This window comes from Psychroflexus salis, assembly GCF_014640175.1.
Lineage (GTDB): Bacteria > Bacteroidota > Bacteroidia > Flavobacteriales > Flavobacteriaceae > Psychroflexus > Psychroflexus salis.
On record NZ_BMGL01000013.1, the window covers coordinates 1 to 57671 of the forward strand.

Annotated in this window: 52 protein-coding genes and 1 tRNA gene (1 of these 53 running past the window's edge); 26 read left to right on the forward strand and 27 right to left on the reverse strand. The window is 32.7% G+C overall.

Annotated features, from left to right (window positions below):
* Both IEV63_RS10995 and IEV63_RS11000 read right to left on the reverse strand, forming a co-directional pair.
* On the reverse strand, window positions 1-2489 hold a 2489-nt coding region (locus tag IEV63_RS10995; protein WP_188406869.1), incomplete at its 3' end, for a PKD domain-containing protein.
* Between the two features lie 10 nt (window positions 2490-2499).
* Complete coding sequence (locus IEV63_RS11000) at window positions 2500-2919, reverse strand: hypothetical protein (protein ID WP_188406870.1); 420 nt, start codon at window positions 2917-2919, stop codon at window positions 2500-2502.
* Between the two features lie 138 nt (window positions 2920-3057).
* Here IEV63_RS11000 and folE point away from each other — a divergent pair, with 138 nt between their 5' ends.
* The 4 genes from folE to lgt are packed head-to-tail and all read left to right on the forward strand — an operon-like array spanning window position 3058 to window position 6368.
* Complete coding sequence (gene folE / locus IEV63_RS11005) at window positions 3058-3726, forward strand: GTP cyclohydrolase I FolE (RefSeq protein WP_188406871.1); 669 nt, start codon at window positions 3058-3060, stop codon at window positions 3724-3726.
* Between the two features lie 9 nt (window positions 3727-3735).
* Window positions 3736-5229: a cysteine--tRNA ligase gene (gene cysS / locus IEV63_RS11010; protein WP_188406872.1), complete on the forward strand. Its 1494-nt coding sequence runs from the start codon at window positions 3736-3738 to the stop codon at window positions 5227-5229.
* Window positions 5229-5489 (forward strand): membrane protein insertion efficiency factor YidD, encoded by a 261-nt coding sequence (gene yidD, locus IEV63_RS11015; RefSeq protein ID WP_188406873.1) that lies wholly within the window; start codon window positions 5229-5231, stop codon window positions 5487-5489. Before cysS ends, yidD begins: the two co-directional genes overlap by 1 nt.
* A 48-nt stretch (window positions 5490-5537) precedes the next feature.
* Window positions 5538-6368: a prolipoprotein diacylglyceryl transferase gene (gene lgt / locus IEV63_RS11020; RefSeq protein WP_188406874.1), complete on the forward strand. Its 831-nt coding sequence runs from the start codon at window positions 5538-5540 to the stop codon at window positions 6366-6368.
* A gap of 202 nt (window positions 6369-6570) precedes the next feature.
* On the opposite strand, the gene argS is transcribed toward lgt, so the two are convergent.
* Complete coding sequence (gene argS, locus IEV63_RS11025) at window positions 6571-8334, reverse strand: arginine--tRNA ligase (protein WP_188406875.1); 1764 nt, start codon at window positions 8332-8334, stop codon at window positions 6571-6573.
* 87 nt (window positions 8335-8421) lie between these two features.
* Here argS and IEV63_RS11030 point away from each other — a divergent pair, with 87 nt between their 5' ends.
* The gene (locus tag IEV63_RS11030) at window positions 8422-8850 is read left to right on the forward strand and encodes a hypothetical protein (RefSeq protein ID WP_188406876.1); all 429 of its coding nucleotides are present in this window, start codon (window positions 8422-8424) and stop codon (window positions 8848-8850) included.
* Between the two features lie 12 nt (window positions 8851-8862).
* The gene (locus IEV63_RS11035) at window positions 8863-10293 is read left to right on the forward strand and encodes an SDR family oxidoreductase (RefSeq protein ID WP_188406877.1); all 1431 of its coding nucleotides are present in this window, start codon (window positions 8863-8865) and stop codon (window positions 10291-10293) included.
* Window positions 10294-10444: 151 nt separating this feature from the next.
* Here IEV63_RS11035 and IEV63_RS11040 read toward each other — a convergent pair.
* Window positions 10445-10518 (reverse strand) — tRNA-Asp (locus IEV63_RS11040).
* Between the two features lie 266 nt (window positions 10519-10784).
* On the opposite strand from IEV63_RS11040, the gene IEV63_RS11045 reads away from it, so the two are divergent.
* Window positions 10785-11405: an IMPACT family protein gene (locus tag IEV63_RS11045; protein ID WP_188406878.1), complete on the forward strand. Its 621-nt coding sequence runs from the start codon at window positions 10785-10787 to the stop codon at window positions 11403-11405.
* A gap of 29 nt (window positions 11406-11434) precedes the next feature.
* On the opposite strand, the gene IEV63_RS11050 is transcribed toward IEV63_RS11045, so the two are convergent.
* The 3 genes from IEV63_RS11050 to IEV63_RS11060 are packed head-to-tail and all read right to left on the reverse strand — an operon-like array spanning window position 11435 to window position 14100.
* Window positions 11435-12154 carry a head GIN domain-containing protein gene (locus IEV63_RS11050; protein ID WP_188406879.1) on the reverse strand — a complete coding sequence of 240 codons (720 nt, stop codon included), beginning with the start codon at window positions 12152-12154 and terminating at the stop codon, window positions 11435-11437.
* Window positions 12147-13763 (reverse strand): PspC domain-containing protein, encoded by a 1617-nt coding sequence (locus tag IEV63_RS11055; protein ID WP_188406880.1) that lies wholly within the window; start codon window positions 13761-13763, stop codon window positions 12147-12149. Before IEV63_RS11055 ends, IEV63_RS11050 begins: the two co-directional genes overlap by 8 nt.
* A complete protein-coding gene (locus IEV63_RS11060; RefSeq protein ID WP_188406881.1) occupies window positions 13756-14100 on the reverse strand; it encodes a PadR family transcriptional regulator in 345 nt (114 codons plus the stop codon). Before IEV63_RS11060 ends, IEV63_RS11055 begins: the two co-directional genes overlap by 8 nt.
* A gap of 192 nt (window positions 14101-14292) precedes the next feature.
* Between IEV63_RS11060 and IEV63_RS11065 the strand changes: the two genes are divergently transcribed.
* Both IEV63_RS11065 and IEV63_RS11070 read left to right on the forward strand, forming a co-directional pair.
* A complete protein-coding gene (locus tag IEV63_RS11065) occupies window positions 14293-14748 on the forward strand; it encodes a DUF4442 domain-containing protein (protein ID WP_188406882.1) in 456 nt (151 codons plus the stop codon).
* Between the two features lie 115 nt (window positions 14749-14863).
* A complete protein-coding gene (locus IEV63_RS11070) occupies window positions 14864-15061 on the forward strand; it encodes a hypothetical protein (protein WP_188406883.1) in 198 nt (65 codons plus the stop codon).
* A 40-nt stretch (window positions 15062-15101) separates the two neighbouring features.
* Here the strand turns inward: IEV63_RS11070 and IEV63_RS11075 are convergent, their stop codons facing one another.
* Window positions 15102-15893, reverse strand: a complete 792-nt coding sequence (locus tag IEV63_RS11075) for a DUF2797 domain-containing protein (protein ID WP_188406884.1) — start codon at window positions 15891-15893, stop codon at window positions 15102-15104.
* A gap of 73 nt (window positions 15894-15966) precedes the next feature.
* Here IEV63_RS11075 and IEV63_RS11080 point away from each other — a divergent pair, with 73 nt between their 5' ends.
* Entirely contained in the window at window positions 15967-17484 is a 1518-nt protein-coding gene (locus tag IEV63_RS11080; protein WP_188406885.1) for a GH3 auxin-responsive promoter family protein, read from the forward strand.
* Window positions 17485-17582: 98 nt separating this feature from the next.
* Here IEV63_RS11080 and IEV63_RS11085 read toward each other — a convergent pair whose 3' ends face one another.
* The gene (locus IEV63_RS11085) at window positions 17583-18995 is read right to left on the reverse strand and encodes an MBL fold metallo-hydrolase (protein WP_188406886.1); all 1413 of its coding nucleotides are present in this window, start codon (window positions 18993-18995) and stop codon (window positions 17583-17585) included.
* Window positions 18996-19248: 253 nt separating this feature from the next.
* On the opposite strand from IEV63_RS11085, the gene IEV63_RS11090 reads away from it, so the two are divergent.
* From IEV63_RS11090 to IEV63_RS11115, 6 genes are all read left to right on the forward strand, one after another.
* Window positions 19249-20367 carry a TlpA disulfide reductase family protein gene (locus IEV63_RS11090; RefSeq protein WP_188406887.1) on the forward strand — a complete coding sequence of 373 codons (1119 nt, stop codon included), beginning with the start codon at window positions 19249-19251 and terminating at the stop codon, window positions 20365-20367.
* A gap of 114 nt (window positions 20368-20481) precedes the next feature.
* A complete protein-coding gene (locus IEV63_RS11095) occupies window positions 20482-21117 on the forward strand; it encodes a flavin reductase family protein (protein WP_188406888.1) in 636 nt (211 codons plus the stop codon).
* Window positions 21118-21255 carry a DUF2256 domain-containing protein gene (locus IEV63_RS11100; RefSeq protein ID WP_188406889.1) on the forward strand — a complete coding sequence of 46 codons (138 nt, stop codon included), beginning with the start codon at window positions 21118-21120 and terminating at the stop codon, window positions 21253-21255.
* Window positions 21256-21282: 27 nt separating this feature from the next.
* Entirely contained in the window at window positions 21283-22587 is a 1305-nt protein-coding gene (locus IEV63_RS11105) for a DASH family cryptochrome (protein ID WP_188406890.1), read from the forward strand.
* A 48-nt stretch (window positions 22588-22635) separates the two neighbouring features.
* A complete protein-coding gene (locus IEV63_RS11110; protein WP_188406891.1) occupies window positions 22636-24174 on the forward strand; it encodes a cryptochrome/photolyase family protein in 1539 nt (512 codons plus the stop codon).
* A gap of 45 nt (window positions 24175-24219) precedes the next feature.
* Window positions 24220-24729, forward strand: coding sequence for a hypothetical protein (locus tag IEV63_RS11115; protein ID WP_188406892.1), 510 nt, complete (start codon window positions 24220-24222; stop codon window positions 24727-24729).
* Between the two features lie 23 nt (window positions 24730-24752).
* Here IEV63_RS11115 and IEV63_RS11120 read toward each other — a convergent pair whose 3' ends face one another.
* From IEV63_RS11120 to IEV63_RS11130, 3 genes are read right to left on the reverse strand one after another with little or no spacing between them, the layout of a single operon-like run.
* On the reverse strand, window positions 24753-25262 hold the full coding sequence (locus tag IEV63_RS11120; RefSeq protein WP_188406893.1) for an Aq_1264-related membrane protein: 510 nt from the start codon (window positions 25260-25262) through the stop codon (window positions 24753-24755).
* Window positions 25255-25851 (reverse strand): FMN-binding protein, encoded by a 597-nt coding sequence (locus IEV63_RS11125; protein ID WP_188406894.1) that lies wholly within the window; start codon window positions 25849-25851, stop codon window positions 25255-25257. The genes IEV63_RS11120 and IEV63_RS11125 overlap by 8 nt, the downstream gene beginning before the upstream one ends.
* Before the next feature lie 3 nt (window positions 25852-25854).
* On the reverse strand, window positions 25855-26754 hold the full coding sequence (locus IEV63_RS11130; protein ID WP_229737235.1) for a DUF6607 family protein: 900 nt from the start codon (window positions 26752-26754) through the stop codon (window positions 25855-25857).
* A gap of 115 nt (window positions 26755-26869) precedes the next feature.
* On the opposite strand from IEV63_RS11130, the gene IEV63_RS11135 reads away from it, so the two are divergent.
* Window positions 26870-28993 carry a TonB-dependent receptor plug domain-containing protein gene (locus tag IEV63_RS11135; RefSeq protein ID WP_188406896.1) on the forward strand — a complete coding sequence of 708 codons (2124 nt, stop codon included), beginning with the start codon at window positions 26870-26872 and terminating at the stop codon, window positions 28991-28993.
* Between the two features lie 12 nt (window positions 28994-29005).
* A complete protein-coding gene (locus IEV63_RS11140) occupies window positions 29006-30424 on the forward strand; it encodes an HmuY family protein (protein ID WP_188406897.1) in 1419 nt (472 codons plus the stop codon).
* A 145-nt stretch (window positions 30425-30569) separates the two neighbouring features.
* On the opposite strand, the gene IEV63_RS11145 is transcribed toward IEV63_RS11140, so the two are convergent.
* The 6 genes from IEV63_RS11145 to IEV63_RS11170 form a co-directional block, all read right to left on the reverse strand.
* Window positions 30570-32609 carry a protein-disulfide reductase DsbD family protein gene (locus IEV63_RS11145; protein ID WP_188406898.1) on the reverse strand — a complete coding sequence of 680 codons (2040 nt, stop codon included), beginning with the start codon at window positions 32607-32609 and terminating at the stop codon, window positions 30570-30572.
* A complete protein-coding gene (gene tilS / locus IEV63_RS11150; protein ID WP_188406899.1) occupies window positions 32579-33895 on the reverse strand; it encodes a tRNA lysidine(34) synthetase TilS in 1317 nt (438 codons plus the stop codon). Before tilS ends, IEV63_RS11145 begins: the two co-directional genes overlap by 31 nt.
* A 1-nt stretch (window position 33896) precedes the next feature.
* The gene (locus IEV63_RS11155) at window positions 33897-35210 is read right to left on the reverse strand and encodes an anthranilate synthase component I family protein (protein ID WP_188406900.1); all 1314 of its coding nucleotides are present in this window, start codon (window positions 35208-35210) and stop codon (window positions 33897-33899) included.
* The gene (locus IEV63_RS11160; RefSeq protein ID WP_188406901.1) at window positions 35211-35756 is read right to left on the reverse strand and encodes an NADPH-dependent FMN reductase; all 546 of its coding nucleotides are present in this window, start codon (window positions 35754-35756) and stop codon (window positions 35211-35213) included.
* Between the two features lie 130 nt (window positions 35757-35886).
* A complete protein-coding gene (gene rpsU, locus IEV63_RS11165) occupies window positions 35887-36081 on the reverse strand; it encodes a 30S ribosomal protein S21 (protein WP_188406902.1) in 195 nt (64 codons plus the stop codon).
* A gap of 146 nt (window positions 36082-36227) precedes the next feature.
* Window positions 36228-38843, reverse strand: coding sequence for an AsmA family protein (locus IEV63_RS11170; protein ID WP_188406903.1), 2616 nt, complete (start codon window positions 38841-38843; stop codon window positions 36228-36230).
* A 151-nt stretch (window positions 38844-38994) separates the two neighbouring features.
* Between IEV63_RS11170 and IEV63_RS11175 the strand changes: the two genes are divergently transcribed.
* Window positions 38995-40266 carry an acetyl-CoA hydrolase/transferase family protein gene (locus IEV63_RS11175; protein WP_188406904.1) on the forward strand — a complete coding sequence of 424 codons (1272 nt, stop codon included), beginning with the start codon at window positions 38995-38997 and terminating at the stop codon, window positions 40264-40266.
* A 133-nt stretch (window positions 40267-40399) separates the two neighbouring features.
* On the opposite strand, the gene IEV63_RS11180 is transcribed toward IEV63_RS11175, so the two are convergent.
* From IEV63_RS11180 to IEV63_RS11190, 3 genes are all read right to left on the reverse strand, one after another.
* On the reverse strand, window positions 40400-41446 hold the full coding sequence (locus IEV63_RS11180; RefSeq protein ID WP_188406905.1) for an Omp28-related outer membrane protein: 1047 nt from the start codon (window positions 41444-41446) through the stop codon (window positions 40400-40402).
* A 158-nt stretch (window positions 41447-41604) separates the two neighbouring features.
* The gene (locus IEV63_RS11185) at window positions 41605-42144 is read right to left on the reverse strand and encodes a hypothetical protein (protein ID WP_188406906.1); all 540 of its coding nucleotides are present in this window, start codon (window positions 42142-42144) and stop codon (window positions 41605-41607) included.
* Window positions 42145-42150: 6 nt separating this feature from the next.
* Window positions 42151-43560: a T9SS type A sorting domain-containing protein gene (locus tag IEV63_RS11190; RefSeq protein WP_188406907.1), complete on the reverse strand. Its 1410-nt coding sequence runs from the start codon at window positions 43558-43560 to the stop codon at window positions 42151-42153.
* A gap of 172 nt (window positions 43561-43732) precedes the next feature.
* Here IEV63_RS11190 and IEV63_RS11195 point away from each other — a divergent pair, with 172 nt between their 5' ends.
* Window positions 43733-44152: a TlpA family protein disulfide reductase gene (locus IEV63_RS11195; protein WP_229737236.1), complete on the forward strand. Its 420-nt coding sequence runs from the start codon at window positions 43733-43735 to the stop codon at window positions 44150-44152.
* Window positions 44153-45901: a DUF6029 family protein gene (locus IEV63_RS11200; protein WP_188406909.1), complete on the forward strand. Its 1749-nt coding sequence runs from the start codon at window positions 44153-44155 to the stop codon at window positions 45899-45901.
* 86 nt (window positions 45902-45987) lie between these two features.
* Here the strand turns inward: IEV63_RS11200 and IEV63_RS11205 are convergent, their stop codons facing one another.
* The gene (locus IEV63_RS11205; protein WP_188406910.1) at window positions 45988-47640 is read right to left on the reverse strand and encodes a M1 family metallopeptidase; all 1653 of its coding nucleotides are present in this window, start codon (window positions 47638-47640) and stop codon (window positions 45988-45990) included.
* Between the two features lie 315 nt (window positions 47641-47955).
* Complete coding sequence (locus tag IEV63_RS11210) at window positions 47956-49020, reverse strand: Fic family protein (protein WP_188406911.1); 1065 nt, start codon at window positions 49018-49020, stop codon at window positions 47956-47958.
* Between the two features lie 157 nt (window positions 49021-49177).
* Here IEV63_RS11210 and ccoS point away from each other — a divergent pair, with 157 nt between their 5' ends.
* From ccoS to ccoG, 5 genes are all read left to right on the forward strand, one after another.
* The gene (gene ccoS / locus IEV63_RS11215; protein ID WP_188406912.1) at window positions 49178-49369 is read left to right on the forward strand and encodes a cbb3-type cytochrome oxidase assembly protein CcoS; all 192 of its coding nucleotides are present in this window, start codon (window positions 49178-49180) and stop codon (window positions 49367-49369) included.
* A gap of 2 nt (window positions 49370-49371) precedes the next feature.
* Window positions 49372-51573: a cytochrome-c oxidase, cbb3-type subunit I gene (gene ccoN / locus IEV63_RS11220; protein WP_188406913.1), complete on the forward strand. Its 2202-nt coding sequence runs from the start codon at window positions 49372-49374 to the stop codon at window positions 51571-51573.
* Between the two features lie 9 nt (window positions 51574-51582).
* Window positions 51583-51789: a CcoQ/FixQ family Cbb3-type cytochrome c oxidase assembly chaperone gene (locus tag IEV63_RS11225; RefSeq protein ID WP_188406971.1), complete on the forward strand. Its 207-nt coding sequence runs from the start codon at window positions 51583-51585 to the stop codon at window positions 51787-51789.
* Window positions 51786-52670, forward strand: a complete 885-nt coding sequence (locus IEV63_RS11230) for a cbb3-type cytochrome c oxidase N-terminal domain-containing protein (RefSeq protein WP_188406914.1) — start codon at window positions 51786-51788, stop codon at window positions 52668-52670. Before IEV63_RS11225 ends, IEV63_RS11230 begins: the two co-directional genes overlap by 4 nt.
* A gap of 86 nt (window positions 52671-52756) precedes the next feature.
* Window positions 52757-54169, forward strand: a complete 1413-nt coding sequence (ccoG, locus tag IEV63_RS11235) for a cytochrome c oxidase accessory protein CcoG (RefSeq protein WP_188406915.1) — start codon at window positions 52757-52759, stop codon at window positions 54167-54169.
* A gap of 91 nt (window positions 54170-54260) precedes the next feature.
* On the opposite strand, the gene IEV63_RS11240 is transcribed toward ccoG, so the two are convergent.
* The 4 genes from IEV63_RS11240 to guaA form a co-directional block, all read right to left on the reverse strand.
* The gene (locus IEV63_RS11240; RefSeq protein ID WP_188406916.1) at window positions 54261-54995 is read right to left on the reverse strand and encodes a T9SS type A sorting domain-containing protein; all 735 of its coding nucleotides are present in this window, start codon (window positions 54993-54995) and stop codon (window positions 54261-54263) included.
* Window positions 54996-55006: 11 nt separating this feature from the next.
* Complete coding sequence (locus IEV63_RS11245; RefSeq protein ID WP_188406917.1) at window positions 55007-55186, reverse strand: T9SS type A sorting domain-containing protein; 180 nt, start codon at window positions 55184-55186, stop codon at window positions 55007-55009.
* A gap of 445 nt (window positions 55187-55631) precedes the next feature.
* Entirely contained in the window at window positions 55632-57587 is a 1956-nt protein-coding gene (locus IEV63_RS11250; protein ID WP_188406918.1) for a LysM peptidoglycan-binding domain-containing protein, read from the reverse strand.
* Window positions 57578-57671 carry the final stretch of a glutamine-hydrolyzing GMP synthase gene (gene guaA / locus IEV63_RS11255; RefSeq protein WP_188406919.1) on the reverse strand. 1436 nt of this gene lie beyond the right edge of the window, so the window shows 94 of its 1530 coding nt (coding positions 1437-1530); its start codon lies off the right edge, out of view; its stop codon occupies window positions 57578-57580. Before guaA ends, IEV63_RS11250 begins: the two co-directional genes overlap by 10 nt.

Consider the following 57671-nt stretch of genomic DNA (forward strand, 5'->3'; position numbering starts at 1 on the left):
AAGTAACTAATGCTGTAATCTGAAGCTTCTTGGTTGGCACCCAATACCAAGCCGTTTTGCTGGGTTAAGTTAAATACGCCTTCGCCAGTGTCACCGATTTCACATTCTTCGATTAGGGGGAGTGGGCTGTTGCCGATTTGTACATTAAATAAATTAAGTTCAAAACTAAAAATACTTGAGCAACTACCTGCATCTAGTGTTCTGGTAATTTGCACAAAAATATCTTGTGAAACAATACCTTCAGGCAATTGATATGTTGTAGTGTTCGTAATTGCATTTTCTTCATTTTCAGCATCAGCTTCAGTCAAGAAATACTCTATAGTTTCAACATCATCAGGATCATTTACTCCCATAGATGTTAAATTATTCTCTGTAAGATCGAAGGTTTCAGTTCCAGAAAAATCACCACATTCATAAATATTAAAAATTTGCTCTATTTGTACTTCAACACAAGCAAATAATTCAAACGAACGCACCAAAACACAATCAAGATTTTCTAAACTTCGTATCCCAACAAAAGCAATAAGATTAGTACCTGCATTATAATTAGAAGTGTTATCAATTGGATTTTCGAAATTAAGTGCATCTTGTTCGGTTTCAAAATATGCAAATTCTACATCTAAAGTGCTTTGTCCATCGAGAACAATATTGTTGTTGATCGTTAAATCGAAAAACACAGGATTATTAGGATCTATAGGCTCTACTACTAAAGGTTCTCCAATGGTTAAAACTGTGGTATTAATTTCAAAACTGTTTATAGCAGAACAAGAAGATAGAGAATTATTCTCAGCTCTAACGTAAATGGTTTCAGATTCATTAGCAGGCTGGTAAGCTTCTGGATTCTGAATGGGGTTTGTATTATTCTCAGCATTTACAAATGTTGGATAAAAGGTAACATTCAATTCAGAATCTGTTATTCCTGTAATTCCTAAATCAACTTCGTTTAAATTCACTGCTGCATCATCAAAATCTTCTACACAAAGGTCTATATCTTCAATATCGGGCTGTATAGCAGGTTGTTCAAAAAAATTAATATCTACCGTTCCATCTACCGATGTTCCGCTAATTGGGTTTTCTGCTGTAAGTCTATAGGTTCCGCCTGGAGCAGTGACTGTTAAAGATGACTCGTTTTCATCTGGTATAACTTCGAACTCATCGGTTGTATTATTAAATAATTCCCAAGTGTATTCAACTTGATCGCCTACTAAATCAGCTGGCAATGAAGAAAATATGGTATATTCTTCACCCACACACAGATCAACATCATCTCCTAAAATAGGACAACCCGAAACTCCAGCACCTGGCTGACCGTCGTTAGTTTGTTGGAAACTAATAAAGCCAGGGCTTTGATTAAAATTAGTGATTAAAACAATGTAAAATTCGCCTTGTTGGGCATTAGGAATAGTCATAGTCTCTACAGGAGCGGCAGAAAAACTACAATCTACTTCGTTAGCTGAAATTAAGTCATCACAATTTCCATCTGGTGTATCAAATGGACCCCAGATAATAAAATCTACATCTAAGCTTGGATTGTTAAAATTCGGAGATGTATCCTGCTCCAAAAGAAACACAAAATCTCCAGACTCTTCCACTTCCATAAAAAACCAAGCTGGATAAGGCTGAGAGCCTAAACAACCATAATCTGGACCAGGCTCAGCAGATTGAGCACCACCTGGCGTTTGATTATTAATATTCGGGAAAAAATACAAATCTCCACCCGCACAAAAAGCTTGTGCTTCGGCGCAGGAGTCGCTTGTTCTTGAAATTACCTCTACACTAGCTAAATCTGTATTTAATGTTTCACACCCAAATTGATCGATTACCGTAACTTGAACGTTGTATACTAAAACCGCTTCAAAAGCATGTTGCACAAACGGCACATCGGTAGTTGTGGTTTCGCCGTCACCAAAATCCCATAGATAGGTATAACTTTCATTATCTAAACCTTCGTGATCAATTTCAAGTGTAACAGGAATAAAATCGCCCACTTCGTAATTACCACTTGTGTTATTAAAAGTTGATGGTTGTAAACCAACTAGTGTAGATGGAGTAGTTTCACAAGGAGCACGACAGCCAACATCAAAAGCAATTTCTGCAGAAATAAAATTTGGAACAAAACCTGAAGATATTGCAATGGTAATACAACCTGATGGGTTTTCATCAGCATCTGAAGCTGAAACTAAACCAAGAGAACCATCGTAAGGAATTTCATTACCTGTTGTATCGTTACCATCATAAATGGTAAAATCAACAATACTAGGAATATTGAATGCAGTAAAATCTAAGGTACTAATTTGTGTGTCATCATCAGGGCAAATGGTGAACACAATATCTAGAGTGCTCAAATTACCGTTTTCATTGTTTATGAAAAATGAATCTTCACAAGATGAAACATTTGCTAATCCATCATTATCTACAATATCGTTAATATTGGTCTGAGCATTAACTGCAAAGCTTATTAGGGAAATAAAAAGTAAAAAATATTTCATTGTATAAATATTATTTAGAAATGGGTAAAAGACCTATAATATAGCTAGTATTATCAGAATAATAATAAACAGTTTTTGTATTGTAGGTATTCAATTTGTACTTATAGGGATTAAATTCTTTATAATCTTCAGGAAGATTAAATTCTAAATTCGGATTGTAATGTTCAATCTTATATACTTTATCCATATTAATGGTTGGTAGGTTATCTGGAAAGGAAGTTGCTTCATAAAAAACAATTCTATCTAAAATCCCTTTGTAAAAATCAATTGATTTTTGATTATTTTTGATAGCATCTTCAGCAGCATCGGCATATACATCAGTAACAAATTTTTCAAAATTTTCAACATTCGCTTCACCAATTTTTTGTTGAGCAAACAAACCTGTAAATCCTATGAAAAGTAAGATTATTGTGTATTTAAAAGTGGCCATATATTTAATTTTAGAGTGGCGAAAATTAATGAAAATATAACAAAAATTAGCCTAATAGAAGAATTATTATAACTCTAACATTCACTAAAACCTATAAAAGCGTAAAAAACATATATTTGCAATTACATTTAATGAACTATGAAATTAGACGAAAAAATCACTGAAATAGGTGATAATCACGTAGGAACATCAACCGAAACTCCTTTAAGAGAAGATGCATTTCATCAATCTGAAGAAGAAAAAAGGAATAAAATTAAACATCACGTTGGCGAAATTATGCATACCCTTGGTTTGGATATGACCGACGATAGCTTGCGCGGTACACCAAATCGTGTGGCTAAAATGTTTGTAAATGAAATTTTTTCTGGTTTAAACCCACAACATAAACCCAAAGCTTCCACATTTGAGAACAAATACAAATACGGCGAAATGTTGGTAGAAAAAAATATTACGGTATATTCAACTTGTGAGCATCATTTGCTTCCTATAGTTGGAAAAGCGCATATTGCCTACATTTCTAGTGGTAGAGTTGTAGGTTTATCTAAAATGAATAGAATTGTAGATTATTTTGCAAAAAGACCACAAGTTCAAGAACGCTTAACCATGCAAATTGTAAAAGAATTACAAATTGCATTAGCTACCGATGATGTTGCTTGCGTGATTGATGCCAAACATTTATGTGTTAATTCTCGAGGCATTCGCGACATAGAAAGCTCAACCGTAACTAGCGAATTTGGTGGAAAATTTAAAGAAATCAATACGCGAAAAGAATTTTTAGACTACATTAAATTAGACACTAAATTTTAAGCTCTACTTATGGCATTATACAACCAACAAGAACTTTATATTTACAATACTCAAGCTACCAAAAAAGAAAAATTCTTACCTGTAAACGAAGGCTTAGTAGGCATGTATGTCTGTGGACCAACTGTTTACAATAAAGTTCATTTGGGAAATTGCCGTACCTTTATTTCTTTCGATTTAGTTTTTAGGTACTTACAGCATTTAGGTTATAAAGTACGTTACGTTCGCAATATTACCGATGCAGGCCATTTGGAAAATGATGCTGAAGAAGGCGAAGACCGAATAGCAAAAAAAGCGCGTCTAGAAGAGCTAGAACCTATGGAAGTGGTTCAAAAATACACGGTAGACTTTCATGATATTCTTCGCGAATTCAACAACATTCCACCTAGTATTGAACCAACAGCAACTGGACATATTGTTGAACAAATTGAAATTATTAAAACTATTGTAGATAAAGGCTTAGCTTACGAAGCCAATGGGAGTGTTTATTTTGATGTAATGGAATACCATAAAAATAACCATTACGGAATTTTAAGCGGTCGGAAAATTGAAGATTTAATTGCCAACACCAGAGAATTGGCAGGACAATCTGAAAAGAAAAACCCACAGGATTTCGCTTTATGGAAAAAAGCTGAACCACAACATATTATGCGTTGGCCTTCACCATGGGGCGTTGGTTTCCCAGGTTGGCATTTAGAATGTACTGCCATGAGCACAAAATATTTAGGAGAAGAATTTGACATACACGGTGGCGGAATGGATTTAAAATTTCCGCACCACGAATGCGAAATTGCTCAAGGAAAAGCAGCTACTGGAAAAGACCCCGTACATTATTGGATGCACGCCAATATGTTGACTTTAAATGGTAAAAAAATGGCAAAAAGTACGGGTAACAACATTTTACCAGAACAAATTTTTACCGGCAATAGCAAGCATCTTTCTAAAGCATACGCTCCAACCGTTGCTCGATTTTTCATGTTACAAGCGCATTATAGAAGCATTTTAGATTTTTCTGATGAAGCTTTGCAAGCTGCTGAAAAAGGTTTTGATCGATTAATGGAAGCTATGCAACAAATTGACAAATTACCAACTTCAAATACATCTAGCCTTGATGTTTCTAATTGGAAACAAAAGTGCTACGATGCTATGAATGACGATTTTAACAGTCCGATTTTAATTGCCCATTTATTCGATGCGGTAAAAATGATTAACGCTATTAAAGTTGAAAAAGAATACATTTCTAAAGAAGACTTACAAATTCTAAAAGAAAGCATGCATTCTTTTGTATTTGATGTACTTGGCCTAAAATCAAAGGAAGCTGCAGTACAAAAAGATGGAAATTCCACGCAAGTAGATTCGTTGGTAAAAATGCTTATTAATCTAAGAGCAGAAGCACGTGCCAATAAAGATTTTGCTACTAGCGATAAAATTCGTGACCAATTGTTTGAAATGGGAGTTGAATTAAAAGACAACAAAGATGGAACTGTCTTCACGGTAAAAGCTTAATGCAACTTTTAAAAAAAATACTGGCTTTTCCTTTTATTGTATTGATTCAGATTTACCGATATGGCATTTCACCTTTTACTCCATCATCGTGTCGGTTTGAGCCAACTTGCTCGGCTTATAGCTTAGAAGCCTTTCAAAAACACCATGTATTAAAAGCATTCTGGTTGAGCTTAAAACGGATCTCGAAGTGCCACCCATGGGGAAGCTCAGGTTACGATCCTGTGCCACCTGCAAAAAATAAAACAAAGGATGCTTCATAACACAAGCTATTTTTTTATGAAAATGTATCTTTACCAAAATTTTAATTTATGCTGCATTCCATCACCTGGGATCCTTCTATAGGAATTGATTTAGGTTTTCTTACTATTCGCTACTACAGCTTAATGTTTTTAATTGCTTTTGGGTCAGGATGGTACATTACCAAAAAAATGTATGAACGCGAAGGTCTATCCGAAAAAAAACTCGATAGTCTTTTTGCTTATGTAGTAGTTGGCACCTTGCTAGGTGCTCGATTAGGTCACGTTATATTTTACCAAGCTGAATTATTTATTGAAGATCCCCTCTCCATTTTATTACCTGCACGTTTTGTTCCAGAATTCGAGTTTACAGGTTTTCAAGGCTTAGCTAGTCATGGTGCAACTATCGGCATATTTATAGCTGCCTTTTTGTACAGTAAAAAAATATTGCAAAAACATGTTTTTTGGATTTTAGACCGAATTGTAGTTCCCGTTTCTTTTGGGGCTATTTTTGTGCGAATTGGTAACTTTTTGAATTCTGAAATTATTGGTAAACCAACTAACTCAGATTTTGGTGTTGTATTTGTGCAGCTTGGAGAAGATTTTGCAAGACATCCTGCGCAATTATATGAAGCTGCCTGCTATGCATTACTTTTTGTTTTTCTATATTTCTTGTACTGGAAAACCGAAATTAGAAAAAAACTCGGACTTACTTTTGGCATTTTCTTTAGTATTTTATGGATTATTCGATTTATTGTAGAATATGCAAAAGAGCCGCAAGTAGCTGAACGAGCAGATTGGTTGTTCAATACTGGACAATTACTCAGTCTTCCTTTTATTGTAATTGGCTTTGGTATTGTGTCTTGGAGTTTACAACGCGATAAGAAAAAGCAAATTCAGTAAAATAGAATACGAAACTCATCAGTTCATAAAAAAGATCTTAAACATCTAACTTTTTTTGTGAATTGCTATTTTAAATTCTACCGCACTTACAAGTTACTTAAATAAACTGTAAAGCAAGAATTGAAATCAGTACGGCCTATTTTTAATGCATTAAGAACTTAATAGTTTAACTATATCTGCTTGATGTTGAAAATAAAAAACCTTACATCTGTTCAGGTACTTCAATTCCTAGTAAAGCAAAAGCACTTTTAATAACATTAGCAACTAGGGCAGAAAGCTCAACTCGAACATGAATTTGTTCAGTTTTATCTGCACCAAGAATACTTACATTTTGATAAAAAGAATTAAACTCTTTTACCAAATCGTAAGTGTAATTCGCAATTAAAGCAGGACTATACTGACTAGCTGCTTGCTGAATAGTTTCTGGATATAATTGCAATTGTTTAATTAAAGCTTTTTCTTTTTCGTGAAAAATATAGGCTTCAACTGCAATAGATTTTGGTGCTTTTTTCAATATAGATTGAATTCTGGCATAGGTATATTGAATAAAAGGTCCCGTGTTTCCTTGAAAATCTACAGACTCTTCAGGATTAAATAAAATTCGCTTTTTAGGATCAACTTTTAGGATGTAATACTTTAAAGCTCCTAAACCAATTTTTTGGTATAGTTCTTCTTTTTCAGCTTCATTATAAGCATCCAGCTTTCCGAGTTCGCTAGAAATTTTCCTTGCTGTTTCGGTCATTTCAAAAATTAAATCGTCTGCATCAACCACAGTTCCTTCTCGACTTTTCATTTTGCCAGAAGGTAAGTCTACCATTCCATAACTTAAATGGTATAAATTTTCTGCCCATGCGAAATCGAGTTTTTTCAAGATTAAAAACAATACTTTAAAATGATAATCTTGTTCATTTCCAACCGTATAAACCATTCCATTAGCTGCAAAATCTTGCATTCGTTGTATGGCAGTACCGATGTCTTGGGTCATGTAAACAGCTGTTCCATCAGCGCGCAAAACAATTTTTTCGTCTAGTCCATCTTCGGTTAAATCAATCCAAACGCTTCCATCTTCTTTTTTAAAAAAAACACCTATTTCTAATCCTTTTGCTACTATATCTTTTCCAAGTAAATAGGTTTCACTTTCGTAATAATTCTTATCGAAATCTACTCCAAGATTTTTGTAGGTTTCCTTAAAACCTTCGTACACCCAATTGTTCATTTTTTTCCAAAGCGCAACCACTTCTTCATCACCTTGCTCCCATTTTTGAAGCATTTGTTTAGCTTCAATTAAAAGTGGTGCTCGTTTTTTTGCTTCTTTTTCTTCTAAGCCTTCAGCTTGTAGAGCTTCAATTTGTTTTTTGTACTCTTTATCGAATTTCACATAGTAATTCCCAACCAACTTATCGCCTTTTAAGCCTGTAGATTCTGGATTTTCTTCATTTCCGAACTTTTGCCAAGCCAACATACTTTTACAAATATGAATTCCACGATCGTTAATAATTTGGGTTTTAATAACCTTTTTACCACTAGCTTTTAAAATTTCAGCTACAGCGTAACCCAACAAATTATTTCGAATATGTCCTAAATGAAGTGGCTTATTGGTATTGGGTGAAGAATACTCTACCATTATTTTTTCGGAAGCTTCAATTGAAAATCCAAAATTTTTAGATTCAGTTATCGTATGTAATTCACTTAAAAAATAAGCATCGCTTAAACTGATATTCAAAAAACCTTTCACCACATTAAAATCCGTCACTTCTTCTACTTCATTTTTTAAAAATGTGCCAATAGCATTTCCTAAAGCAACGGGATTGGTTTTAATGTGCCGTAATAACGAAAAAACAACCAAGGTAATATCGCCATCGAACTCCTTTCTAGTCGATTGAAAATCGAACTCGTTGAGATGTAATTGGTGCTCTTGTTGTAAAAATGTAGTTACGGCAGAAGCTAATTTTTTTTGAATTTGCATGCTAAAAATTTTGAAATGCAAAGATAATCCAAAATTTACAAGGCATTTAGGAAAGTAATGATAGAATTGTCTATTTTTAAAACAAAAATGCTATTAAATATTTCTTACAACCGACCTAAAATTAAAAAGCAAATCGATAATGCCGTGGGTAAGCCTTTTTCGTTAATGCAACGAATTAAAATGAAAGGGATTGGCTCTGGTAAAATGATTATCGATTCTACTAGCATCCAAATTCACAATTTATTAGTCTTAGATAACAATCAAAATGTTTGTGGAATAGAGATGCGCCCAAATGGAATTTTAGTTTCTTTTCGTTCATTATTAGAAACTTATGCATTAATTATTCCTTTTTACAAGTTAAAAATATACAAAGGACAAAGCGATGTGTATTCCATTTATAGAGATGAATATTTTATAAAAGTGAAAGTAAAAGAAAAGCAGCATCACAAATTTATGCAGAAGTTGTTAAACTTTAAGCTTCAGGAATACGATTCCAAACTACAATACCCTAACTAAGAAATTAAATTTATGAAAATTCTGCTTACTGGTGCCAATGGTTACATAGGTATGCGACTTTTGCCTGCTTTGCTAAAAAGTGGTCACGAAGTTGTCTGTGCCGTTCGAAGCGAAGACCGTTTTTCGATTGATCAAGAAACGCGTGCTGAAATTGATGTGATAGAAATTGATTTTTTAGAAGATGTTAAACATGGAAAAATACCTAAAGACATTGACGTTGCATTTTATTTAATTCATTCTATGTCAGGCTCTACAACTGATTTTGATGAGTTGGAGCGTAAAACTGCTGAAAATTTTAATGCATATCTTGCTGAAACTAATGTAAAACAAGTTATTTTTTTAAGCGGAATTGTTAATGAAAAAGAACTTTCAAAACATTTAAAATCTAGAAAACGCGTAGAAGAAATTTTGTACGAAGGCAGATTTAATTTAACGGTTTTACGAGCTGGAATTATCGTTGGTTCAGGTAGTGCATCTTTCGAAATATTGCGCGATTTATGCGAAAAATTACCCATTATGATTACGCCTAAGTGGGTAAATACCAAGTGCCAACCCATTGCCATAAGAAACGTTTTACAATTTTTAGAAGGTGTAATTGGTCGCGAAGAATGTTTCAATCAATCATTCGATATTGGTGGTCCAGATGTGCTTTCTTATAAAGAAATGATGCAAAAATATGCGAAAGTAAGAGAACTTAATTTGAGCATTTTTAATGTTCCTATAATGACGCCCAAGCTCTCTTCGTATTGGTTGTATTTTGTTACTGCTACATCTTATAAATTAGCTGTAAATTTAGTTGATAGTATGCGAGTTGAAGTAGTAAGTAAAGATAAACGCTTGCAAGATTTGTTAGAAATAGAAGCCATTACTTACGAAGATGCTATACGGATGGCATTTGCTAAAATTGAACAAAATCAGGTAATTTCTAGTTGGAAAGACTCCAAAGTAAGTGGTCGATTTTCAAAACGAGACCTCAACAAATACATACAGGTTCCGAGTTATGGATGTTTAAAAGATCACCAACAAATGAAAGCAGAAAACCCTGAAATGGCGCTAGAAAAAATTTGGGCAATTGGTGGAGAAAATGGATGGTATTATGCCAATTTTTTATGGAAAATTCGCGGCTACTTAGATAAGTTTTTGGGTGGCGTAGGATTACGCCGGGGCAGAACCAACAAACAAAACATTTACCCAGGCGATGCGCTCGATTTTTGGCGTGTGTTAATGGCCGACAAAGAAGAAAAAAGATTACTCCTATTTGCTGAAATGAAAGTACCTGGTGAAGCTTGGTTAGAGTTTTATATTGATGCCCATAATGTGGTACATCAAAATGCTACTTTTAGACCGAAAGGTTTACGTGGACGGTTATATTGGTATTGTATGTTGCCTTTCCATTACTTCATTTTCCATGGCATGTTATCTGAAATTGTAAAAAATAAGTGATTTGCGATAATTTATTTTTTTTGATTGAAATCAAGTCTGTAAATCACAATTATTGTAAATAAAAAAGCCTTTCCTTCATCGGAAAAGCTTCTCGTGGTTTTACAACTTAAAACCTGCGTACAAAAAGTACGCTCAACACAACATTTTATTGCGGTCTGGACGAGACTCGAACTCGCGACCCCCTGCGTGACAGGCAGGTATTCTAACCAACTGAACTACCAGACCAAAATTTCAAATATTTACTCCACTCATATCGTTTTGTAAATGCGAGTGCAAATATAAGCGCAATTTCGAAATCACCAAATATTTATTTGATGTTTTTTTACTTTTTTTAAAACACAAAAAATAAACTGTTCAATATCAAAATAAACGCTAAAAATAAGGTGTATTGTCCCTTAGCTTATTTGAGAATTGAACAGTGTTAAAATCCAATGATAAGTCTTTTTTAGGAGTTGTAATAAATAAGTAACTTCGCAATTTCAATAACGTTTATGAGTGACCTTTATTACAGCATAGCTTCGTCTGTTTCAGATATAATTTACAAAGAAAAGGGAAGTAAATTTATTGGCTACGCCTATCCTGTTTCGTCTGAAGAAGATATCGAGCTCGCTTTAGCCAATGTTAAACAAAAGCAACACAAAGCTCGACATTTTTGTTACGCGTGGCAGTTAGAAAAAGATTACTCTAGATTTAGAGCTAATGATGATGGCGAACCTTCTAATTCGGCTGGAATGCCAATTTTTGGCCAATTACAAGCTTTTAATTTAACTAATTGCTTGGTAGTTGTGGTTCGGTATTTTGGTGGTACTAAGCTAGGCGTTGGCGGTTTAATTAGTGCTTATAAAACAACTGCTCAACAAACTTTACAACAAGCAAAAATTACCAAACATACTATTGATGAACAATTTAAAATACAATGTAATTATGATTTAATAAATGTTGTAATGCGGTATATTGAAGAAGATAATTTACAGCTTATTCATCAAAATTTAGAAATGAATTGCAATTTCACGCTTGGTGTTCGCAAAAAAGAATTTAATCGCGTATTACAGAAATTTCAAAAAGTATATGGTTTAGATGTAAAACATCCTTCCCTAGAAAAGGAAGGATGATAAAATACAAATTAATTTAATAACTAAGACTAAAGTTGCTTTACACTTCCACCCGAACTAGTTGACTTATCAATTGATTTTGGTTTTCCATTGTATTTAATAGATGCACCGCTAGAGCTACTTGCATTCAAACTTTCATTAGCCGTTAACTTTATTGAAGCTCCCGAGCTTGCAGAAGCATTTACGTTTTCTGCTATTAAATCTACAGCATTAACACCTGTTCCACTTGAAGCTGAATAAGAAATTGAATTGCTTTTTCCACTTAAAATTACGTTAGCACCACTAGAAGAAGAGACGGATAATTCTTTTGTGTCAATTACTATTTCAGCTTTACAACCGCTTGAAAAACTAGTTTGAAGCTTTTCACTTTCTATTGCAGATGCAGAATGTAAATAAATTCCACTTGAGACTGAAAGCTGGGATAAGTTTTCAGTATAAAAAAGTTGAATTAATTTTTTGTTAGCCTTCCTTATATTGTTGTTAGCTTCAATTACAAGTTCATTATCTTCCAAAGAGAAGACTAACTCTTCCATCAGGTTTTTATTGGCTGATATCAACATTCTGTTTTCATTAGCAGGTATCAATTCTACTTCCCAACCATTTTTTAAATGAAGAGAGTTGAAAGCATCTAATTGCATTTCTTGTTGAATTACTTCTCCTTTTCCATTTACACTATTGGTAATGTATCCGCACTGAGTTAAAGTTAGCGATACAAAAAGACTAAATACTAATTTTAAAATACTACTCATGGTTTTGGTTTTTAGGTTTATTTTGAATACAGGTGGTACAGACTAATTCATAATCTTGAACTTGAAATACATCTGATGAATTATCAGTAAATTTTAAGTAATTCGTTTGTCGGTAATCTTTAAAAACTGACACATTTTTATCTACTTTAAAATATAAACCATCAGGTAAATATAAAATTAAATTCAATTTTAAATCCATGTCCTGCAGTGCAATGTCTGAAGTATAAAAAGCATCTAGTAACAAATCATTTTCATTTTGAGTATAAGAATAACTAATTAGTTGAGCATTACTTCTAGCTTCTTTTGTACTCTTTCCAGATGATTTTTTACTTATTCGAAGTTTTGGAATTGTATCGTTTGATGGCTGTATAGCAATATAAATGGAAGTACCTACTAAAATATCTTCTCCTTTTTCTGGATTGTATTTTATTTGATTTGTAGAAGATCTGTAAATCTGTTCAGTATAATTTAAATTAGGAATCATTTGTATAGAAAGTGTGTCTTTTATAGAAGCTTGTAAATCCTGAAGCACAACAACTTCGCTTGTAATATTAGAAGCTATTCCCTTTCGAATTCCTAAAAATGAAACATATGCAATAGCAATAAACCACAGCGCTAAAAAAATTACTACGGTTCTAAGTTTAAAAAGTTTCAACTTATGATTGATGATTTTCAAGCCAGCCAGAAAAAGAAAATAAACAGGAATAGCAGCTATGCAAAAAAATGTTAGCATTTGCAACCAAACTGGTGCTTCAAAAACAAAAGGTCCTTCGTTAGATAAATTGAAATCTGCAATATCTAAAAAGCTAATGCTTCCAAAACTGATAAAAGAAATAAACATTCCCGCCAAACTTAAGCCAGCAATAAACACTAAAATGAAACCTATAATTTTTACCAACACATTTGCCACTTTACTCAAAATTTCTGTAAGTTGTTCTACAAAACGAGTAACCGTAGATTTTCCATTTTGAGCAGCTTTTTCATAATCGAAGTTTTTAGCGTAGCTAGCGGCTTTTTCTGTATTTTCTTTTACTTTTTTTTCGATGTTCGAAATGTTAATTGGCTCCCCCATCATAGCCAATTTTTGGGCTGTGGTTCTTGCTGCTGGTACAACAATCCAAAGTACGATATATAAAATAGTGAAGGTACCATAAGACAAGAAGAATAAAACTAACCAGATAATACGCATCCATAAAATATCAGTTCCCAAATTATGAGCTAAACCAGCACAAATACCACCCAAAAGATTTTTTTCTTCATCTCTATAAAACTTTTTGTTTTTTGCTTGATGACTTTCATTTTGAAAATTATTGTTTTTTGCTTGGCTAAAATCATCTTCTTCATGGTCAACTTTATAATCGCTTGGTTGCCCCATGATTTTGATGATACGCTCAACTTCAGCAATTTGAACTACTTCTCTTTCACTTTGTAATTTTTCGGTCAATAATTCGGCTATTCTTGCTTCTACATCAGCCAAAATTTCATCGCTACCTTCTTCATTTACCAAATAACTATTTATGGCATCAAGGTAGTTTTTTAAAACAGCATAAGCTTCTTCATCGATATGAAAAAACTGTTTACCTAAGCTTATATTTATTGTTTTATTCATGGTTGGTTGTTTTGTGTTCGGTAATGGTTTTTACGGCAAATTGTAAATCTTCCCAAGTAGTAGAAAGCGCTCTTAAAAAAGCCTCTCCATCTTTGGTTAATGCGTAATATTTGCGCGGCGGACCGCCTGTACTTTCTTGCCAGCGATATTCTAAAAGTCCAGCATTTTTTAATCGCGTTAACAAAGGATAAATCGTGCCTTCGACTACAATTAATTTGGCGGCTTTTAAACTTTCTAATATTTCAGCTACGTATGCGTCGTTACGTTTTAAAACCGACAAAATGCAGTATTCTAAAACGCCCTTACGCATCTGTGCTTGCGTGTTTTCAAGTTTCATCATTTTATTTTATAAAAAGTAACTATATAACTACTTTTAATACACAATGCAAAGATATGTTTATTAAACACTACTTTGCATTACATAATACTATAAATTAACTTAATATTAACTAATTGAGTTGAAATTGAAAAAATTAAAATTGATCAAAAAAAACTGCATAAAAAGCAATTGGAATTGTATATTGAACGCATGAAATTAACACCCAAAAAAATAAATTGGTTTTTATTGTTAAAGCTACCTTCAGCATGGTTTTGTGGTGTGCGTTTAAATTATATTAATCATACAAAAAGCCTTGCTTCTGTTCGTTTTAAATGGATTAATCAAAATCCATTTAAAAGTATGTATTTTGCTGTACAAGCCATGGCTGCAGAACTAACCACGGGAGCATTAGTTATGCAAAGCATACAAAACGAAAACAAAAATATTTCGATGTTAGTGGCTGAAAATAAAGCTGAATTTGTAAAAAAAGCAACTGGGAAAATTCAATTTGAATGCACAGACGGAAAGGCTTTAAATGATGCCATGCAGCTATGCATCAATCAAAAAGAAGGTGCCACTTTTTGGATGAAATCTGAAGGAAAAAACGAAGCAAACGAAGTAGTATCTATTTTTTATTTTAAATGGACATTAAAAGTTAAAAGCTAAGTTGAAGCCTTAATCTCTAACTTTTTTTTAACAACACTTAAGTAATCAAAGTAGTATATTCGAAGATAAATTGTATTTATGATAAAAAAATACTTAACCTAAAACTATTTAAATTATGGCAAGAGCTATGTTTGAATACACAAAAAAAGTATTAAATAGCGTTAGCTTCGACGTTCATTTATTTTCTAAAGAAGTAGAAAAAGCTGTAAAAAGATTACTCCCTTACGAGATTGAAGAATTGCGTTTATATGTTTTACAATTAATTAAAACCAACCCGCAACTACAATCTTCATTGCTTTATTTACCAAAGTGAAAATAAAATTATTTAAAATAAATTTTATGTAGAAATTGTATTAAACATTGATTTCTACATAAAGACCTTCATTATTACGTACGTTAAAAACACGATTATCTTCAAATAACAAATATTGTCCTTTAACCCCTATTAATTTACCTTGGTATGTAGGATTTTTTTCAAGATTTAAAGAAGTTGGTTTCATAGGATATTTTTCAACAGGAAAAACTAATTCTTTTTCAATTTCATTTTCTTGAACATAAGCTCTTACTTCTTCTGGGAGATATTGTACTAATCCAGCTTTTATATCTTCTAAGTTTTTATCGTCTATATCATTCTTTAACATTTTACGCCAATTTGTTTTATCAGCAATGTGTTTTTTCAGAGCAACTTCGGCTATTCCTGCTAGATATCGATTTGGTGTTTCTAAAAAAATTAAGGCTTCATGTGCTCCTTGATCGATCCACCGAGTTGGCAATTGTTTTTTTCTAGTTACGCCAACTTTTACATTACTCGAATTAGCTAAATACACAATATGGGGTTGTAATTGCATTTCTTTTTCAAAAGCTAAATCGCGATCTTCTTCATTTAAATGTGCTTTGCTTTTTTCAGGGTGCATAATCCACTCACCTGCTCTTGGCGTTTCACCAAAACATGAATAGCAAAAACCTTGACGATATATTTTTTTATTTTTTCCACAGTTTAAACATTGGTATTTTAAAAATTTTATAGAAAAAGCTGAATTTATTTTTTGATTTAAATGAATAAAATCTTCGTCAAGATTTAAAAAATATTGAATAGGTTTTGCTTCTTCTGTAAGCATTTTCTTTAAAACTCCTTGATATAGCATATAATCTAACTTTGAAAATTGAAATAAAAATCGTTTTTTTACGATTGTAAAATTCGTAAAATAAACGCAATTTATGCCGATTCCTATAGTAAATTCTATCGCTTCTTGGTTTTTGAAAAAAAGAATTCATCATATGGAATTATTTATGAAATACCCCAACGAAGTACAACACGAATTATTAATCAATTTAATTCGCTTTGCTAAGAAAACAGAGGTTGGTAAAAAGTATGATTTTCAAAGCATAACATCGTATAAAGAATTTACAAATCGAGTTCCTGTTCAAACTTATGAAGATTTTGAAGCAGATATTGAGCGTTCTCGATTGGGAGAAAATAATATTTTTTGGCCTTCGCCTATCAAACTTTTTGCAAAATCCAGCGGAACCACAAATAGCAAAAGCAAATTTATTCCTGTAAGTGAAGAAGCGCTTGAAGAATGCCATTTTACTGCAAGCAAAGACATGTTGTGCCTGTATTTAAACAATAACCCCGATGCTTCGCTTTTTTTAGGAAAAAGTTTACGACTTGGTGGCAGCAAACAAATTTACCAAGACAATAAATCTAGCTATGGCGACTTGTCTGCTTTATTAATCGATAATATGCCTTTTTGGGCAACCTACAGTAGCACTCCAAGTAATGATATATCGCTTATGGGAGATTGGGAAACCAAAATGCAAGCTATCATAGACGAAACCATACACGAAAACGTAACTAGTTTGGCCGGTGTTCCTTCATGGATGTTGGTTTTACTTAACCAAGTACTTGAAACTACAGGTGCCAAAAATATAAAAGAAGTTTGGCCTAATTTAGAGGTATATTTTCATGGTGGTGTTAGTTTTGCTCCGTACAAAGAACAATACAAAAAACTTATTCCAGATCATAATTTTAGGTATTACGAAATTTATAATGCATCTGAAGGCTTTTTAGCTGCAAAAGATAAAAATGATAGCGATGAATTGCTTCTGTTTTTAGACTACGGCATCTTTTATGAGTTTATACCCATGGATACCTACGGAAACGAAGTAGAAAAAATAATTCCGCTAAGCCAAGTTGAAGTTGGAAAAAATTATGCCATGGTCATTACTACCAATTCTGGATTATGGCGCTATAAAATAGGCGATACCGTTCGCTTCACTTCTACATTACCCTATCGCATAAAAGTTTCTGGAAGAACCAAACATTTTATTAATGCTTTTGGTGAAGAATTAATTATTGAAAATGCAGAAAATGCTTTAAAACAAACTTCAAAATTACATGCTGCTGAAATTGCTGAATACACAGCCGCTCCTATCTTTATGGATGGAAAAGAAAAAGGTGCGCATGAATGGATTATTGAGTTTAATAAAGCACCAAAAAACTTTAGTGAATTTGCAAAAACATTAGATAAAGAGCTTCAAAAACTAAACAGTGATTACGAAGCTAAGCGCCTGAATAATATGACCCTAAATCCACTAAAATTAATTGTAGCAGAGAAAGGTCTGTTTTATAAATGGTTAAAAATAAATGACAAATTAGGTGGCCAACACAAAATACCAAGACTGGCTAATAACCGAAAGTATGTAGATGAATTGTTAGTCTTAAATAAGAATTAATATTGCATAACACACTTTTCTATTAATTTGTAGTTGCCTAAATAAAATAACCACACCTACTTTATTTATTACAGGTGTGGTTATTAATTTTAAAAAAATTACAACAGACTTGTCGGACAAACATATTCTGTTAGTTTGGCTTCTTCATTTTCTAAAATCTCATCGAATCCACCACGAACATCAACAAAATTATCCCAACCGCGTTGTTTTAGCATCGATGCAGCGATCATACTTCGGTAACCCCCTGCACAGTGTAAAGCAAATTTTTCATTCTTCGGAAAAGTAGATAAATATTCGTTTAAGTTTCCCAAAGGGGTGTTTTCAGCACCAATTAAATGTTGACTATTATATTCATTTTTCTTTCTAATATCAAAAACTTTCATTCCTTTTTCTTGTTCTGTTAACAAGGTTGAAACTTCAATGCGCTCCAATTGGTCTATTTCTTTATTAGCTAATTTCCAAGCTTCAATTCCGCCTTTTAAGAAACCAATAGCATGGTCGTATCCAACTCTTGCTAAACGAATAATGCTTTCTTCTTCTTTACCAGGGTCTGTTATCAATAAAATTTGCTGTTTAATATCAGGAATTAACTCGCCAACCCACATAGCAAAATTATTATCTAAACCAATGTTGATAGAGTTAGGAATGAAAGCATCTTTAAAGGTTTCTGCTTCTCTTGTGTCTAATAAAAGTGCTCCAGTTTCGTTAGCTGCTGCTTCAAAAGCATCTGGAGACAAAGGTTGTTGCCCACGATCAATTACATCATCGATGCTGTCATAGCCTTGTATATTCATCAACACATTTTTTGGAAAATAGCCTGGAGGTGCAGTTAGCCCTTCTAGTAATTTTTCTATAAATTCTTCTTTAGGCATATCTTGCAAAGCATAATTAGTTTCTTTTTGATTGCCTAAAGTATCGGTTGTTTCCTTACTCATCATTTTTCCACAAGCACTACCAGCGCCATGATTTGGATAAACAATTAAATGGTCTGCAAGCGGTAGTATTTTATTGCGCAATGAATCGTATAAATGGGCAGCCAGTTTTTCTTCTGTTAAATCTTCAATTACGTGTTGTGCCAAATCTGGTCTTCCAACATCTCCAATAAACAAGGTATCTCCAGTAATAATTCCATGTTGATTTTGATGCTCATCGATTAACAAATACGTTGTCGACTCCATGGTATGACCTGGTGTATGCAAGGCTTTTATAGTATAATCTCCAACTTTAAACAGCTGATTATCTTCTGCAATTAGCGCATCGAACCCAGGCTTTGCTGTAGGTCCGTAAACAATAGTTGCTCCGGTTTTTTTAGCTAAGTCTAAATGACCTGAAACAAAATCTGCATGAAAATGCGTTTCAAATACATATTTAATCTTAGCATGATCTTTATTAGCTTTGTCGATGTAAGGTTGTACTTCTCGAAGTGGATCAAAAATTGCTGCTTCTCCATTACTTTCAATATAATAAGCTGCGTGAGCAATGCATCCTGTGTAAATTTGTTCAACTTTCATAATCTGTTATTTTAATTTAAAGCTAAAATAAATGGATACTAATTTTCTTTATGTTACAAAAGTCACATTAACAACTGAAAAACAAAGGAATATGATTTATGTCAGTTTTTTAGTTCAACTTAGCATTAAGGCATGATGATTTATAAAAAACTAAGCTAGAATTAAACTTGAATTGAAAAAGATTACTAAAAAAACGCAGATTAGTTGAGATACGCTATTGTCTTTAGTACTTTTGCAAAAAAATAATATTATAATGAAGAATACAATTTTTATTTTATATGTAGTTAGTCTTTTATGGGCTTGCGATACTTCAACAAACGAAGTAGTACTCACAGCTGATGCTTCTGGAATTGCTGAAAATTCTAAAGTTTACTTATCGAAATTAGGAGAAAATAACCAACAAATATACGTCGATACAAGCTTAGTTGAAAACAAAAGCTTCAGTTTTAAGCTTAATCAGCAAAACGAACAAGAGCTCAATTTAATTCGAATTGATGGAACACTAGGAAATTTTATTTTTGTTAACGAGCAACAACCCATGCAACTAACAATTGACCCTTTAGATCTTCGTAACTCTACCATAAAAGCAGGAAAACACAATCAACTCTTAAAAGATTATTTCGATAACTTAAAAAAACTGAATGAAGACAATAAAGAAATTCAGGAAAATATGAACAATGCATTCAGAAATGGTAACCAAACAAGTGTTGCAGAATTACGAAGCATTCAAAGAGAAATAGAAAAAGAATCGATTGAAGAACGAAAACAAATTATCGAAAACAATCCCGAATCGGTTGTTAGCTTAATGATTTTAGGTGATTTAATTAATCGTAAAAAAATAAATAACCAAGAAGCAAAAAACTTTTTCGCTAACTTAGGGAAAAATATTAAAGACCATAATTTAGGAAGAAGCCTTCAAGAACAAATAGCAAAAGTAGGTGCTACCGATATTGGAGCAGTTGCCCCAGATTTTTCTGGACCGACTCCAGATGGAAACAAATTAAGACTAAAAGATGCCATGGGTAAAATTACACTTATCGATTTTTGGGCATCGTGGTGCAAGCCATGTCGTATAGAAAATCCAAATATTGTAGATGTATATCAAGATTACAAAGACAAAGGTTTGGCCATAGTACAAGTTTCATTAGATAAGCAAAACCAGCAAAGAGCCTGGACAAACGCAATTGAAGCTGATAATTTAGGCGATTGGCAACACGTTTCTAATTTAATGTTTTGGAAAGATCCTATTGCTGTTAAATATGGAATTCGTTCTATTCCCGCTGCATTTTTAATTGATGAAGATGGTGTAATTATAGGTAAAAATTTAAGAGGAAGACAGCTCCGCGAAAAAGTTAGCGAATACCTAGACTAAACCCATTTCTAAATAATTTTTATGGATGCTGCTTTTTCTTAAGGCAGCATTTTTTGTTTAATTATTAACACAAAATAATTAAACAAAATTTAATTTTATGCTTCAAAAAAAATCATGAAGCATTTAGATAAATCTCAGATTGCCAACCTTCCCCGCTTTGAGCGAATGAATTTAATTAATTCTTGTGGCGGAATTAAATCTGCAAACTTGCTAGGAAGCTGTAATGCAGCGGGCAAAACCAATTTAGCTGTTTTTAATTCGGTAATACATTTAGGAAGTAATCCACCACAACTTACCTTTACACTACGCCCTGTAACTGTAGAACGGCATACTTACACTAATTTAAAAAATACTAGATTTTTTACCATTAATCATATTCATCAACACATCATAGAAAAAGCCCACCAAACTTCTGCTAGTTATGATGCAGCTATCAGTGAATTTGATGAAGTAAAGCTAACAGAAGAGTATATTTCGAACTTTAAAGCACCTTATGTAAAAGAATCCCGAATAAAAATGGGATGTTCTTTTGAAAATGAATACCCTATAAAAGAAAGTGGATGCATTGTTATCGTTGCTAATATTGAACATATTTATTTCGATGAACACATTCAGTCTAAAGACGGTTTTCTAGATTTAACTAAAGCAGAATCAGTAGGAATTATTGGCTTAGATGCATATGTAAAAACAGAAATGCTGGATCGTTTTAGTTATGCCAGACCTGAAGAAGAGCTTAAATCTATTCTGTAAATGGCGCACAAAAAACAACACCTACCTAGTAAAATATGTAAAACCTGTGAAAAATCTTTTTCTTGGCGAAAAAAGTGGGAGAAAAACTGGGATGATGTAAAATACTGTAGTGAGCGATGCAGAAGAAACAAAAATTAAAGTAGTAAATCTTTAAATTGATTATTCATGAAAAAAGAAATAAATATAGTTTGGTTTAGAAACGATTTACGGGTTAGCGACCAACATTCTTTATTTGCCGCTTGCCAAGAAAATTTACCTGTGTTGGGTGTATATGGTTTAGACCCTAGGCATTTTGAAGAAACAAAATACGGTTTTAAAAAAACTGAAAAATACAGAGCAAAATTTCTTTTAGAAAGTTTAAAAGAACTCCAAGAAAACTTGAAACAGCTAAACATCAATTTGTGTGTACAGCACCAAAGAACAGAAGATATTTTTAAAAGCTTAAATCAAGAATATTCCATAAAACAAATATTTTGCCAAAAGGAATGGACTCAAGAAGAAGTAAACCTACAGAAAACAATTGCTAAGCTATTACCCGAAACCAAGTGGACAGAACAATATGACCAATTTTTGTTTCATCCAGAAGACATTCCTTTTTCGAATTTCAATGAAATTCCTGAAATTTATACTGAATTTAGAAAATCTTGCGAAAAACAATCTCAACCTAGAAAAACACTAGCAAAACTTAAACCAATTTCTGAAGAAAATGTTGAAGATAAATCATCTAAAATTCCAAGTTTAACCGATTTAGGTTTTGAAGATTTCGAAATTGATTCGCGTTCTGCGTTTCCCTTTAAAGGTGGCGAAAGTCAAGCTTGGAAACGCATAAATCAGTATTTCTGGGATACCAAGAAACTTCAATATTACAAGAAAACAAGAAATGGCTTACTAGGGCAAGATTACAGCTCAAAACTTTCAGCTTGGTTAGCCAACGGAAGTATTTCTGCAACTCAAATTTATTGGGAAGTAAAAGAATTTGAAAAGGAAGTCAAAAAAAATCAAGATACGTATTGGCTCATATTTGAATTAATTTGGCGCGATTACTTCAAATATGTTTCACTAAAACATGGTAATAAAATCTTTCAATTAGGAGGGATTTTAAACAAAGACTATAATTGGGGAAATTCAACTAAAGCATTAAATCAGTGGATTAACGGACAAACCCCCGAGCCTTTTGTGAACGCAAATATGATAGAAATTCTGGAAACCGGTTTCATGAGCAATCGTGGACGCCAAAACGTAAATTCGTATTGGGCAAAAGAATGGAAACAAGATTGGCGTATTGGTGCAGCTTACTTTGAAGCTATGTTAATCGATTATGATGTGCATTCTAACTGGGGAAATTGGATGTACAATAGTGGCGTTGGAAATGACCCAAGAGATAGAAAATTCAATATAAAAAGCCAAGCAGACCGCTACGATAGTAATGGCAAATTTCAGCGAACTTGGTTGCAAGAATCATTATTTTAATAAGTCTAAGCCGAAGTCAATAACATAAAAAGCTAAAGAAATAACAGAATGAAAAAATCAATACGATTAATATTAGGCGATCAACTTAATTTGAAGCACTCATGGTTTGAAGAAAAAAAAGATGATGTAATTTACTTTATGGCCGAGATGAAACAAGAAACCAATTATGTAAAACACCACATTCAAAAAGTTGTTGCCTTCTTTCTTTCGATGCGAAATTTTTCAGAAACACTAGAAAAACAGGGCCATAAAGTAATTTACTATAATTTAGATGATGAAAGAAATCAACAAGATTTAGTAAAAAACTTAAAACAAATTATCAAAGAAAATAATGCTAAAGCTTTTCAATATTTATTACCAGATGAATTTAGATTAGATAAACAACTGAAGGATTTTTGTGAAGAATTATCTATCGAGACCAATGCAGTAGATACAGAACATTTCTACACCCAACGCAAAGATGTGGCGAAGTTCTTTGAGGGTAAAAAAGAAATGACCATGGAATATTTTTATCGAGATATGCGTAAAAAGCATGAAATTATGATGCTAGACGATAAAAAACCTGAAGGTGGCAAATGGAATTTCGATAAAAGTAATCGCAAAAAATGGACAGGCAATCCTAAAATTCCACCGCATAAAAATTTTAAGAAAGATGTTACTAAAATCATTAATTTATTAGAGCAAGAAAACATTGAAACCATTGGTAGAATTGAAGCCAGAAATTTTTCTTGGCCCACTAGCCGTGAAGAATGTTTAAAAGTACTGGATTATTTTTGCAAGAAACTACTAGTCTATTTTGGTGATTATGAAGATGCTATGCATACCGATGAAAAGTTTTTATTTCATTCACGTTTATCTTTTGCCATGAATACTAAAATGTTATCTCCTAAAGAAATTGTAGGCACTACCTTAGACTATTATTACGAACATAAAGATGAAATTGATATTTCTCAGGTTGAAGGTTTTGTAAGACAAATTTTAGGATGGCGTGAATTTATGCGTGGTATTTATTGGAAAGAAATGCCAGCTTACAAGCAACTTAACGTGTTAGAAAACACCAATAAGCTTCCTGATTTTTATTGGACAGGCAAAACAAAAATGAATTGCATGAGCCATGCTATTAATCAAAGTTTAGATGAAGCGCATGCACACCACATCCAACGATTAATGGTTACTGGTAATTTTGCTTTGTTAACTATGGTAGACCCAGACGAAGTAGACCAATGGTATTTAGGCGTTTATATTGATGCAATAGAATGGGTAGAATTAACCAATACTCGTGGAATGAGCCAATTTGCAGATGGTGGAATTGTAGCTACAAAGCCCTATGTTTCAAGCGGAAGTTACATTAACAAAATGAGTAATTATTGTAAATCTTGTCATTATTCCGTTTCCAAAAAGGAAGGAGAAAACGCTTGCCCTTTCAATAATTTATACTGGAATTTTCTGTATAAAAATCAAGAGAAATTTAAGAATAATCAACGCATGGGAATGATGATGAACTTGTTGAAAAAAATGAACCAAGAAACCTTACAAAATCACATTCAGCGTTCTGAAGAAATTATAAAGAATCCAGATCAATTTTAATTTGAAGCGCTAATCTTTTACATTTGTTATATAAACACTAAAAACATGAAATTTACACCAACCTTAAAATTATTTTTTGCTCTAAGTATAATCAGTTTGTGGAGTTGTGGCGAAAAAAGAGCAGATAAACCTGCAAGCGAAGTTCAGCAAGAAGTTGAAGAAAGCATTTCTGAAGACAGAAACAAAGAAAAAGCTAATGAAAACAATTCTGATACTAAATACACTAGCGAAAATGAAAATAATATAAATTCAGATTCAATTTCTACTGAAACTGAAGAAGATGTAATCGAATCTTACGATGAAGTAAAAGAAAAAATAAAAGATGCAACAGATGCCGACCAACTAATGAGCGACGCTCAAGAAGCAGCACGCAAAGCACAAAGAAAAGCAGAAGAGCAAACCAAATCCATGTTGAAAAAAGCTGAAGAAAACGCAAAAAAAACAATGGAAAAAGCGAACAAAAAAGCAGATAGTGCTTCAAAAGCATTGGAAGCAGAAAAGCAAAAAATTGAAAAAAAAGCTACACAGGGAAAGAACAAGTTGAAGGAAGAATAGAACAATCAATATCTTAAATAAAATCATAAGTTAAGTACATTATCGCTTGGCTTTTTTTTAATCAATTCTTTAGTAATAAACAAAACACTTAATACAAAAGAGAATATCATTAAGCTTCCAGAAATCATTACTATATATTCCATCCATGCAATATTCAACCAAACTAGGTAAATACCACCAAAAGTGAGTAAAACTGATAAAAGTGCTTCAAACATTAAAAACTTTTTTAAATAGCTCGCTATTGAAGTAAAATACACCAATATTGAAAGTAAAAAAAAGATAATAGACATCGATAAAATATGGGTGTGCGATATATTTAACATTTGGGCTTCGGTTTTTTTAAACTTCATTTCAATCGCTTCTAAATTATCTTCATTTCCTAAATAATTTTCTTCAATCCCATGTGGTGTTCCATTTGTAGTAAAATGCACAAAATTAATTCCAGTAAAAAAACCAATGCTCAGTACCAAAACAAACATCCCAACTAGTATTTTTAACTCGTTGGGAAGTTGAGATAATCTAAATTTATTCATTTAGTAATAATTTATGTTCAGCTAAATAGGCCAAATTATTCAATACTTGATGCGTGGCTTGTGTCATAGAACGGGCAGAAATTGTTGCTCCAGAAATGCCTTGTATATTTTCACCAAGTTTGGGTTCACTACTCGTGTCCATCTCTATAAATTGTTTTAACCAACGCTGGCTACCAATTTGTCTTCCGTGCTGTTCTCTGTAAATTAATACTTTTGATTTTAAAATCACTAAATCAGTATTCAAAATAACCAAATAATCAAAAACATCTTTCATAGAGTTCGCTTGACCTAAATAAGCATAAGCTTTTAAATTATCTTCAATTTTAATTTGGTAAACAAAGTCAGTTTCTATATTATATTTTATTTTTTGATTGATATTTTCAGGTAAAGCAATTAACTTTAATTCAATTTGTTCTGTTTCAAAAAGATCATTTAAAGCTTTATTCATTTTTTGCTGTAAACGTATATCTGGCTCATTTAATTTACTATCAAATGCAAACAAAACAAACGAAAAAACACACAAGCCTGCAAGTAAAATCAATTGCTTAATCCGATATACTTTAAGTAGTAAATTTGAAATCTGCATCATTTCTTATTCAATTACAAATTCGGAAAACACCTTTTGTACATGGTTTTCATTTTCAACACCTTCTTTAGGTATAAGGTGCATAAACATGGGTTTATCATCAACTGTTTTAGCTAATTTTAAACTGCCTTTTCTATCATAAACTTCATCCCATTTTTTGTTTACCATTTCCCAATAAGCTTCATTGGCTTGCCACCATTCTTTGGCTTTTTTACACTTTTCATCATCGACTTTTGTGTAGGTATTAAAGCCTTTTTCTTCTGCAATAAGTACATCTTCTACTCCATCTGTACGAAGAATTTTTTTGTTGTCTTGTTCGTGTACCCAGCCAAAATTTGTTATTTCATGACGATTGCCACGTCTCATTACATTATAATCGTCTCGTTTAGTATATTCTCTTCTCGGAAGTGGCGAATCATTATCAGATTCCCAAAAATGTTTACCATCATAATGTATCCAAGTTGCTGTACCTGCATATCTAGGACTATCGTCTACTTGATATACTTTTTGAGTCCAAGTTCCTTTAATATCTTTTTTTTCTTGTTCAAAAAAATTCCATTGATTATTTTTATGAAAAGCAAATGTAGTTGGGTCTTCGTAGGTCCAATCTTGACGCCAATGTTTAATCACTCGACCTTCTCCTACTAACAAAATATGTTGAATTGAAATCTCACCTTTTTTATCAATAATTACTTCAGCCCATTCTAAAGCTCCCGATGTATAATCATAAGCTTTTTCATAATCTACTTCTGGAGCAAATGTTTCGGTGTATTTGAAACTCACTTCATAACAACCGCACATCGATTTGATAGCTTCTACATCTTCTTTGTATTTTTTTCCTTGTGCAAAAACAAAACCGGTAATTAATAAATATGCAAAAAAATACTTTAAATCATTCATTATCATATCACTATGTTTTAATTAATAAAATTTTGCAACAAATATATAAATTTATTTAGATTTAATAAAGATAATTTTATAGTTTTGTCAATGTTAATATTATTTAGACTTAATTAATATAATGAAGAAGTATTATTTATTTTTAATGATTATTTGTGTTTATTCTTCTTATGCACAAAAAGAAATTAAACAGAAAGCAAACAATACTTGGAAGGAAAATATAAAGGAAGTAGTTGTTACTGGTCAGATTAACCCACAATCAGTAAAAAAATCTGTTTATGAAGTAAAAGTGATTAATCGAAAAACTATAGAAAATTTGGCAGCTAATAATTTAGCTGATGTATTGAACCAAAGTTTAAACATCAATATTATTCCAAATACTTCAACAGGAAAATCAAGTGTTAATCTATTTGGGTTAGATGGTCAGTATTTTAAAATATTAATAGATAATATTCCCATGGTGAATGATGAAGGTATGGGAAACATGGCCGATTTAACCCAAATTAATTTAGATGATGTAGAACGTATTGAAATTGTTGAAGGTGCTATGGGAGTTGAATATGGTGCCAATGCCGTTTCTGGTATTATTAATATCATTACTAAAAAAACAACAAAAAAAAATTGGGAAATCATTCCTTTTATACAAGAGGAAAGCATTGGCAACGAGTATAATTTAAGCAATCAAGGGAGGCATATTCAATCCATAAAAATTGGAAAAAATATTAATGAAAAATGGTATACCAATGCTGTTTTTACTCGAAATGATTTCAATGGATTTTTAAATGAACAGAAAGGGAAAAATCATCCTTTTAATGATGGATTACGTGGTCATGAATGGTTGCCCAAGCTTCAAAACAACCTAAAAGCTTTAGTAAATTACCGCGGAAAAGTAAATGCATTTTACAAATTTGAATATTTTAATGAGGATGTAAATAGATATTCTAGGGAAGTTCGAACCAATTTCAACTCAGCCACACAAACTAGCAATCCAAGTGCATCAGACGAATATTTTTTTTCAGAACGGATGATTCACCATCTTAATTTAAATGGAAAGTTTCATAAAAAAACTCATTTTAATATTTCGCTTTCATATCAGCAACAAGTTAGAGACATCGAACAATTTACATATCGAATTTTACCACAAGAAAGAATTAATGTAGAGCGCACAGAATTTGAGTCTAGAAAAGTATTTTTTACTAGGGGAACTCTCAATGATTTTATTAAATTATCAAACATAAACATCCAATCTGGCTATGAGTTAAATTTAATCGACGGGTTTTCTTCACCCATGTCTAATCCATTAAGCGGTGACCAGGTAAACCGAAGTCTAAATTCTTATGATGTGTTTACAACCGCAGAAGTAAAAGCAACAGATCGCCTTTCATTTCGACCAGGAGCACGATTAATGTTAACTAATAAATTTAATCCATTATTAGCTGCTTCATTTACTACCAAATATATTTTTAAAAATGGGCTTGAAGTTCGTGGAATCTTAGGCAGAGCTCCAAGAACACCAAATTATGATGAGCTTTATACCTTTTTTGTAGATTCTAATCACGATGTACGTGGTAATGAAGCTTTACAGCCCGAAATTGGCACTTCATCTTTCCTACATCTAAAAAAGAAATTCTGGTTTAACGATTATAATTCCAGTTGGCAAACTAAATTATCTTCTTGGTATATTGATGTGAAAGATCGCATTGAACTTACGGTAACTAACAACACACCATTACAATTTCAATATAATAACATTGATTTGTTTCGCACATGGGGAATTGAAAATTCACACCAAATACAACATCACAATTTTGGTTTTAATTTAGGCATCTCACTGCGTGGTATATCTCAAGTTTTAGATAGTAGCAACTTTAATGATGATTTTTTATACACCATACAAGCCAATGCAAATTTAACTTATAAAATTCCGAAGTGGAAAACCAATTTAGCGCTGTATTACAAATATAACGGACCACAATATCAATTTATACAAGAACAAAACGAAGCAGGAGAAACCGAATTTCGAAGAGGAAAGTTGAATCCTTTTTCTTGGTTTGATGCCAGCATCAGAAAATCTTTTTTGAATCAAAATTTAGATGTAAGTCTTGGTGCCAGAAACCTTTTGGATGTAACACGAGTAAACACAACAGCCGCTGAAGGTGGAGCTCATAGTGAAGCTGCTTCAAACTTACTTTTAGGCTACGGAAGATCATTTTTTTTACGAATTCAATATAACTTAAACTTTTAAATTATTTACACTATGAAAAATTACTTTAATTACTTATGCATTTTTTTACTCGTTTTATCACTAAATAGTTGCACCGATGACGATTCGCAAACAACGACCACCAACTTTGTAGTTGCTTTTGAACAACCATCAATTCAACTTTCAAATGAAACCAATAGCAATACTATCGATTTAGTATTTTCTGAGCCAGCACCGCAAGAAGGTATGATTACAATACAAACAGAGTCTAGCAATGCAACTTATAATCAAGATTTTGCTACCATTCCAGAAGCAGTAAATGGCAATTTAGAAATTAGCTTTGAAGCAGGAGATGAAGCTGCATCCTTTCAATTAGAGCAACTTTCTGAAATAATTGAAGGTGAAGAAAAAAGCATTACATTTTCAATAACAGCTGTAAGTATTCCTGAAACTGTATTTTCTGGAAACACAAATTTAGTGGTTAACTTATTCGAATCTGCTGCATTAGGTGGAAACTTAGCACCCGAAGTTGGTGGCCCAAATCAACCTAATCAAGTCTATATTGATTTAAGCAGTCAACAAGAAACTGTAATTCAACGTGATGCTTGGGATTTAGCATTTTACAGCGGAAATACAAACCGTGTAGTATTAAACTATTCTACACAAATGGCAGTTGGTAAAACAGATTTTTACAATATTAGTGAAGTAAATGAATCAAACGTTGCACAACTAATACCACAAATTAGCATTGGTAATTTTAATCCTGCTAATATGGAATACATTGACCATCCAAGTGGTGACTTAGGTCAAACAGCTATGGATGTAGTAAGTGAAAACAATGAAGAAAACCCAGTTTACATTTTAAATTTAGGTAATGAAGTTGGCAATTCTACTCCGCAATTGGGTTCAGTAGATGTAGATGGTGAAGCAAAAGGACTTATAAAAATTCGTGTCTTACAGAATAATGAAGCCTATATTTTACAATATGCAGATGTAAATGAAACTGATTATACCGAAATTGAAATAAACAAATCACAAGGCTTTAATTATACTTTTTTCAATTTTGAGCAAGCTTCAACAGTAATCATTGAGCCTGAAAAAAATAAATGGGATATCAATTTTACAGTATTTACAAACGAAATTATGGGAGCAGGTTCATATATGTTTACAGATTTTGTTCTTACAAACCGTCAAGCGGAGGTAATGGCTTATCAAGTTTTAACGTCAGAAGTAAATTATGAAGAATTTAATTTAACCAACATAGACGAAAGTAATTTTGAATTAGACCAACGAAGTATTGGAAGTAATTGGAGACAAGGTGGAGGTCCCGGACAAGCACCAAGCCTAAGAGAAGATCGCTTTTTTATAATTAAAGATACTGACGGCAACTATTACAAACTAAGATTTACAGCTCTAGTAAGTGAAATTGGAGAGCGTGGAAATCCCGCTTTCGAGTATTCGTTAGTGGAATAAAATTATGAAGATGAACTTTGTAAATCTAAAAGCTCCTTTAACAAATTGTTAAAGGAGCTTTTTTTTAAGTCTAAATAAAATAACACAAAAATTTTATGAATTAAAAAAATTCCAATCTAGAAATTAGGAGCCAAATTATTAGCTACTAGTTTTCATTAAATTCTAGCAAACCTTGTTGAAGCCAAGCTAAATATTCATCCACATTTGGCATATAGGCAACAGTTTTATTCAACATTTGAAAATCAGCATTCATCAATACATAAAAGGGTTGCGAGTTATTTTCGAAATTCACAGTTTGAAAAGTAGCCCATTTATCACCAATAGTTTTAATTTGCTTAACACCACCTTTTGGGCGTTCGTAATTAAATTGCTGTTCTTGGGGTAATTCCTTACGGTCGTCTACATACAAGGAAATTAGAATATAATCATCTTGAATTACTTCAAAAACACGCGGATCGCTCCAAACTTGTTCTTCCATTTTACGGCAATTTACACAAGCCCAACCCGTAAAATCAAGTAAAATTGGTTTGTTTTCTGCTTTAGCCGCTGCAACACCTTCGTCAAATTCTTTATAAGCTTTTAAGCCTAAAGGCCCGTCGGTTTCTTTATCGTAAACACTATAAAACATAGGTGGCGGAAAACCACTAAGCAGCTTTAAGTTAGCATGCGATGTGTTGGTTAAACCGGGAATTAAATAAATAGCAAAAACCAAGGTAAGCACACCCACTATAACACGCATTGGCTTTAAAATAGGCTTTTGGGGATCGTGTGGAAATTTAATTTTTCCGAACAAATACAAAGTCATGGCTAGCGCAATTACAATCCAAATTCCGATAAATATTTCACGTTTTAAAAAGCCCCAATGTTCTACCATATCCGCATTCGATAAAAATTTAAAAGCTAAACCAAGTTCTAAAAATCCTAAAACAACTTTTAAGGTCGTCATCCAACCACCAGATTTTGGTAAGGAATTTAACCAATTTGGAAACAAAGCAAATAAGCCAAACGGAAGCGCTAAAGCTAAACCAAAACCACCCATACCAAAAGAAAGTTGAGTTGCTCCACCATCGCTAGACAAGGAACCACCCAATAATGAGCCTAAGATTGGTCCTGTACATGAGAAAGAAACTAAAGCTAAGGTAAGCGCCATAAAAAATACGCCAATTAATCCACCAACGCTAGTAGCTTTTTGATCTAATCGATTACTCCAAGATTGTGGTAAGGTAATTTCAAAATAGCCAAAAAAGGAAATGGCAAAAATAATGAATATGAAAAAGAAGAAAATATTTAAATACGTATTGGTTGAAATATTATTTAAAATTTCTGGATTAACCGAATCTAGTAAATGAAATGGAATACTGAGTATTAAATAAATAGCAACAATAAAAACCGCATACATAATGGCATTCAACAATCCGATTTTTCGTGTTCTTGCGCCTTTGGTAAAAAAGGAAACCGTTAACGGAATCATAGGAAAAACACAGGGTGTGAGCAAAGCAATAAAGCCACCAAAAAAACCTAAAAGAAAGATCGTAAAATTAGTATCTGGCTCTTCATTTTCCTTTTCTGCTACGGTAAATCGGTCTTCTTTTAAATCTATTTTTAAGGAGTTGGTTAGCTTTTGGTCAGCTTCATCTATTTCTATTTGTTGACCTGAAACCTGTAAATGCTGAGTAGTTAAATCGAAATTTAGCTCAAAAGCTTCAACATCGGGTGGCAAACACTTTTCGTCGTCGCAAATCATAAACAAGACATCTAAAAGCAAGGTTTCTTCAGCGTTGTTTACTTTGATTTTCTGAGTAAAAATGGCTTCATCTACAAAATACTTTAAATCTGTTTTGAAAATCTGGTCGAACTTTTCTATGCCTTTGGGTTCGGATGTTTCACCAATTAATTCGTAAGCATCGTTTTCGAAAACAAAGGTAAATTCTGTTGGAATCGGTCCATTTTCTCCTTCAGGGATTGGACGTTGTGAAGGCAAATGCCAATTTTCTGCAATGTTTGCTTTTATTTGAATTTCAAAAACATTTTCACCTTGTGGTATAGCATCAATTTCAAAAGAAAGGTGAGCTTCTTCTTGGATTGTATCTGGCTGCCCAAATTGAGCATTTATTGCTGTTGTAAATAAAAAAAATAAACTTGTAAAAACAAGAATTAAACTTTTAGGCAACTTATTTTTAGGCATTTCTTTGTGTTTTTGGTTAATTTAAATTTTTCACTAATTCGGTAGTTTACCACCCAAATAATTTCTTGATTAGAGCATAAAACCCAGGTTTGTTTTTTTATGGAAGTTGGCACTTTTTCATCTCTTAAAAAGTGAATAACTTTTTTACTATGCTTTAAACCTAACGGAAAAAATCGGTCTTCATTTTTAACCCATCGCAGACTTAAGGGAAACTTAAGTTTGTTAAAATCTAAATAGGCAATTTGATTTCCTAATTCTCCTAAATGCTCTGCTAATTCCAACTTTAAAACAGAATCCCCAAATTTAACTACTTTATTGGTTTCAAGTATATTAATTTCAATATTATTTGTTTGCTCTTGATTGATAAATATCAAAATTTGATTTCTATTTTTTTCTAAAGTATGGGTTTCAGAAAAAATCTGTTTACTGGTTTCTGCATTTTGCAAACTGTAAACGCTTTCCCAATCGGTAAAACCAAAAGGATGTAATAGTTGATACAAAATAGCATTGGGGTTAGGTAAAGTCTTCAATTTATCTAAAGCTAAACTATAATAAGTTGAATGATCTGTAATTAATTCTTTATACAGTAAAGCGGAATAATCTTCTAACAGATTTTGACTTTGTTGTAAGTGTTGAAGTGTTTGTTTAAAAGACGCCAATAAATTTGGGTTTTCATCTTTTAATAAGGGAATTATTTGATTACGAATTCGGTTTCTAAAGTAATCATCTTTTGCATTTGAAGCATCTTCGCGCCACTTCAAATTTTGTTTTTGTGCAAAGTCTATAACCTCGTTTTTGCTGAATGGAAGCAATGGTCTAATTACTTTATGAGTTTGTTGTGGCACACCTAAAAGCCCTTTTAAACCTGTACCACGGATGCTGTGCATCACATAATTCTCTAAACTATCGTTTAGATGATGTGCTGTAGCTATGTACTGAAAATCATGTTCTTCTGTTATTTCATAAAACCATTTATAACGCAATTTTCTCGCTGTTATTTGAATGGATTCTCCTGCAAGTTCGGCTTCTTTTTTAGTGTCAAATTGTGTGTTGTAAATTGGGCAATTTAATTGATTTGCAAGTGCTTCTACAAAAATTTGGTCTTGATTGCTTGCAGTTCCGCGTAACTTAAAATTACAGTGAGCAAGTGCTATTTTAATAGTACACATCTGCAATAAATGGGCTAAGACTACCGAGTCTACTCCTCCACTCACTGCTACCAAAATCTTTTTTTGATTAAGCATTGGAAAAGAAGAACTGATATGTTTTTTAAACTTATCTAACATGTTATCCAAAATAATTACTTTCTAATTTAGGTACTAAAACCTTTTGAAGCGCTTGTGCTTTTACCAAACATTCTTGAAATTCCTTTTCAGGAACAGATTTTTCGGTAATAGCACTTCCTACCATGTAACTTACATAGTTGACTTTTGCATTATATAAAATGCTTCTAATAACCACATTAAAATCAAAATTACCTGTAGGTGTAAAATAACCAATTGCTCCGCTGTATAATCCGCGTTTTGTGCTTTCGGTAGCTTCTATAATTTGCATAGCAGAAACCTTTGGAGCACCAGTCATGCTTCCCATTGGAAAAGTGGTTTGCAAGACATTTACAGGTGTTTTAGATGTTTGTAAATTAGATGTAATTGTAGAAATAAGTTGATGTACTTGTTTAAAGCTATAAGGCTCGCATAATTTTTCAACTTGTACACTTCCTTTTTCTGCTGTTTTAGACAAATCGTTTCTAACTAAATCTACAATCATTATATTCTCAGAACGTTCCTTTTGATCTTCTGTTAGTGCCTTCAACAATTTTTTGTCTTCTGTTGCGTCATCACTTCTTCGAGCTGTACCTTTAATAGGTTGGGAAATAATTTTTTTTCCTGTTTTTTTTAAATAACGTTCTGGGCTTGCACTTAAAGCGTACAAATCTTCAAATTTGCAAAAACTTGCAAATGGAGTTTGAGAAATTGCAGTTAAATCTTCGAAAGCTGTTAATGGATTAATTTTTGCGTTTTCAGCATAAAATTCTTGACAAAAATTCATTTCATAAATATCTCCACGATGAATATGCGAAAGTATTTCAGCAACTTTATCTAAGTAAGTAGATTTTGAAATTCTTGATTTTAAATTGGATAGGTGTACTTCAGAAGCTTCAGGAAATTTATAATTTTCGATTGCATCCCAATCGGTTTCAATTTCGTCTGCACAAATGTTTAAATATAAAACTTCACACTCATTTCCTTTAATTAAAAATATTTTTTGTGGTTGAAAAAAATATAATTCTGGGAAGTGCAAACCATCAAAATTAGCTGATGATAGATTTTCGGTATCATTTTTTAAATCGTAAGATAAATATCCAAAAATCCAATCTTTTGTAGTTTGTTGGTATTCGTCGAGTTGCTCAAAAGCCTGAAAAGCGTCAGTTTTTATCGCCGTAAATTCTTCAGCTGCTAAAATAGCGTCGTATTCTGCATACAAGCTCGGAAATTGATTGCTGTCTAACCAAACTAAGCTAGAAAATTGTTGTGCCCAAGCCAATAATGCTTTTTTAAATTTGTTTTGGTTTACAATAGTATGTGTTTGGCTTGTTCTCAATTAATTCAATAAATTTTGTTCAAAGTTAGTTACAACATCATCGAGTCCTAAAGCATACACTTCGTTGGTTAATTTTTTACTTGTATCATCAAAATTTTCACCAAAAGATGGAAGACTAAAGCTTTCTATAACTTCAGCACCAAAACGCGGAAATAAAATATCCCGAACAAAAGCTAAAGAAGATTTTGCTCCGCGATTTCCGGGCGATGTACTCATTAACAAGATTTTTTTGCCTTGTAAAAATTTAGCATCTACCCGAGAAAGCCAATCGATGTGATTTTTAAAAAAAGCTGAAGGAGCAGAGTTATGTTCGTTTACCGAAATAATCAAAGCTTGGTGATCGTCTATTAATTTTTTTAATTGCTTACTCGGATTTGGTAAGCCGTTGTTTTTTTCGATATCTTCAGAATAAATAGGCACATTATAGTTGCTTAATTCTATTTGAAGTACTTCATGCTGCGAAACTCTATTTAAAACATAGTTTAACAACTTGGCATTAATAGATGTACTAGAATTAGAGCCTGTAAAAGCTAATATTTTTTTCATTATCAATATTTAATTCAAAAATACGGTATTCGCTTATCGTTTAAAACATTTTATAGCTAAAAATAAGCCATAAAAAAACCAACAACTTATAAGTTGCTGGTTTGTATATATAGAACTGAACTTGTAACTATTACAGGTTCTCTTTTTCTTTAATCGACTGGATGTATTGCGCCTTTTTAATTTGCTGTCTCTTCGATACCGAAGGCTTAGTAAACTCTTTTTTATCACGCAAGGTTTGTAAAACTTTAGTATCGCGGAATTTTCTCTTTAAGCGTTTAAGCGCGCGATCTATTTTTTCACCATCTTTTACTTTAATTATCAACATATAATACTAGTTTATGTTTAGTTTAAATTTTTCGAGTTGCAAAGATATAAATAAATTAATTTAAGTAAGCTTAGAAAACTAAATTATTTTTTAAAGTATTTCAAGGCCTAACTAAATTGCAAATCAAGTAGGTAAAAGCTTTCTTTTTATTTTTTCTTTTTCTTGCCAAACATACCGCCTAGCACATCTTTTACTTGGTCTTCAACCTTTTCTTTATCACTTTTAGTTGCTGTAGAATCTTTTTCGTTTTTATCTTCACCTCCACCTAAAAATCCTTTAATTTGATTTTCAACTTCATCTTTTACTTGGTTTTTCAAGTTTTGCTTTTGTTCTTCAATAATTTTAGTTGATAATTCCTTAACCGCTGCTTGCATGTCCATTTGTAATTGTGGCTTAGTAAAGCTACCGCCAATATTCACAGGCAAGTTTACAAACATTTGGCTGTCATCTTCGCCAGACAATTTAGCTAGCTCCGTGCTTAAACTACTCCCGAATTTATTAGCTGGTATTTTAAAATCTAGGCTGTAATTCATGCTAGCATCAAAATTATGGCTACCGTTAACTTTTACATCTACGCCTTCAACTTCTATAGTAAAAGGTTTTAAGTTAATTTTTCCATCGTTAAAACTTGCTTGGGTGGTTAAACCATCTAGCTGTATTTTGGAAAAATCAATTACATCTAAATTTTGGTTTAATTGGTTTAATAAAGGTGTTTTCTGCGGATTTACTTTCGCTTGAATAATTTCTGCTAAAGCACCGCCAGACAATGAGTTTAGAACAGGAGAAAAGTCTTTTGTTAAATTACCTGATAAGTCGAAATTAGTAGAAACTTTACCAACTAAGGCGGTAGCAATTGGTGCTAATGCTCTAGCCAATTCCATTTCAGTAACCACTTGTGCAATGTCAATTTGGGCAAAACCTAGCTTCATTGCGAAGTCTGGCTGTGCATTTTTAGTAGAAACATTTCCATTTAAAGTTATGCTACCGCCAAATAATTCTGCTGAAACATCTTGCATTTGTGCCGTTTCATTCTTTATAATCATGCTTCCTGTTGCATTGGTAAGTTGCATATTGTCATACAACACACGATCTGCTGAAAAGTCTAAAACAATGTCTAAAAAATCTGGAATTTTAATGGCTTCTTCTGAAGTTGATTCTTCAATAGACTCGTTTTCTTTTGTAGTTGAAGTTGCTTCAGTATTCATCATGAAATCCGAAACGTCAAAATTGGTACTACTTGCTGTAAATCTTCCTTTTAAAGCTAGGTCACTAAACATGAAACCCATTAAATTATCTAATTTTCCTTTAGCTGAAAGATCGGTGCTTCCTGTTTGCATAACAAATTTTTGCAACTGGATATTATTTGTTGAAAACGAAACGGCAGCTTCACTAATATCGTAAGCGTTTGGCAATTCTTCATCTTGGTAATGAAAATCTGTTAATTCTAATTTACCAGCAGTTTTTATATCTTGATAGTGTTCTTTTTCAATAGCATCCATATCAAATTTTGCATTGATGTCTGCCTTGAGTTTTCCGTTTAAATCTAAATCGGTTTCCATAGGATATACTTGATTAATTTTACCTAAATCTAAGCTTCCATTAGCATCTAGATCTATTAGCATATTTGTAGATAATTGGCTTAGATTTAATTTACCTGAAAATCGGTCTTCATCAATTTTAAACCGAATATCCTTAATAGAGATGTTTGTATCTTCAACCAATCCTGTGGTATTACTTAGGTGAATATCCATAAAAATATCTTCTACTTTTTTAGGCAAACTAGGATAGTTAAAGGAAGCTTGGCTACTGTTTAGTTTAATGTCAAGCTCAGGAATATGGGTGTCGTCTAACTTACCGAAAACACGACCATTAACATCAAAATTGCCAGAGGTTTCAACGCCATCTAAATTACTTGCATAAGCTTCAGGAATTAAAGCTAAGAAGTTTTTAAAATCGGAAGTAGGTGTGCTGAAACTTAGATCCATTTCAGCGTTATTTGAATTCATTTGATAAAAACCATCAAACCGAAGTTGTAATTGATTAATCATGGCTTCATTTTCAAGAAAGCTAAATTTCATTTTATCCAAATCAATTTCTAAATCGGCATCTAACTGAAGAAAGTTTTGTTTTAAATAATTAGTGCCTTCACTATCAAAACTCACTTTGGTATCGGTATGCGTTCGCAGATTAAAAAGGGTGTTTTCAAAATTACCATCGCCTGAGTGGTTCAATTCTTCCAAACTAAATCGCATTTGCGCATTTTCATCTTCAAAAACAATTTTAGAATTATTAATTTCATAATGTTTTAAATTCAACTGAAAACTAGAAGCAGTTTCTTCATTCGTTTCACCTTCTACAACATCAGATTCTTTAGTTATATCCCAATTTGAATTACCTTGTTTATTGGTTTTTAAGTTTATGAGCGATTCTGCAAGAAAAACTTCATCAACACTGTAGCCTTCATTTTTAAAAAGCTGAGTAATTCCCATTTTTAAATGTAAAGTCTTTGCATAAAAAAGGGTGTCGCCTTCAAAAGGAGTTTTATTTATAACCGATACTTGGTTTAAAGCAACAGATGCATTTGGAAAATTACGTATTAAACTTAAATCGACTTCTTCCCAAGTTACATCAGCATTTACATTTTTATTGATTTCTTTTTTAATAAAGCTTTCTATACTTCCTTTAAATATAAATGGAGCAATTAGCAAAGCTATGATTAGAATTAAAATAATTATGCCGAATATTTTGAATCCTTTTTTCATGAAAGTTAGTATTTAATAAAAGTTAGTTCAAAAATACGCATAATTACAACAGGCTTGTTTTAAAATTTGCTTAAGCTTTGTGTAGCTTTTTACTGATAATTATCAATGTTATAAGTCTAAGGAGTTTTTACCTTTGCCAAAAATTTGAAATATGATTTATGTAAATCTTGAAGAAGCGGTTAGCAAAGTTAAATCTGGCAATCGTATCTTTTTCCAAGGTGCAGCTATGACACCAAAATATTTAATTGATGGTTTGTGCAAAAATTACAAAGCACTAGCCGATGTAGAAATTGTACAAATGCATACCGAAGGCGAAGCGCTGTATACGCAAGAACCTTATTGTAATGCGTTTAAAACCAACTCTTGTTTTGTGGGTGGCAATGTTCGAAAAGCTGTAAACACTTCGGTTGGTGATTATATTCCAATTTTTTTAAGTGAAATTCATTTACTTTTTAAAAAGGACATTTTACCCTTAGATGTTGCTTTTATTCAAGTTTCGCCACCAGATAAACATGGTTATTGCTCGTTAGGCACATCTATAGATGTTAGTTTAGCTGCTGTGCAAAAAGCAAAAATAATTGTAGCGCAAATTAATCCTGAAGTACCGCGCTCGCATGGAGATGGAAATGTACATGTAGATGAAATTGATTTTGCAGTTGAACACCAAACTCCAATTTATAGCCATGATGCCTTAACTCCTAATGAAACTGAACAAAAAATAGGAAAATACATTGCCGATTTAGTAGAAGATGGTGCGACTTTACAAATGGGAATTGGCGCCATACCTAATGCCGTTTTAAACAATTTAGGCAACAGAAAATCCTTAGGAATACATACTGAAATGTTTTCAGATGGAATATTGCCCTTAGTAGAAAAAGGTGTAATTACCGGTGAACATAAAGTTATTAAAAACGGAAAAATTGTAACCTGCTTTGCAATGGGATCACAAAAACTATACGATTTTATAGATGATAATCCTATGGTTCACTTTAAAGAAGCTGCTTACACTAACGATACGGCCATTATTAGAAGAAATCCGAAAGTCACTGCGATTAATTCTGCTATAGAAATCGATTTAACTGGGCAAGTTTGTGCCGACACCATTGGAAGGATGCAGTTTTCTGGAGTTGGTGGTCAAATGGATTTTATACGCGGTGCTTCGCTTTCTGAAGGTGGAAAAGCCATTATTGCTATGCCATCGATTACTAAAAAAGGAATTTCTAAAATTACTCCATTTTTAAATGAAGGCGCAGGAATAACTACCACTCGTGCACATGTACATTACATTGCCACTGAATATGGAATAGTTGATTTATATGGTAAAAATCTATCGCAACGGGCTAAGGCTTTAATTTCAATCGCTCATCCAGACCATAGAGAAAATTTGGAAAAAGCTGCTTTTGAACGTTTTGGAAAAATTTAAAAAGTGATTAGCATTATATAAATAAACAACCCGCTTTTAAAAAGCGGGTTGTTTATTTATGGACCTTAGTTGGTAACATCAAGTAAAAATTAATAATTCATTTTAAAACGCATTCATATGCTCGTCTATGTTATTATTCCATTTCGAATTCTTGTTGCTCTCCCAAACTTGATTTTCTTACATTGATGACTTCTCCGTTTTCGTTAACGACAAAGGCTACTATATCTAACTGGTTGATGTCTTCAATATTTTCAGGTAATGGAAACGCTAAGTTTTTTTGCCATTGGTTTGTATCAAAAGTTTCAGCATTAGGTATTTCATCTCCTAAAATATTGGTAGCTGTATACCGTAAAGTATAATCATGCACGTAAGCTTCAATTGGATTATTGCCTTCATAATAATCTGTATAATTTACTTGTGGGTAAACCAAGTTATTTTCTAGTAACTGTACAACTAATTTTAAGTTGCTAAAATTTTTTGCAAAGCCTACATTAACACTAACATTTATAAAATTATTGTTTTGAGAAGAATTTAAGGCCAAGCCTAACTTTGGATTACTCCCTTGTTTAAACTCTACAACCTGTCTTAAGTTAGAAGGTTCTGGAAACTTCCATTGATTGGTTCGATTAATAAAACCTTTAGGGTAACCGGGCGTATTTATAAATTGTTCTAATTCTTCTGCGTTAGTGTAATTATAAGGGTCTGAAGTTCCTACTGGCGCTCTGTGTATAGCTATAAAAACAACATCTTCTGAGATTTCACTAACTAGCTTCATGCCATGCGATACTCGCGGGCACCAACCACACCAAGTTCCGGTGTAGTCTTCTATTAAAACTCTTTTTTTATAGTTAACTTGACTACCATCGTGATATTCTACAAAAAGCTGAGAAGATTCTATATTTTGATATTTAGCTATTACTTCATAAAAGCCTGTTTGATCTGCTGTAAATGTATTATCATCAAATCTTTCACCGTTTACAAAGATGGTAGACTCATCTGTTACTTCTTTCCCATCTTCTGTAAAAACACGAATTATAGTTTCTTCCCCTAAAGCTCTAGTACTTGAATTATGAGTAGCAAATATTCCTGTTTCTCCTGTAACAATTTCATATTTTTCACTACAACTTAATAATACAAAAAGCAGAAGTGCAATAAACCAGTTTAGTTGTTTAATTATCATTATTGAAGTTTTTAAGATGATAAAAATATACAATATTGAAATAAAAAAGGAAGAATTTTTTGAATTAACAATAGATTCTTCCTTTTTAGTTTCATTTAATTTATTCTTTAATTGTAAAAACAGAGTCTAATAGACACCTATTTACTTACACAAACTAACTAATTTGGCATGTACTTATAGGTAATTGTAATATCGTTAGTTTGGTTTCCACTTTCGTCTTCTACATAAAAACGCAAGTCGTACTCAATAGAAGTTGTAGTTGCGTTTCCCGGGTCATTATTTATAAAATAGTCGTCTTGGCTATTGTATTGATTAGGTGCAATTAGAGTTCCGTTAGGTGGATAAATATCGCCTATTTCTACATCAAAAACACAAATTGGCTGTACGCAGAAAGTAAACAAAGAACCATCTGTACCACGCATATCTGCAACTTCAATTTTTACATTGATATCTTCGTTACCTACATTTTTTAAAAAGTATTTTAATTTACCATCATCACGACCGTTGCCAGAACCTAATTGATTAAAAGTTATAATTTCTCCATTTACAAAAAGGCTCCCGTCGGCCTTTTCAACATTCAAAACAATGTTGTCTTGATTTTGAGAAGGGCTATCGTCATCGCTACTACATGAAGTAATTAAAACGGTTGAAAATAAGAGAATAGCTACTAAAAAAATTCCTGGTTTAGTTTTTAACATTGATATTTATTTAATTATTAATTTTTGAGTTTTAGATATTCCATCAATATTTACTTTTAATAAATAAATTCCACTTTGAAGTTCAGATAAATTTGTGTGATAAAAATTAGCACTTGCTTCTTGTTGGTATACTTTTTTGCCTTGTAAGGTATACACTTCAAAATCGAAATTTTCATTGGCTTGAAGGTTTAATTCTCCATTTGTTGGGTTTGGATACATTTTGAAGTTGTAAACCCCGAAATCTTCAACAGAAAGATTTATATAATTTTTATACGTTTTAGACTCTTCTGAACCAAAATCACCACCAGATGCTATTATATCTCCATCAGAAGTTTTTAAACTATAAGAACCTGTTCCCCATGCACAACATATACCATCTCCAAAGGCATCAAATATAGCAAAGGTGTAACAATCTTCTACATCTAGATTTAAAGATTCTTGTATTAACTGGCCTTGTTGATTATTGTAAGGACCGCCCGAGTGAACTACTGATCCAGAAGAATCTGTTATTTCCCAGGTAGTTTCATCAGGATAGTTATCTAATAAAATATCTAATTCTACTAAAGTAGTTTCAAATTCTTCAGCAGCACCTAAAGCTGGCATATCTGATGATAAATCAGAAGCAGTAACTGTATTACCATTCACCGAAGAAATTTCAAAAGTAAAATCTTGACTAGCATCTAGTACTGGATCAATACTTACACTAGTACGACCAAATTTCGAGATAGAAACAGTCTCTGTGAATGTTTGTACATTCCCTCCATTATTTACATCTATTTGAACAGAAGTCATTGTATTATTACCGAAATTGGTTAATTCAATATCCATATCTGTAGCTACGCTATCTTCACATAAAATAGCATCGTTAACATTAATACCTGCAAGTTCGTCAACACCAGTTAATGGTCCGCAGTTAGCATTAATGTTTGAGTCCCAAGCTGTAGATGTCAACTGGCCAGTTTCTGTAACAAATCCATCTGGACAAATTCGGTAAACAGTTGGGTAATAGGAAATTTGATATTGATTTGCAATCGCGGCATTATCTATTATCGGAAAAGGTGTGGTTGTAACCCAATCGCCAATTGTATTTGATCCGTTCCCATACAAATCTGCTGTGGTTGTAGCTGCATCTCCTTCTATATATAAAACAACGACCTCGTCTGATGCGTCTTCACCATAAGCATAATGAATATCTGATAATGCACCAGTTTGTTTGTAATTCCAACAAGGACCACACCAAGTAGCAGAGATATTTAAAATAACGGTTTTACCATCGTCTAAATAATCCTGTAAAGTATGCGAATTTCCATCTAAATCAGTTGCTGTAAAATTGGGTGCAACAGAACCATCAGCAATTTGTGTGAAGCCTTTTAAACAAAAGAATGAAAGACATAAAATAAGTAACTTTAGTTTCATAAGTATAAGTTTTTATTAATTTTTTATGTTCAAATGTATAATTTAATTATTAAAATTTACTTAATTTGTAAAATAAATTTAATATTAATTAACACAAAAAACAATCTACAACATGCGTTTAATACTTTTTTTCTTTCTCATTGTCAGCACTCAAGCATTTTCTCAAGAAAAAATGCCAAATATTAGTATTAAAGATTTAAAAAATAAACCTGTAAATATTGTTAACGATTTTAATGAAAAAGACAAAGTTTATATTTTTTCATTTTGGGCCACTTGGTGTGCACCTTGCATAAGTGAATTAGAAGCAATTAACGAACATTATGAAGTTTGGTCTAAAGAATTAAATATGGAATTAATTGCAGTCTCTACTGATGATTCGCGCACACAAAGAAGAGTACGTCCATTATTAAACGGTAAAGCCTGGCCTTATCGTGTTTTACTAGATGGAAACCAAGAACTAAAACGTGCCCTTTCTATTGTAAATATTCCATATTCTATTGTGGTGAAAAACAACAAAATTGAACATATATTCAATGGCTATACACAAGGAGCAGAACAAGAATTGTATAAAGTAATTAAAGAACTACAATAAATGAAATTAATTTTTCAAAGCTCCACTATTCTATTCGTTTTAATTTCTATTTCTCTCCCTTCTTTTAGTCAATCTTCTACTACAACTCAAGAAGAAGATGAGTACTATGGGCGATTTTATGGAGGAATTGAATCGAACATGCAATACTACGTAAAAGATAAAGGCCTAGAAAGTGCTATTTTACCCGATGATCCTTTTCGATCTAACTCTTATGTCTATGCCAATTATAATTATAAACGTTGGACAGCTGGAATTCAAGTCGAAGCTTACGAACAGAATGCGTTATTAAATTACAACCCTCAATTTGAAGGCACTAATCTAGGAATTTATTACTTAAATTATAAAGATGAAAAATGGGATGTAACTTTAGGGCATTTTTACGAGCAATTTGGAAATGGAATGATTTTTAGAGCTTGGGAAGACCGTGCATTAGGTATAAATTCTGCAGTTCGAGGAGCCCGAGTAAAATTTAGTCCCAACTACAATATAGATTTTACAGCATTTTACGGCAGACAGCGTTCTGGGTTTGATGTTACTTCGGGTGATTTATTTGGCTTTGATGCTAATTTCTTCTTAGCAGAATACCTTAATTTATACGAGAAAAATCAAGATTTAAGTTTGGGCTTTAGTTACTTAGGAAGATACGAATCTTTAGAAAAATACCCGCAATTACAAGACCCAAGTTACGAAGATTTAACCAATTCCTTCTCATTTAGAGCTGATTATTTAATTGGCGCTTTTTATGCCAATGCTGAAGTAAATTACAAATCGAAAGACGGAATTTTAAATATCCAAAACCAACTATCCGATGATTTTGCACGTGCAGGAAATGCAGTAACCCTTAATTTTGGATATTCTGAAACTGGATTGGGACTTGATGTAAGTTTACGTAGAGTTGAAAACATGGGGTTTTTCTCTCAGCGTGAACCTTCAGTATTTACTGATTTTCAGGGAGAACTTTCTACTAGCTTCGACTACTTAGATACCTTTATAAATTTCGTACCTGCTTTAACAAAACAGCATCATTCTTTATTAGCCAATATATATGTGTTTCAAGCACAACAAAATACGCTTTTTGAAGACACACAAGTAATGCGATCGGGTGAAACAGGCGGCCAAATCGACTTTTTTTACAAGTTTAAAGAAAATAGCTTTTTAGGTGGAAAATATGGAACACATGTGTATTTGAATTTTGCTACTTGGTACAATCTTCCTGGTGTGTATACCTTTAATCCACCAAATTATGAAGTCGACTTTTTTGGTAGAGGAAATAAATATTTTTCTGATTATAGCATAGAAATTAAAAAGAAATTAGATGATACTTGGCATTTAGGCTTCAACTATATCAATCAATATTACGATCAACGTTTGTTAGGCGGAGGTGATTTAGTACGAGCTGATATTTTTACAACTGAAGCCACATATAATCTCACTACAAAACAATCCATACGAATTGAACTTGAAAAAATGTGGGCTGTCGGCGATCGTGAAGATTGGATTGGTGGAACAATTGAGTATAACTTTAACGAAAATCTATCGGTTTACGTTTGGGATATTTGGAACTATGGAAGCAAAAAAGAAAGTGAGCAAGTACACTATATTAATGTAGGTGGCGCTTACCGAATTGGAGCTTATCGTGTAGCTTTAAATTACGGTCGACAACGTGGCGGATTAGTTTGTGTTGGCGGTGTGTGTAGATTTGTACCTGAAAGTTCAGGCTTAACTGTAAACTTCAATACTTCATTTTAAACGAATAAATCAACTTAAGATAATACTGCTGATTTTAAATTAATTATCGCATTAAATATCTATTCATTCACATATAGTAAAACTCATCAATCTTCATCTAAAAACTCAAAATCAACATAAAAATGAAATATATCAATTTTTAAATTCTCCAAATCTTTCATTCGTAAATCAGTTTTAATCCAATTGTTAGTTAAATGCAATCGGTAAGCTTGTTCGTCTCCAACAAAACCAATATCAATAGGCATTTCAAAATTTTTGGCATGTACTCGCCAACGAGCATCGACTCTTTTTTTGTTTTTTCGGAATTCTAACACAGGAATGTCCTTATAATTTAAATATTGATCGAAAAAAGATGAATAATCTTCGCCTAATTTCTCGCTGAAATAAGCAACAACTTCTTTACTATCGGTAACTCTATGCTTAAAATCAGCTACAAAAGAACCAAGTGTTTTCCACCACAAATCATCATCATTTACAATACTTCTAAGCGTACCTAACATATTAGCTCCTTTGTAATAAATATCACTCGGACCCGAATGATTTACTCCATAATCCCCAATTAATGGGCGCTCGTTTTTTATGTTTTTCCGAATTCCATATAAATAAGAAAGCGCTTCATCTTTACCTTGGGTACATTCTACAAAAATTGATTCTGCATAAGTAGTAAAACCTTCATGAATCCACAAATCAGCAATATCGGCTACCGAAATACTATTGCCAAACCACTCGTGTGCACTTTCGTGAATTAAGATAAAATCCCATGTTAACCCATAACTCGTTCCAGACAAATCGGTTCCTAAGTATCCATTCATAAATTGGTTACCGTATGCAACTGCACTTTGGTGTTCCATGCCTAAATAAGGCGTTTCAACTAATTTAAAACCGTCTTCAACAAAAGGATATTGACCTAATTTTTCATAGAAACATTCCATCATGGGTTGTACTTGTGCAAATTGTTTCTTGGCTTTTTCTAAGTTGTATGGCAAAACATAAAAATCTAAATCTAAATCGCGAAACTGATTTTTAAAATTCACATAATCACCAACATTTAAAGTAATGTTGTAATTATTTATAGGCTGTGTAACTCGCCAATGCCATTGCGTGTACCCATCTTCTTGTGGGGTTTCGGCAATTAATCTACCATTAGAAACATTCATTAAAGCATCAGGAACGCTTACTTTTATATCTGCACCTTCATCGGGTTCGTCGCTTAAATGGTCTTTATTCGGAAACCACAAACTTGCGCCATCACCTTGTACAGCTACTCCAATCCAAGGATTTCCATTTTGATCTTTTTTGAAAACAAAACCTCCATCCCATGGCGCATTATTTGCAACTTTAGGACGACCGCTATAATAAACACTAATTTTATATTGTGTTTCAGTTGGAAGCGGTTCATCAAAAGTGATAAAAAAAGCATCAAATTTTCGTTCGTAGGTGAGTTTTCGATTTCCGAAAATAATCGAATCGATTTGCATATTTTGGTATAAATCCAATTGCATTTTAGCCAACTCATTTAAAGTTTCAAAACGAATGGTATTTTTACCACTGATGAAGCGTTCAGTTGGATTCAATTGAATATCTAAATCATAATGCAACACATTATAACTTGTACGTTCAGGGCGCAAACTTCCGCGTAAACTGTCTTTTTCGGTAAACGAAGCTGTTTTTTTTAACAACTGTGCTTCAATAGAAAAAATAGAAAATAAAGTGAACAATAAAACTAAAAACTTAGACATGGGTCTTTTTTGATAAATATAATTTGATAAATATAAGCAAAGCTGAGCTATTTCTTAATTGAAGCTTGTTTTTTTAAATTTGGAATTTATAATTCGGCATTGTAATAATTACTGATATAATATAAATTCAATAATCTGAAATATTTTGATGAAGTTAAATTGGCGCAATTTATACATATATAATAATTACAAAAAATAAGACCAAAAAAATAAAAGTGCATAGCTTTTTAAAAGACATAAGGCCTTATTCTTTATTGAATGATAAAACTTCTCAATAATTAAAAAAGCTGTTCCAATCTAATGAAACAGCTTTAATTAACCCGCTAAATGAATATGCTCTTGAAGCGATGCTATGGCATGCTCCGCTATTAATTGGTGAAAATGCTTATTTTCATGGTTTACTTGTACAGCTTCTAGCGCTTTAAAATAACTTGCCTTTTTTTCAGGATCACCCTTTAAATTGACTAAGGTGTACCCGTTTTGAAGCAAAATTAAATTCATGACTAGCCGTGAAGTTCTACCATTACCATCGATGAACGGATGGATGGAAACTAAACGCTCATGCATTTCAGCAGCGAGAATTATGGGATGCAAGACTTTTCTTTGCATTTCATAAAACAAAAAATAATCTTCCATTAGTTTATCGATCATGTAAGGCTCTGGTGGTAAATGCGCACTACCAGAAATCCGTACAGGAACCGAACGATAAACACCAGTATTTTTTCTATCGATTCCTTTTAAAACTAATTGGTGAATTTGCTTCAAATAAAAAGCATTAAAGTGGATTTTATTTTTCACAAAATCCAGTATTAAATCGATAGCTTCCTTGTGATTAATAAGCTCTAAATGTTCGCGCATACTCTTACCACCTATGGTAATTCCATCGTTAATTACCAAATGTGTTTCACTCAGTGTTAATGTATTTCCTTCTATACGATTACTCTCGTAAGTGTAAGCGGTATGAAAAAATTCCTGCATTTTTTGCACTTGTACACCATCTAAAGGTTTTTTACTTTGCCATTTTTTATGATGTTGTTCGGCTTCATTTAATAACTTAGTTACTGGTTGGCTTAGCTTAATAACTTTAAACTTATCCTTACCTGTTAAATACGTTATGCGTTCTTCTGCAACTGCAATTACTTCTTCAGCTATGCCAGGATAAGGACTTAACAATTCAAAAACTTGATTACTTAAAAATTCTTTGAGTAACAAATAGTAATCTAAGCTTAATACTTCACTAATTTTTTTTAATTGAGTTAATGTAGGTTGTCGTTTACCAGAAATAATTCTACTAATTAAACTTGAATCCACACCAACAAGCTGCGCTAAGTCGCAAATTTTTAATTTTAATGCCTGTCGTTTTGTATTTATTAGATTCATTAGTGACACAATTATTCATGACAAATTTAGTCATTTTTTTATTTTTTACAATCAAATTTTTATAATTTCTAATAAATTTCAGCAATACATCTGTAAATCTGACTATCGTCATTTTTCGATTTTAACTTCGCCTTTACATTTGTGAGAAATTTAAACCATGAGTGTAATTTACGGACTTCTAGCCATTAGCATTTTTGTAGCACTTGTATTTCTGGTTGTATTTATACTTTCTGTTAAAAAAGGACAATACGATGACAGTTATACACCTTCTGTGCGTATGCTATTCGACGATGAGTTGGTAAAAAAGGACTCTAAAAAATCATCTACCCAAAAACAAAAACAAGATTAATTATGGATGTACAGCAGTTTTATTACGATAACAAAATCGTAAAAAAATTCTTATATGCCACCATATTTTGGGGCATTATAGGAATGACCGTTGGGCTTTTGCTCGCTTTTATGTTTATTTTCCCACAACTCACCGACGGAATTTCTTGGTTGAGTTTTGGTCGGTTAAGGCCTTTGCATACCAACGCAGTAATTTTTGCTTTTGTAGGTAATGCTATTTTTGCTGGAGTGTATTATTCTTCGCAACGTTTACTTAAAGCTAGAATGTTTAGCGATGCATTAAGCAATATTAACTTTTGGGGTTGGCAGTTAATTATTGTTGCTGCTGCCGTTACACTTCCTTTAGGCTTTACAAGCTCTAAAGAGTATGCTGAGCTAGAGTGGCCAATCGATATTGCCATTGCAATTATTTGGGTGGCTTTTGGCTGGAACTTAATCGGTACCATTTTAAAACGAAGACAACGCCATTTATATGTTGCTATTTGGTTTTATTTAGCCACATTTGTTACGGTTGCAGTACTTCATATTTTTAATTCTTTAGCACTCCCGGTTTCTGCTTTAAAATCCTATTCTGCTTATGCTGGTGTACAAGATGCTTTAGTCCAATGGTGGTACGGACACAATGCAGTAGCCTTTTTCTTAACCACTCCGTTTTTGGGTTTAATGTATTACTTTGTTCCTAAAGCAGCCAACCGCCCTGTATATTCTTACAAATTATCTATTATTCACTTTTGGTCACTTATTTTCATATACATCTGGGCTGGGCCTCACCACTTATTGTATTCAGCTTTACCCGATTGGGCTCAGAATTTAGGAGTAACTTTTTCGGTTATGCTTATTATGCCATCTTGGGGTGGTATGATCAACGGATTATTAACTCTTCGTGGTGCATGGGATAAAGTAAGAACCAATCCTGTGCTTAAATTTATGGTAGTAGCTATTACAGGTTACGGTATGGCTACTTTTGAAGGCCCAATGCTTTCCCTTAAAAATGTAAATGCTATCGCCCATTTTACCGACTGGATTATTGCTCACGTTCATGTGGGTGCTTTGGCGTGGAATGGTTTTTTAACTTTTGGTATGATTTACTTTTTAATACCAAAATTATTTAAAACCAAATTACATTCCGTTGGTCTTGCTAATGCACATTTTTGGGTTGGAACTTTAGGTATTGTTTTATATTCTTTACCTTTATATGTGGCTGGTTTTGTACAAGCCCTAATGTGGAAAGACTTTAACCCAGACGGAACTTTGGTGTATGGTAACTTTTTAGAAACCGTATCTGAAATTATGCCTATGTACTGGATGCGTGCCATTGGTGGAACATTGTACATTTCAGGAATGTTCCTTTTACTCTATAATGTAGTTATGACCATTCGTTCAGGTTCTCCTGTAAGCGATGAGTTAGCTGAAGCTGCTCCATTACAACGTGTTAAAAGCGGTAGAATTACTGGTGAAGCATTTCACTCTTGGTTGGAAAGAAAACCTATTCAATTAACCATTTTAGCAACCATCGCGATTTTAATTGGTGGAATTGTGCAAATCGTACCTACCTTGTTAGTAAAATCGAATGTTCCTACTATAACCAGTGTAACCCCTTATACTCCACTCGAACTTGAAGGAAGGGATATTTATATTCGTGAAGGTTGTGTAGGTTGTCACTCACAAATGGTGCGTCCATTCCGATCTGAAGTCGAGCGTTATGGCGAATATGCTAAAGGTGGAGAGTATGTATACGACAGGCCATTCCTTTGGGGAAGCAAGCGTACAGGGCCAGATTTACTCCGCGTAGGTGGAAAATATTCAGATAATTGGCACTTTAACCATATGTACGACCCACAAAGCACAAGCTCAGGTTCTATTATGCCAGCTTATCAGTGGCTAATTGAAAATGAACTCGATAAATCTTCAACAGAAGCTAAGTTAAAAACTATGGTTAGTCTAGGTGTTCCCTATACCGACAAAGAAATTGCTAATGTACAGCAAAGTATGCTAGAACAAGGAATAGAAATTGAGCAAAACCTGTACAATGATCCCGATTTTGTAAAATCTTATGAAGCTTCAAAAAAATATGCTGAAGAAAATGGATTGGACTTCGTTGAAATGAGAAATAGAGAAATTACAGCAGTAATTGCTTACCTACAACGCCTAGGAACCGACATTAAAATTGTGCAACCTGAAGAAACATCAGCTTCTGCTAAATAAACTTTTGAAATCATGAAATTCGCAAAACAATATTTAGAAACTATTGAAGGTGTAGAGCTCTACCCTATCATATCACTCTTAATTTTCTTTAGCTTTTTTGTAGTTCTTTTTTGGTGGGTTTTTACCGCTAAAAAAGACTACATACAGCAGGTAAGTCAAATGCCTTTAAACGAAGATAAAAACGATAATGAAAATCAAAATCGGTACACATCATGAAAACACAATCCTATTTTAGAATAATCGTATTATTAGGCTTAGCTTGGCTAGGTACCGAATATTTAATGGAAACTGAACCTGGGCAATGGGCTATAATAGAATTTCCTTTTGCTGGAATATTTCTAGGCATTGTGTTTTTATTTGCCTTAGCTATTGAAGCTTCTGTAGCTTCATTAAAAAATATTCTTTATATGAGCCTTTCTGAAGAAGCTCAAAAAAAGTATGACGAAGCCGAAGAAGCCAGAAAAAGTGAAATTCCTGCTAAAATTGAAGCTTTTCTACAAAGCATGACAAAATCTAAAGAAGTAGAAGAAGAGCATGAAATTATCTTAGATCACGACTACGATGGCATAAAAGAACTTGACAACAAACTTCCACCTTGGTGGTTATATGGATTCTATGCAACTATTGTATTTGCTATTATCTATTTAATTCGTTTTCACGTTGTAGGAGATTATACGCAAGCAGAAGAATATATTGCCGAAGTTAAACAAGCCGAGAAAGATATTGAAACTTACTTAGCTACAGCAGAGAATATTATCGATTACAAAACAGTAGTTGTTTTAGAAGATGAAAATGATCTCAGCGCTGGACAAAAAATTTATGGTACCAATTGTGTTGCTTGTCATAGAGCTGATGGTGGTGGTGGAATTGGACCTAACCTAACCGATGAACATTGGATTTTGGGCGGTGGAGTTAAAAATGTATTCAAAACCATTAGTGAAGGTGGTAGACCAGGCAAAGGAATGGTTTCTTGGAAAGCAGACCTAAGTGCAAAAGAAATGCAACAAGTAGCATCTTATGTACTTACTTTACAAGAAAACAACCCAGCAGATGGCAAAGCTCCAGAAGGGGAGATTTGGGAACCTACTGAAGAATAAATAGAACTAAAAATTGAAATTATACAAATCGGCTAGGCAGAGCAAAAAATAAGCTAAGCCATAGCCGTTTTCAATACCAAAACAAAATGGATAATCAAGAAAACTTTAGAGATAGCATTGGTACCTTAGACGACCAAGGCAAACGCGCTTGGGTTTATCCTAAAAAACCGTCTGGAATTTTATACAAATACAGAAAATGGGTAAGCTATGGCCTACTGGTTTTTTTGTTTGCTTCTCCGTTTACTAAAGTAAATGGCAACCAATTTTTAATGTTCAACGTGTTAGAACGTAAATTCAACATTTTTGGATTTCCATTTTGGCCGCAAGATTTTTACTTGTTTGTTATTTCTATGATTACCCTTATCGTTTTATTAGCACTGTTTACAGTAGCGTTTGGTAGGATTTTTTGTGGCTGGATTTGCCCACAAACCATATTTATGGAAATGGTTTTTAGGCGAATCGAGTTTGCTATTGAAGGTGATCGAAACAAACAAATGAAACTCGACCGCATGCCATGGAACAAAGAAAAAATCATTAAAAAAGGGAGTAAATGGACAATTTTTGCGTTTATTTCATTTTTAATAGCTAACATCTTTTTAGCATATTTAGTGGGTAGCGATAGGTTATTACAATATGTTACTGAAGGCCCAAGTGCTAACCTCGGCACCTTTATTCCTCTGTTAATTTTTACAGTAGTTTTCTATTTTGTATTTGCTTGGTTTAGAGAACAAGTCTGCATTATTGCTTGTCCTTACGGAAGATTGCAAGGCGTTTTACTCGACGAAAAATCAATTGTAGTAGCTTACGACCATAAGCGCGGCGAAGCCGAAAAAGGAAGAAAAAAGTTCAGAAAAAATGAAGACCGAGCTGCACTTGGTTATGGAGACTGCATTGATTGTAAACAATGTGTGCACGTTTGTCCTACGGGAATTGATATCCGAAACGGAACCCAACTAGAATGTGTAAATTGTACAGCCTGCATCGACGAATGCGATGATATCATGGAAAAGGTAAATCTCCCAAAAGGTTTAATTCGTTTTGCCTCCGAAGAAAATATTGAAAAGAAAGCTAAGTTTAAATTTACAACAAGAATGAAAGCTTACACCGGTGTGCTTTCTATCTTAGTTGGAATTTTAATTGGATTATTATTCATTAGAAGTGATGTTGAAGCTAGAGTTCTTAGACTCCCTGGAAACTTGTATGAAACTACAAAAAGTGGTGAACTTAGAAATGTTTACACTTACAAATTAGTTAACAAAACCACCTTTGAAAAAGACTCGGTACATTTTAAATTGATGTCTCATAAGGGTGAAATTACTAGAGTTGGAGATGAGTATACCACAGTACCTCCAAAAGATTTAGACAAAGGAAGTTTGTTTATCAATATTCACCCCATGGAATTAGATGGACATAAAAACAAAGTGAAAATCGGAATTTATAGCAAAGGTGAACTAATTGAAACCACCACAGCAAATTTTATGGGCCCCAAAACGTTTTAATAAAGCAATTATTTAAATAAACACAAATCTAAAAAACTCTGCAAGCGTTTATAACGCTTGCAGAGTTTTGATTTATCTAAAAAATTATGTACTACTTTTTAATCAACTTCTTCGTCAAACTTTCTGTTTCAGTTTGCACTTTTACCAAATACATGCCTTTAGCTAAATTGCTTAGATCAATGGTTTGATCTTCAAGGAAATCTACTTTTAATACTTGCTTACCGTTAAGGTTATATATGATAATTTGCTCAATCTTTGCTTGATCACTAGCTATATGCAATTGGTTAGAAACAGGATTAGGATAAATTAAAAAATTAGTTTTATCGAAATCTTCATTGCTTAAGGTGCTTGTCCAAAAAGTGGCAACTTCTCCGTTAGTATTGGTAATGTCTAAGTAGATTAAATCACCTTCATACCTAAAATTATAATTGAAAGGACCGAAGGCTTGCGATATCACTTCACTATCAAAAGTTACAACTTCTGAACCTTGTATGAAAACTTGGTTGTAATAATCACCGATATCTGAACTATCAGAATTTAACGTACAACCTAGAATTTCATTATAAAAAGACTGCTCGTTTTCCAAAAAAACAACATGGCTTTCGCAGTCAGGTAAGAAATAATAAAAGAAAGCTATGCCGCCACTACTAAACTGGTCTGAAAAGTTTAATTGATCATATTCTCCGAATGCATTTAAATCTGCTATGATAGTTTCATCTTCGGTGACAATTTTTTCAATAGTCCAAGTATGATCAAGTATAGGAGTAACTTGTGCAGTTGTGTTTATGAAAAAAAGAAGTAATAACGTTTTTATAATTATTTTCATGATAAATATTTTTAATTAATAATTAATTGTTTTACATCCAACATATTTCCATTGGCAATAAGATTGACTATATAGGTACCTGTTGGTAATTGGTTTGTAGGTATGCTTATGCTATTGTTTTCTGCTTCTAAAATATAATAGTAATGTAATACAGGGTTAGAGTTTTGTGCAAATAGATTTGTTGTACTCATTATACAACATATTAGCACGACTATAGCGAAAGACAGTCTGTTAATTGTGCTGTTATGCGGTGTTGCGGTGTTGCGGTGTTGCGGTGTTGCGGTGTTGCGGTGTTGCTGTTTTTCATAATAATAAATTTAAAATTACATAATTTTTATATATTAAGCAAATCTTAAATGTAAACCTAGTTAAGTGACGCCAATTATTGAATAAATTTCAAATTATACTTAATATTATTTAGTTTTTAATAAAACGATATTATAAACTAAATAATTGAATTTTACGATTGTGTGTGAAAATTTTCCTACAGTAAAGATATTTATAAACCCTACAAGCATTTATAACGCTTGCAGGGTTTTGATTACTATCTATCCCTAACTAATATATAAGATGAGTGAGTTTTAAACTTTGCAAAGTAAAGCGGAAAGCCTAATTTTTGTTTGATCTGAAATTTACTTATTCGATTACTTCAGTTTCTAAGTTATCTAAATACTGAATTAAGAAAAGAGCATCATTATAATAACCTTCTTCAAAATCAAATTTGTGATAATTGAATTTACTTTCAAAATAAGATGTAGGAGCTGGTAAATCAGTCGTTTCATTAAATTTTTGTTCAGCATAAGCCATTCGTAAAATCACATCGTAGGCTAAATCAAATCCACGAACAACAAACCGATTGGGATAATAACCATGTTTGTTTTTGTAAGCTTCAGAAAAACTTTCAGGAGCTGGTCGTATCAATTCCTTTGATGCTCCTACAAAGGTAAAATGTAAAGAGCTTAAGTAGGCATTCGAAATTTCATCTTCATAAAAGCTACTTCTGTTCGAAGTAAATAAACGTATTTGGTAATCGTCTTTTTGTAAAGCAATTAAATAAGCTATGGCACTTTCAATTTTGCCATAATCTGTAGTTTCTAATAAAAACCAATTGGTTTTATCTTTTTTCAGCAATGGTTTTATATCGCTTTTTTGCAGGTATTCTCTCTCTTCCAGTTCAACAAATTGAATTGTATGAAAGGTATATTTCAGTTTATTACGCATGTCTAAACCCGTAGAATCTGTAAGCGAAATTAAATTAATGCTATCGTTTATATTTTTATTTAAGTAGGTAATTAATACCTCTTGTTTTACATCAGAACTTGGTATGGTTTTAACCAGATTTTTATGGTAATATTCTGGATTTATTAAAGGGGAAAACAACAGGTTTTCTGTTTGTTCAATTTCATTTAAAACCAACTTAATTTGGTCTTCTAAAAATGGCCCCATAAACACATCTTGTTCAGAAAATGCTTTGTCTTGAAATATAGATTGTATTGCATTAGGATTGCGTTGCTCCGTATCAAAAAACTGAAGTTCTACAGGTATATTTCTAGTTTTGGCAGAGTCTACTGCCATTTCAACTCCAGTATAAAAATCTACAGCTATACGGGTTAATTGACTTCTTTTCAATAAAAGCTCTTGATCGATACTGTCATTTTCAAAAGCAACTAAATTAAAAGGCATCAATAAATTTAACTTTATTGCTTCGATTAAGTTTTCTTCTTCAATAAAATTTTCAAGATTTACGGATGTTTCTCCAGGCAAGACTAAACTTTTTCGTTTAGTAGGTAATTTTAAAACCATGCCTTCCGAAAGCCCTCCATATCGCAAAGCCGGATTTAAGGCTTCTAAACGTTCTCTACTAAATTCGTTGTTTTTTAAAATAGAACCTATCGATTCTCTTTTAGGTACTACATAATATTTTATTTCTTCTTTACGAATATCGGGTTGCTTTACTTTTTCTTTTTTTTCATTTTTCAAAGAACGGTCTATAGTTACAAATTGCCCAGCTTGTAAAGTTTCTAAATCGGGATTTAAACTGTCTAAATCAGCTATTGTAATACCATATTGTTTAGCAATGCTAAACTTGGTTTCTTTTGGTAAAACCAAGTGTTTCAATTTAGAAAAGGATGAATTGGTAACACTTTGGTTAAAATTATTGCTTAAATGCTCTTCGTCTTCTTTAGACAATTTAGTAACTGGTATACGGAGTTGGTCGTTCATGTCCAATTCCCTTTCATATAAAAAAGGATTGTATTTTTTCACCTCATCAATAGAAATTTCAAAGGAACGAGAAATACTATAAAGCGTTTCTTTTGGGCTTACATCATATAAAGTAAAGTCTACTTTTTTAGCACCTTCAGGTACTTTTTTTACAGGAATAATTAATTTAGGTACTCTTAACGATGCTCCTTTTTGCGCGTCGGGATTTAAATCTAATATAGCTTGTTCACTAACTTGATATTGCTGTGCAATGCTTGCTATTGTTTCACCTTTTTGTACTGAGTGAGCTACATATTCTTGAGCAGTATGCGTTTGTACAAAAGCTAAAAAAAATAAGCCTATTAAAAAATGCTTTGTTTTTATTCCCATTCAATTGTAGCTGGTGGTTTAGAGCTAATATCGTAAACTACACGATTTACGCCTTTAACCTGATTAATTATTTTATTAGAAGTT

Bases quoted from the DNA above. Each gene is read 5' to 3' on its own strand.
- IEV63_RS11000 (WP_188406870.1), bottom strand. From the start codon at position 2,919: ATGGCCACTTTTAAATACACAATAATCTTACTTTTCATAGGATTTACA.
- folE (WP_188406871.1), top strand. From the start codon at position 3,058: ATGAAATTAGACGAAAAAATCACTGAAATAGGTGATAATCACGTAGGA.
- cysS (WP_188406872.1), top strand. From the start codon at position 3,736: ATGGCATTATACAACCAACAAGAACTTTATATTTACAATACTCAAGCT.
- yidD (WP_188406873.1), top strand. From the start codon at position 5,229: ATGCAACTTTTAAAAAAAATACTGGCTTTTCCTTTTATTGTATTGATT.
- lgt (WP_188406874.1), top strand. From the start codon at position 5,538: ATGCTGCATTCCATCACCTGGGATCCTTCTATAGGAATTGATTTAGGT.
- argS (WP_188406875.1), bottom strand. From the start codon at position 8,334: ATGCAAATTCAAAAAAAATTAGCTTCTGCCGTAACTACATTTTTACAA.
- IEV63_RS11030 (WP_188406876.1), top strand. From the start codon at position 8,422: ATGCTATTAAATATTTCTTACAACCGACCTAAAATTAAAAAGCAAATC.
- IEV63_RS11035 (WP_188406877.1), top strand. From the start codon at position 8,863: ATGAAAATTCTGCTTACTGGTGCCAATGGTTACATAGGTATGCGACTT.
- IEV63_RS11045 (WP_188406878.1), top strand. From the start codon at position 10,785: ATGAGTGACCTTTATTACAGCATAGCTTCGTCTGTTTCAGATATAATT.
- IEV63_RS11050 (WP_188406879.1), bottom strand. From the start codon at position 12,154: ATGAGTAGTATTTTAAAATTAGTATTTAGTCTTTTTGTATCGCTAACT.
- IEV63_RS11055 (WP_188406880.1), bottom strand. From the start codon at position 13,763: ATGAATAAAACAATAAATATAAGCTTAGGTAAACAGTTTTTTCATATC.
- IEV63_RS11060 (WP_188406881.1), bottom strand. From the start codon at position 14,100: ATGAAACTTGAAAACACGCAAGCACAGATGCGTAAGGGCGTTTTAGAA.
- IEV63_RS11065 (WP_188406882.1), top strand. From the start codon at position 14,293: ATGAAATTAACACCCAAAAAAATAAATTGGTTTTTATTGTTAAAGCTA.
- IEV63_RS11070 (WP_188406883.1), top strand. From the start codon at position 14,864: ATGGCAAGAGCTATGTTTGAATACACAAAAAAAGTATTAAATAGCGTT.
- IEV63_RS11075 (WP_188406884.1), bottom strand. From the start codon at position 15,893: ATGCTATATCAAGGAGTTTTAAAGAAAATGCTTACAGAAGAAGCAAAA.
- IEV63_RS11080 (WP_188406885.1), top strand. From the start codon at position 15,967: ATGCCGATTCCTATAGTAAATTCTATCGCTTCTTGGTTTTTGAAAAAA.
- IEV63_RS11085 (WP_188406886.1), bottom strand. From the start codon at position 18,995: ATGAAAGTTGAACAAATTTACACAGGATGCATTGCTCACGCAGCTTAT.
- IEV63_RS11090 (WP_188406887.1), top strand. From the start codon at position 19,249: ATGAAGAATACAATTTTTATTTTATATGTAGTTAGTCTTTTATGGGCT.
- IEV63_RS11095 (WP_188406888.1), top strand. From the start codon at position 20,482: ATGAAGCATTTAGATAAATCTCAGATTGCCAACCTTCCCCGCTTTGAG.
- IEV63_RS11100 (WP_188406889.1), top strand. From the start codon at position 21,118: ATGGCGCACAAAAAACAACACCTACCTAGTAAAATATGTAAAACCTGT.
- IEV63_RS11105 (WP_188406890.1), top strand. From the start codon at position 21,283: ATGAAAAAAGAAATAAATATAGTTTGGTTTAGAAACGATTTACGGGTT.
- IEV63_RS11110 (WP_188406891.1), top strand. From the start codon at position 22,636: ATGAAAAAATCAATACGATTAATATTAGGCGATCAACTTAATTTGAAG.
- IEV63_RS11115 (WP_188406892.1), top strand. From the start codon at position 24,220: ATGAAATTTACACCAACCTTAAAATTATTTTTTGCTCTAAGTATAATC.
- IEV63_RS11120 (WP_188406893.1), bottom strand. From the start codon at position 25,262: ATGAATAAATTTAGATTATCTCAACTTCCCAACGAGTTAAAAATACTA.
- IEV63_RS11125 (WP_188406894.1), bottom strand. From the start codon at position 25,851: ATGATGCAGATTTCAAATTTACTACTTAAAGTATATCGGATTAAGCAA.
- IEV63_RS11130 (WP_229737235.1), bottom strand. From the start codon at position 26,754: ATGATAATGAATGATTTAAAGTATTTTTTTGCATATTTATTAATTACC.
- IEV63_RS11135 (WP_188406896.1), top strand. From the start codon at position 26,870: ATGAAGAAGTATTATTTATTTTTAATGATTATTTGTGTTTATTCTTCT.
- IEV63_RS11140 (WP_188406897.1), top strand. From the start codon at position 29,006: ATGAAAAATTACTTTAATTACTTATGCATTTTTTTACTCGTTTTATCA.
- IEV63_RS11145 (WP_188406898.1), bottom strand. From the start codon at position 32,609: ATGCCTAAAAATAAGTTGCCTAAAAGTTTAATTCTTGTTTTTACAAGT.
- tilS (WP_188406899.1), bottom strand. From the start codon at position 33,895: ATGTTAGATAAGTTTAAAAAACATATCAGTTCTTCTTTTCCAATGCTT.
- IEV63_RS11160 (WP_188406901.1), bottom strand. From the start codon at position 35,756: ATGAAAAAAATATTAGCTTTTACAGGCTCTAATTCTAGTACATCTATT.
- rpsU (WP_188406902.1), bottom strand. From the start codon at position 36,081: ATGTTGATAATTAAAGTAAAAGATGGTGAAAAAATAGATCGCGCGCTT.
- IEV63_RS11170 (WP_188406903.1), bottom strand. From the start codon at position 38,843: ATGAAAAAAGGATTCAAAATATTCGGCATAATTATTTTAATTCTAATC.
- IEV63_RS11175 (WP_188406904.1), top strand. From the start codon at position 38,995: ATGATTTATGTAAATCTTGAAGAAGCGGTTAGCAAAGTTAAATCTGGC.
- IEV63_RS11180 (WP_188406905.1), bottom strand. From the start codon at position 41,446: ATGATAATTAAACAACTAAACTGGTTTATTGCACTTCTGCTTTTTGTA.
- IEV63_RS11185 (WP_188406906.1), bottom strand. From the start codon at position 42,144: ATGTTAAAAACTAAACCAGGAATTTTTTTAGTAGCTATTCTCTTATTT.
- IEV63_RS11190 (WP_188406907.1), bottom strand. From the start codon at position 43,560: ATGAAACTAAAGTTACTTATTTTATGTCTTTCATTCTTTTGTTTAAAA.
- IEV63_RS11195 (WP_229737236.1), top strand. From the start codon at position 43,733: ATGCCAAATATTAGTATTAAAGATTTAAAAAATAAACCTGTAAATATT.
- IEV63_RS11200 (WP_188406909.1), top strand. From the start codon at position 44,153: ATGAAATTAATTTTTCAAAGCTCCACTATTCTATTCGTTTTAATTTCT.
- IEV63_RS11205 (WP_188406910.1), bottom strand. From the start codon at position 47,640: ATGTCTAAGTTTTTAGTTTTATTGTTCACTTTATTTTCTATTTTTTCT.
- IEV63_RS11210 (WP_188406911.1), bottom strand. From the start codon at position 49,020: ATGAATCTAATAAATACAAAACGACAGGCATTAAAATTAAAAATTTGC.
- ccoS (WP_188406912.1), top strand. From the start codon at position 49,178: ATGAGTGTAATTTACGGACTTCTAGCCATTAGCATTTTTGTAGCACTT.
- ccoN (WP_188406913.1), top strand. From the start codon at position 49,372: ATGGATGTACAGCAGTTTTATTACGATAACAAAATCGTAAAAAAATTC.
- IEV63_RS11230 (WP_188406914.1), top strand. From the start codon at position 51,786: ATGAAAACACAATCCTATTTTAGAATAATCGTATTATTAGGCTTAGCT.
- ccoG (WP_188406915.1), top strand. From the start codon at position 52,757: ATGGATAATCAAGAAAACTTTAGAGATAGCATTGGTACCTTAGACGAC.
- IEV63_RS11240 (WP_188406916.1), bottom strand. From the start codon at position 54,995: ATGAAAATAATTATAAAAACGTTATTACTTCTTTTTTTCATAAACACA.
- IEV63_RS11245 (WP_188406917.1), bottom strand. From the start codon at position 55,186: ATGAGTACAACAAATCTATTTGCACAAAACTCTAACCCTGTATTACAT.
- IEV63_RS11250 (WP_188406918.1), bottom strand. From the start codon at position 57,587: ATGGGAATAAAAACAAAGCATTTTTTAATAGGCTTATTTTTTTTAGCT.